Source organism: Pseudoflavonifractor sp. An85, assembly GCF_002161235.1.
In the GTDB taxonomy this organism is placed as follows: domain Bacteria; phylum Bacillota; class Clostridia; order Oscillospirales; family Oscillospiraceae; genus Enterenecus.
In genome coordinates, this window is record NZ_NFHE01000017.1 from 1 (window position 1) to 56,302 (window position 56,302).

General features: G+C 57.4%; 53 protein-coding genes, 2 tRNA genes and 1 pseudogene (1 of these 56 cut by a window edge). 28 read left to right on the forward strand and 28 right to left on the reverse strand.

Features of this window, described 5'->3' with window-relative positions:
• Nucleotides 1–669, forward strand: a pseudogene (locus tag B5G37_RS15760) (hypothetical protein); the annotation flags it as partial.
• A 441-nt stretch (nucleotides 670–1,110) separates the two neighbouring features.
• Here B5G37_RS15760 and B5G37_RS08965 read toward each other — a convergent pair.
• A tRNA-Arg gene (locus B5G37_RS08965) sits at nucleotides 1,111–1,187 on the reverse strand.
• 195 nt (nucleotides 1,188–1,382) lie between these two features.
• Between B5G37_RS08965 and B5G37_RS08970 the strand changes: the two genes are divergently transcribed.
• The 9 genes from B5G37_RS08970 to pgsA all read left to right on the forward strand — a co-directional run bounded on the left by B5G37_RS08970 (nucleotide 1,383) and on the right by pgsA (nucleotide 10,573).
• Nucleotides 1,383–2,750 carry a VCBS repeat-containing protein gene (locus B5G37_RS08970; protein ID WP_143482907.1) on the forward strand — a complete coding sequence of 456 codons (1,368 nt, stop codon included), beginning with the start codon at nucleotides 1,383–1,385 and terminating at the stop codon, nucleotides 2,748–2,750.
• Between the two features lie 17 nt (nucleotides 2,751–2,767).
• Nucleotides 2,768–3,457 (forward strand): response regulator transcription factor, encoded by a 690-nt coding sequence (locus tag B5G37_RS08975; protein ID WP_087256611.1) that lies wholly within the window; start codon nucleotides 2,768–2,770, stop codon nucleotides 3,455–3,457.
• A gap of 32 nt (nucleotides 3,458–3,489) precedes the next feature.
• Nucleotides 3,490–4,950 (forward strand): HAMP domain-containing sensor histidine kinase, encoded by a 1,461-nt coding sequence (locus B5G37_RS08980; RefSeq protein ID WP_242962846.1) that lies wholly within the window; start codon nucleotides 3,490–3,492, stop codon nucleotides 4,948–4,950.
• 122 nt (nucleotides 4,951–5,072) lie between these two features.
• Nucleotides 5,073–6,050: a DUF1385 domain-containing protein gene (locus tag B5G37_RS08985; RefSeq protein ID WP_087256617.1), complete on the forward strand. Its 978-nt coding sequence runs from the start codon at nucleotides 5,073–5,075 to the stop codon at nucleotides 6,048–6,050.
• A 15-nt stretch (nucleotides 6,051–6,065) separates the two neighbouring features.
• Nucleotides 6,066–6,950, forward strand: coding sequence for a peptide chain release factor N(5)-glutamine methyltransferase (gene prmC / locus B5G37_RS08990; RefSeq protein ID WP_242962847.1), 885 nt, complete (start codon nucleotides 6,066–6,068; stop codon nucleotides 6,948–6,950).
• A gap of 3 nt (nucleotides 6,951–6,953) precedes the next feature.
• Nucleotides 6,954–8,054, forward strand: coding sequence for a recombinase RecA (gene recA, locus B5G37_RS08995; protein WP_087256619.1), 1,101 nt, complete (start codon nucleotides 6,954–6,956; stop codon nucleotides 8,052–8,054).
• Nucleotides 8,051–8,707 carry a regulatory protein RecX gene (locus B5G37_RS09000; RefSeq protein WP_087256621.1) on the forward strand — a complete coding sequence of 219 codons (657 nt, stop codon included), beginning with the start codon at nucleotides 8,051–8,053 and terminating at the stop codon, nucleotides 8,705–8,707. Before recA ends, B5G37_RS09000 begins: the two co-directional genes overlap by 4 nt.
• Before the next feature lie 13 nt (nucleotides 8,708–8,720).
• Complete coding sequence (gene rimO / locus B5G37_RS09005; protein WP_087256624.1) at nucleotides 8,721–10,046, forward strand: 30S ribosomal protein S12 methylthiotransferase RimO; 1,326 nt, start codon at nucleotides 8,721–8,723, stop codon at nucleotides 10,044–10,046.
• Nucleotides 10,047–10,051: 5 nt separating this feature from the next.
• Nucleotides 10,052–10,573 (forward strand): CDP-diacylglycerol--glycerol-3-phosphate 3-phosphatidyltransferase, encoded by a 522-nt coding sequence (gene pgsA, locus B5G37_RS09010; RefSeq protein ID WP_087256626.1) that lies wholly within the window; start codon nucleotides 10,052–10,054, stop codon nucleotides 10,571–10,573.
• 46 nt (nucleotides 10,574–10,619) lie between these two features.
• On the opposite strand, the gene B5G37_RS09015 is transcribed toward pgsA, so the two are convergent.
• Together B5G37_RS09015 and B5G37_RS09020 are read right to left on the reverse strand one after the other, a co-directional pair.
• Nucleotides 10,620–11,657 (reverse strand): aldose epimerase family protein, encoded by a 1,038-nt coding sequence (locus B5G37_RS09015; RefSeq protein WP_087256628.1) that lies wholly within the window; start codon nucleotides 11,655–11,657, stop codon nucleotides 10,620–10,622.
• 63 nt (nucleotides 11,658–11,720) lie between these two features.
• Nucleotides 11,721–12,287 carry a manganese efflux pump MntP family protein gene (locus B5G37_RS09020; RefSeq protein ID WP_087256723.1) on the reverse strand — a complete coding sequence of 189 codons (567 nt, stop codon included), beginning with the start codon at nucleotides 12,285–12,287 and terminating at the stop codon, nucleotides 11,721–11,723.
• 327 nt (nucleotides 12,288–12,614) lie between these two features.
• On the opposite strand from B5G37_RS09020, the gene B5G37_RS09025 reads away from it, so the two are divergent.
• From B5G37_RS09025 to B5G37_RS09035, 3 genes are read left to right on the forward strand one after another with little or no spacing between them, the layout of a single operon-like run.
• Nucleotides 12,615–13,316, forward strand: coding sequence for an ABC transporter ATP-binding protein (locus tag B5G37_RS09025; RefSeq protein WP_204217903.1), 702 nt, complete (start codon nucleotides 12,615–12,617; stop codon nucleotides 13,314–13,316).
• Nucleotides 13,310–16,525 carry an ABC transporter permease gene (locus tag B5G37_RS09030; RefSeq protein ID WP_087256632.1) on the forward strand — a complete coding sequence of 1,072 codons (3,216 nt, stop codon included), beginning with the start codon at nucleotides 13,310–13,312 and terminating at the stop codon, nucleotides 16,523–16,525. The genes B5G37_RS09025 and B5G37_RS09030 overlap by 7 nt, the downstream gene beginning before the upstream one ends.
• 2 nt (nucleotides 16,526–16,527) lie before the next feature.
• Nucleotides 16,528–17,025 (forward strand): GNAT family N-acetyltransferase, encoded by a 498-nt coding sequence (locus B5G37_RS09035; protein ID WP_087256634.1) that lies wholly within the window; start codon nucleotides 16,528–16,530, stop codon nucleotides 17,023–17,025.
• Nucleotides 17,026–17,060: 35 nt separating this feature from the next.
• Here B5G37_RS09035 and B5G37_RS09040 read toward each other — a convergent pair whose 3' ends face one another.
• Complete coding sequence (locus B5G37_RS09040) at nucleotides 17,061–18,086, reverse strand: sugar-transfer associated ATP-grasp domain-containing protein (protein WP_087256637.1); 1,026 nt, start codon at nucleotides 18,084–18,086, stop codon at nucleotides 17,061–17,063.
• A 135-nt stretch (nucleotides 18,087–18,221) separates the two neighbouring features.
• Between B5G37_RS09040 and B5G37_RS09045 the strand changes: the two genes are divergently transcribed.
• Complete coding sequence (locus B5G37_RS09045; protein WP_087256639.1) at nucleotides 18,222–18,779, forward strand: biotin transporter BioY; 558 nt, start codon at nucleotides 18,222–18,224, stop codon at nucleotides 18,777–18,779.
• A gap of 229 nt (nucleotides 18,780–19,008) precedes the next feature.
• Here B5G37_RS09045 and B5G37_RS09050 read toward each other — a convergent pair whose 3' ends face one another.
• From B5G37_RS09050 to rpmG, 14 genes are all read right to left on the reverse strand, one after another.
• Complete coding sequence (locus B5G37_RS09050) at nucleotides 19,009–21,204, reverse strand: hydratase (RefSeq protein ID WP_242962854.1); 2,196 nt, start codon at nucleotides 21,202–21,204, stop codon at nucleotides 19,009–19,011.
• A 154-nt stretch (nucleotides 21,205–21,358) separates the two neighbouring features.
• Entirely contained in the window at nucleotides 21,359–22,651 is a 1,293-nt protein-coding gene (locus B5G37_RS09055; RefSeq protein WP_242962848.1) for a zf-HC2 domain-containing protein, read from the reverse strand.
• A complete protein-coding gene (locus B5G37_RS09060) occupies nucleotides 22,635–23,126 on the reverse strand; it encodes a sigma-70 family RNA polymerase sigma factor (protein WP_087256645.1) in 492 nt (163 codons plus the stop codon). The genes B5G37_RS09055 and B5G37_RS09060 overlap by 17 nt, the downstream gene beginning before the upstream one ends.
• 355 nt (nucleotides 23,127–23,481) lie before the next feature.
• Nucleotides 23,482–25,608, reverse strand: a complete 2,127-nt coding sequence (locus B5G37_RS09065) for a sodium-translocating pyrophosphatase (protein ID WP_087256647.1) — start codon at nucleotides 25,606–25,608, stop codon at nucleotides 23,482–23,484.
• Between the two features lie 123 nt (nucleotides 25,609–25,731).
• The gene (locus tag B5G37_RS09070) at nucleotides 25,732–27,171 is read right to left on the reverse strand and encodes a TrkH family potassium uptake protein (RefSeq protein WP_087256649.1); all 1,440 of its coding nucleotides are present in this window, start codon (nucleotides 27,169–27,171) and stop codon (nucleotides 25,732–25,734) included.
• Nucleotides 27,168–28,553: a Trk system potassium transporter TrkA gene (gene trkA, locus B5G37_RS09075; RefSeq protein ID WP_087256650.1), complete on the reverse strand. Its 1,386-nt coding sequence runs from the start codon at nucleotides 28,551–28,553 to the stop codon at nucleotides 27,168–27,170. Before trkA ends, B5G37_RS09070 begins: the two co-directional genes overlap by 4 nt.
• A gap of 47 nt (nucleotides 28,554–28,600) precedes the next feature.
• Nucleotides 28,601–29,779, reverse strand: coding sequence for a MalY/PatB family protein (locus tag B5G37_RS09080; protein WP_087256652.1), 1,179 nt, complete (start codon nucleotides 29,777–29,779; stop codon nucleotides 28,601–28,603).
• 194 nt (nucleotides 29,780–29,973) lie between these two features.
• Nucleotides 29,974–30,345: a 50S ribosomal protein L7/L12 gene (rplL, locus tag B5G37_RS09085; RefSeq protein WP_087256654.1), complete on the reverse strand. Its 372-nt coding sequence runs from the start codon at nucleotides 30,343–30,345 to the stop codon at nucleotides 29,974–29,976.
• Nucleotides 30,346–30,415: 70 nt separating this feature from the next.
• Nucleotides 30,416–30,937 carry a 50S ribosomal protein L10 gene (gene rplJ / locus B5G37_RS09090; RefSeq protein ID WP_087256655.1) on the reverse strand — a complete coding sequence of 174 codons (522 nt, stop codon included), beginning with the start codon at nucleotides 30,935–30,937 and terminating at the stop codon, nucleotides 30,416–30,418.
• Between the two features lie 293 nt (nucleotides 30,938–31,230).
• A complete protein-coding gene (gene rplA, locus B5G37_RS09095; protein WP_087232488.1) occupies nucleotides 31,231–31,929 on the reverse strand; it encodes a 50S ribosomal protein L1 in 699 nt (232 codons plus the stop codon).
• Nucleotides 31,930–31,948: 19 nt separating this feature from the next.
• Nucleotides 31,949–32,374, reverse strand: coding sequence for a 50S ribosomal protein L11 (gene rplK, locus B5G37_RS09100; RefSeq protein ID WP_087232485.1), 426 nt, complete (start codon nucleotides 32,372–32,374; stop codon nucleotides 31,949–31,951).
• 84 nt (nucleotides 32,375–32,458) lie between these two features.
• Nucleotides 32,459–32,980 (reverse strand): transcription termination/antitermination protein NusG, encoded by a 522-nt coding sequence (nusG, locus tag B5G37_RS09105; RefSeq protein WP_087256657.1) that lies wholly within the window; start codon nucleotides 32,978–32,980, stop codon nucleotides 32,459–32,461.
• A 12-nt stretch (nucleotides 32,981–32,992) separates the two neighbouring features.
• Entirely contained in the window at nucleotides 32,993–33,289 is a 297-nt protein-coding gene (secE, locus tag B5G37_RS09110) for a preprotein translocase subunit SecE (protein ID WP_087256659.1), read from the reverse strand.
• A gap of 33 nt (nucleotides 33,290–33,322) precedes the next feature.
• Nucleotides 33,323–33,487, reverse strand: a complete 165-nt coding sequence (gene rpmG / locus B5G37_RS09115; protein ID WP_087232476.1) for a 50S ribosomal protein L33 — start codon at nucleotides 33,485–33,487, stop codon at nucleotides 33,323–33,325.
• Between the two features lie 305 nt (nucleotides 33,488–33,792).
• Between rpmG and ruvX the strand changes: the two genes are divergently transcribed.
• The 9 genes from ruvX (at nucleotide 33,793) to B5G37_RS09155 (ending at nucleotide 42,459) form a co-directional block, all read left to right on the forward strand.
• Nucleotides 33,793–34,212, forward strand: coding sequence for a Holliday junction resolvase RuvX (gene ruvX, locus B5G37_RS09120; protein ID WP_087256661.1), 420 nt, complete (start codon nucleotides 33,793–33,795; stop codon nucleotides 34,210–34,212).
• A gap of 22 nt (nucleotides 34,213–34,234) precedes the next feature.
• A complete protein-coding gene (locus B5G37_RS14970; protein ID WP_143482908.1) occupies nucleotides 34,235–34,879 on the forward strand; it encodes a hypothetical protein in 645 nt (214 codons plus the stop codon).
• Between the two features lie 827 nt (nucleotides 34,880–35,706).
• Nucleotides 35,707–36,075, forward strand: coding sequence for a GntR family transcriptional regulator (locus B5G37_RS09125; RefSeq protein ID WP_087256664.1), 369 nt, complete (start codon nucleotides 35,707–35,709; stop codon nucleotides 36,073–36,075).
• Between the two features lie 2 nt (nucleotides 36,076–36,077).
• Nucleotides 36,078–37,430 (forward strand): hypothetical protein, encoded by a 1,353-nt coding sequence (locus B5G37_RS09130; protein WP_087256666.1) that lies wholly within the window; start codon nucleotides 36,078–36,080, stop codon nucleotides 37,428–37,430.
• Nucleotides 37,431–37,572: 142 nt separating this feature from the next.
• Nucleotides 37,573–39,126, forward strand: a complete 1,554-nt coding sequence (locus tag B5G37_RS09135; RefSeq protein WP_087256668.1) for an ABC transporter substrate-binding protein — start codon at nucleotides 37,573–37,575, stop codon at nucleotides 39,124–39,126.
• A gap of 53 nt (nucleotides 39,127–39,179) precedes the next feature.
• Nucleotides 39,180–40,124: an ABC transporter permease gene (locus B5G37_RS09140; RefSeq protein ID WP_343229705.1), complete on the forward strand. Its 945-nt coding sequence runs from the start codon at nucleotides 39,180–39,182 to the stop codon at nucleotides 40,122–40,124.
• Between the two features lie 4 nt (nucleotides 40,125–40,128).
• Nucleotides 40,129–40,929, forward strand: a complete 801-nt coding sequence (locus tag B5G37_RS09145; RefSeq protein ID WP_087256670.1) for an ABC transporter permease — start codon at nucleotides 40,129–40,131, stop codon at nucleotides 40,927–40,929.
• Entirely contained in the window at nucleotides 40,926–41,735 is an 810-nt protein-coding gene (locus B5G37_RS09150; RefSeq protein WP_242962850.1) for an ABC transporter ATP-binding protein, read from the forward strand. Before B5G37_RS09145 ends, B5G37_RS09150 begins: the two co-directional genes overlap by 4 nt.
• Nucleotides 41,728–42,459 carry an ABC transporter ATP-binding protein gene (locus tag B5G37_RS09155; protein ID WP_087256675.1) on the forward strand — a complete coding sequence of 244 codons (732 nt, stop codon included), beginning with the start codon at nucleotides 41,728–41,730 and terminating at the stop codon, nucleotides 42,457–42,459. The genes B5G37_RS09150 and B5G37_RS09155 overlap by 8 nt, the downstream gene beginning before the upstream one ends.
• A 51-nt stretch (nucleotides 42,460–42,510) precedes the next feature.
• On the opposite strand, the gene B5G37_RS09160 is transcribed toward B5G37_RS09155, so the two are convergent.
• The 3 genes from B5G37_RS09160 to treP form a co-directional block, all read right to left on the reverse strand.
• Nucleotides 42,511–42,897, reverse strand: a complete 387-nt coding sequence (locus B5G37_RS09160) for a hypothetical protein (RefSeq protein WP_087256677.1) — start codon at nucleotides 42,895–42,897, stop codon at nucleotides 42,511–42,513.
• Between the two features lie 98 nt (nucleotides 42,898–42,995).
• The gene (gene treC, locus B5G37_RS09165) at nucleotides 42,996–44,648 is read right to left on the reverse strand and encodes an alpha,alpha-phosphotrehalase (RefSeq protein ID WP_087256679.1); all 1,653 of its coding nucleotides are present in this window, start codon (nucleotides 44,646–44,648) and stop codon (nucleotides 42,996–42,998) included.
• Between the two features lie 10 nt (nucleotides 44,649–44,658).
• Nucleotides 44,659–46,581, reverse strand: coding sequence for a PTS system trehalose-specific EIIBC component (gene treP / locus B5G37_RS09170; RefSeq protein WP_087256681.1), 1,923 nt, complete (start codon nucleotides 46,579–46,581; stop codon nucleotides 44,659–44,661).
• 235 nt (nucleotides 46,582–46,816) lie between these two features.
• On the opposite strand from treP, the gene B5G37_RS09175 reads away from it, so the two are divergent.
• On the forward strand, nucleotides 46,817–47,575 hold the full coding sequence (locus B5G37_RS09175) for a UTRA domain-containing protein (protein ID WP_087256683.1): 759 nt from the start codon (nucleotides 46,817–46,819) through the stop codon (nucleotides 47,573–47,575).
• A gap of 393 nt (nucleotides 47,576–47,968) precedes the next feature.
• On the opposite strand, the gene B5G37_RS09180 is transcribed toward B5G37_RS09175, so the two are convergent.
• From B5G37_RS09180 to B5G37_RS09190, 3 genes are all read right to left on the reverse strand, one after another.
• A tRNA-Pro gene (locus B5G37_RS09180) sits at nucleotides 47,969–48,045 on the reverse strand.
• A 111-nt stretch (nucleotides 48,046–48,156) separates the two neighbouring features.
• Complete coding sequence (gene rbr / locus B5G37_RS09185) at nucleotides 48,157–50,217, reverse strand: rubrerythrin (protein WP_242962852.1); 2,061 nt, start codon at nucleotides 50,215–50,217, stop codon at nucleotides 48,157–48,159.
• A complete protein-coding gene (locus B5G37_RS09190; RefSeq protein ID WP_087256686.1) occupies nucleotides 50,214–50,591 on the reverse strand; it encodes a transcriptional repressor in 378 nt (125 codons plus the stop codon). Before B5G37_RS09190 ends, rbr begins: the two co-directional genes overlap by 4 nt.
• Before the next feature lie 160 nt (nucleotides 50,592–50,751).
• On the opposite strand from B5G37_RS09190, the gene B5G37_RS09195 reads away from it, so the two are divergent.
• Nucleotides 50,752–51,273 carry a YcxB family protein gene (locus tag B5G37_RS09195; protein WP_143482909.1) on the forward strand — a complete coding sequence of 174 codons (522 nt, stop codon included), beginning with the start codon at nucleotides 50,752–50,754 and terminating at the stop codon, nucleotides 51,271–51,273.
• Between the two features lie 60 nt (nucleotides 51,274–51,333).
• Here the strand turns inward: B5G37_RS09195 and B5G37_RS09200 are convergent, their stop codons facing one another.
• Together B5G37_RS09200 and B5G37_RS09205 are read right to left on the reverse strand one after the other, a co-directional pair.
• Nucleotides 51,334–51,870: a flavodoxin family protein gene (locus B5G37_RS09200; RefSeq protein WP_087256689.1), complete on the reverse strand. Its 537-nt coding sequence runs from the start codon at nucleotides 51,868–51,870 to the stop codon at nucleotides 51,334–51,336.
• Nucleotides 51,867–52,448: a sugar O-acetyltransferase gene (locus tag B5G37_RS09205; RefSeq protein WP_087256690.1), complete on the reverse strand. Its 582-nt coding sequence runs from the start codon at nucleotides 52,446–52,448 to the stop codon at nucleotides 51,867–51,869. The genes B5G37_RS09200 and B5G37_RS09205 overlap by 4 nt, the downstream gene beginning before the upstream one ends.
• A 140-nt stretch (nucleotides 52,449–52,588) precedes the next feature.
• Here B5G37_RS09205 and B5G37_RS09210 point away from each other — a divergent pair, with 140 nt between their 5' ends.
• Nucleotides 52,589–53,467, forward strand: a complete 879-nt coding sequence (locus tag B5G37_RS09210) for a LysR family transcriptional regulator (protein ID WP_087256692.1) — start codon at nucleotides 52,589–52,591, stop codon at nucleotides 53,465–53,467.
• A gap of 43 nt (nucleotides 53,468–53,510) precedes the next feature.
• Here B5G37_RS09210 and B5G37_RS09215 read toward each other — a convergent pair whose 3' ends face one another.
• Nucleotides 53,511–53,954: an Hsp20/alpha crystallin family protein gene (locus tag B5G37_RS09215; RefSeq protein ID WP_087256694.1), complete on the reverse strand. Its 444-nt coding sequence runs from the start codon at nucleotides 53,952–53,954 to the stop codon at nucleotides 53,511–53,513.
• Nucleotides 53,955–54,463: 509 nt separating this feature from the next.
• Between B5G37_RS09215 and B5G37_RS09220 the strand changes: the two genes are divergently transcribed.
• Nucleotides 54,464–54,790, forward strand: coding sequence for a MerR family transcriptional regulator (locus B5G37_RS09220; protein ID WP_158099382.1), 327 nt, complete (start codon nucleotides 54,464–54,466; stop codon nucleotides 54,788–54,790).
• Between the two features lie 61 nt (nucleotides 54,791–54,851).
• The gene (locus B5G37_RS09225; protein WP_087256698.1) at nucleotides 54,852–56,225 is read left to right on the forward strand and encodes a catabolite control protein A; all 1,374 of its coding nucleotides are present in this window, start codon (nucleotides 54,852–54,854) and stop codon (nucleotides 56,223–56,225) included.
• Nucleotides 56,226–56,288: 63 nt separating this feature from the next.
• Here B5G37_RS09225 and B5G37_RS09230 read toward each other — a convergent pair whose 3' ends face one another.
• Nucleotides 56,289–56,302: the end of an N-acetyltransferase gene (locus B5G37_RS09230; RefSeq protein ID WP_087256701.1), read on the reverse strand. The gene runs 433 nt beyond the window's last position; only the last 14 of its 447 coding nucleotides appear in the window; the start codon falls outside the window, past its right edge — the gene reads right to left on this strand; the stop codon is at nucleotides 56,289–56,291.

Sequence of the window (56,302 nt, forward strand, 5' to 3'; positions counted from 1 at the left end):
GGCTATTTCCAGAAGGTGTACCAGGAGGCGGTGGAGCTCACCGCCATGCTGTGCAAGACCTACAACCTCAACCCTCTGGCCGACGGTGTGGTCATCTGCCACAGCGAGGGCTACCAGCGAGGCATTGCCAGCAATCACGCCGATGTGATGCACTGGTTCCCCAAGTTTGGCAAGTCCATGGACACCTTCCGCACCGATGTGTCCAAGGCTATGGGCGCCACTCAGGCGCCTGCCACCGGTGGAAGCACCAACACCGCCCAGGAAATTGTCAAAGGTTCCACGGTGCGCCTCAAGCAGGGGGCCAAAACCTACGACGGTGGAAGTTTGGCATCCTTTGTGTATGAGCGGGATCATGTCGTCAGCGAGATCAGCGGCGACCGTTGCGTCATCACCTACGGCGGCGTGGTGGTGGCGGCCGTGCGCAAGGCGGATCTGACCCTGGTGGGTGGCGGGGCCTCCGTGCCCACACCCCCCTCCTACACCGTCAAGGTATCCGTGACCGAACTGCGCATCCGCAGCGGCCCCGGCACCAATACCGCCGTCCGGGGTGTCATCCAGCCCGGCGTGTACACCATTGTGGAGGAGGCGGACGGCCCCGGCGCCAAACGCTGGGGCAAGCTGAAATCCGGAGCCGGATGGATCAGCTTGGACTACGCCACCAAGTGCTGACCACATAAATGGTAAAACCCCGCAGTGGCATTGGTACCACTGCGGGGCCTGGGGCTTGGATGCTCAAGCGCATTCGTTGCTTGCGGAGACAATCCCGGTGAAATAGAAACGTCCCGGACCACCAGGGCAGATGGTCCGGGACGTTTTGCATCGCCGGGGCAGGAAATGCAGATTCCAAAGAAGGGAACAATGTAATTGTACAGCAGATTGGCGCGGCTATCAATACAATCGGGCGAATTGTGTATTTAGAAGTCTGGCAAACGGTTGTCGCAGCAAAAGTTTGATGCATCTTGGATTAAACCGACCACAGTATTTTGCAACCACTTTTGCAACCACCCAAATGGTGTCAGATGCGGTTAAATGCGGTTTTCCCAAACTGCGCCAGAGCATGAAAAAAGCCCTGAAAGTGTTGCAGTGCAACGCTTTCAGGGCTTTTCAGCTTGGTACGCCCGAAGGGACTCGAACCCCCAACATTCAGAACCGGAATCTGACGCTCTATCCAATTGAACTACGGGCGCATCTTGAACGCTAGGATAGTATAGCAGATAATCCAGCCTTTGTAAAGAAGAAAATAAAAAAATAACCTCCAGAAGGTGAAAATAAGCATAGGCAAGGGCAGGGGATTGTGGTATCATACTATAATGGTAAGACTTAGACTCCCTGGATGGTTTTCCAACGGGGAGGAGCCCAGCAAAAGAAATGAGGTTGGAACGGTGATCAGACGAGTGTTGCGCGGTGTAGGGCTGTGTGCTACGCTGCTTTTCCTGTCGATGAGTTTGTGCGGATGTATGTTCGAGCAGGCGGAAGGGTTGTATGCTCTGCCCATTTTGCCAGAGGAGTATTCCCAGCTACAAAGCACCATTCAAGACGTGATGGACCAGCAGGGGGCGGAGTATGCCACCATCAGTTCGGGAGACAACACCTCCACGGTGCAGCTGTTGGACTTGAACGGAGATGGACAGCAGGAGATGGCGGCGGTGTTCCTTCGTGTGACGTCCGCCGAGGAGAAACCCCTGCGGGTATGCTTGTTTCGCAAGGGGGCGGACAACAACTATCGCCTGACCTATGTGGTGGAAGGAGATGGAACCTCCATCAATTCGGTGGGCTATGAAGATGTGACGGGAGATGGCGTGCTGGACCTGATTGTCAGCTGGCAGATGAGTACCAAGGTACATATCCTCTCGGCCTACGCACTGTTGGATGCTGGAGTCTATGAGCTGATGAGCACCACGTATAATGAGAGTTACTTGGTCTCTGATATGGACAAGGATGGCGTGAAGGAGATTGTCGTCTGTCATCAGGACAGCACAGGAGAAGGCATCAATCTGGCGGAATATTACGATTACAGCGGCGGTGTGATGACTATGTCCTCCTCTGCACGCCTGTCCAACGAAATTTACGGTATTTATTCCATGGTGGCTGGCAAACTGTCTGACGGTACCCCGGCGGTGTTTGCCTCGTCCCTGTTTTCCGGCGGCTCGTTGACCGATGTGCTGACGGTGCAGAACGGACAGATGCGAAACGTCACGTACAACAAGGAGGCCGGATACAGTCAGGTGACTGCCCGTGTGGATACGGGGGCCATGCTCTCGGACATCAACAAGGACGGCATACTGGAGATTCCCATCTCCATGCAGTTGCCCAACGTCAAGGAGACGGAAGAATCCGGGGAGTCAGTGGTGTATTGGTGCCAGGTGGATGGAAATGGCAGTCTGGCGGTGAGCTGCGTGACGTATCACTGCCAGACCGACGGGTGGTACTTGGTGCTGCCAGACAGTTGGCCGGAGCACATTACGGTGGCCCGGGACGACTCTTTGAGCCATCGAGGGGAGCGTTCGGTGGTCTTTTACCACTATTCCGGGGAAGAGGGGGCAAAACCCCAGCCGTTTCTGACCATCTATCGTCTGACGGGAAGCAACCGGGAGGCTCGGGCCATGTTGCCGGGCCGGGTGACCTTGTATCGAGACAGCACCACCATTTATGCCGCCGCCTTGGATGAGAGCGTGTGGGACTGCGGGCTGGAGCAAGAGGAATTGGCCCAGCGGTTCTTCCTCATCACTGCGGCGTGGGACAGCGAATGACAAAGGAGTGAGCATATATGAAAAAAGTATTGGTATTGGAAGACGAATCCAACATCCGTAGTTTTGTGGTCATCAACCTCAAGCGTGCAGGGTATGAGACCATTGAGGCAGGCACCGGTGAGGAGGCCCTGGAGCAGATTGCCCGCAACCCGGATGTGCGTGTGGCTTTGCTGGATATCATGCTCCCCGGTGAGATGGACGGCTTCGAGGTGTGCCGCCGCATTCGGGCGGGCAACTCCCAGATTGGCATTATCATGCTCACCGCCCGTACCCAGGAGATGGACAAGGTCACTGGCTTGATGACCGGTGCAGATGACTATGTCACCAAGCCCTTCTCTCCCGCGGAGCTTACCGCCCGGGTGGATGCGCTGTATCGCCGCACCGGTGGGGAGCCGGCCCGAGAGTCCGACGAGATTTCCCAGCCGCCCTTCCTGCTCAACACCCGCAACCGCACCCTGGAGAAAAACGGCCAGCGGGTGAAGCTGACCCAGGTGGAGTATTCCATCGTCAAGCTGTTTATGGATAACCCGGGCAAGGCCCTGGCCCGTGAGGAAATCCTGGATGCCGTGTGGGGCAAGGACTACATCGGCGAGCTGAAAATTGTGGATGTAAACATTCGCCGTCTGCGCATCAAGCTGGAGGACGACCCCCAAAGTCCTACCTACATCAATACGGTGTGGGGCTTTGGCTATAAATGGGGCTGCTAAAGGGCGAAGGAATAAATGGAGAGGATTCAATCATGATATGGAAGAAGATCCCCTTTCTCAAACAGAAAGAGGAGCAGGGAAAGAAGAAGGGGGTGCGCCGGGGTGTACTGCGCCGCCGGTGGCTGGTCAATACTCTGGTGACCACCTTTGCCATTGTGGCTATTGCGGTGTCCGCCTTTTCCCTGGCAATTTACAACTACTATTTGGCTACCATTCAGGCTACCCTGGAGAGCAAGGCCCAGACGGCGGCCGGTATGTTCCAAAACTATACCGAGACCACCTATCTCTACGCAGCCCGCCAGTTTATCAACCAGTTTGAGGAGAAAACCACCATTGAGGTGCAGTTTCTTACTCCAGATGGTGAGGTGCTCATGACCTCGCTCATGGATATTTCCGGTGCCACGCCCCAGGGGCAGGACATTGTAGATGCCATTTCCACCAAAACCATTGCCACTTGGCGAGGAGAGGACACTTCCACCCAGGACTATGTGATGGCCGCCTCTGCTCCCATTGTGTACAACGGCTCAGTGGTGGGGGTGGTGCGTCTGGTCACCTCTCTGCGCCTGCTTCAGGCCCAGATGCTCAAGGTGGTGGGGGTGAGTGTGCTGATTGGCATGATCATCATCGCCCTGATGGTGCTCTACGCCTCCTACTTCATCCGCATGATCCTGGAGCCAGTGACCCGGGTCACCGAGACTGCCAAGCGCATTGCCGCAGGCAGTTACGGGGTACAGATGGAAGTGCGGGGGGACGATGAGATGGGCCAGCTGGTGGACGCCATCAACGACATGTCCCTGAAAATTGACCAGGCGGAGAAGACCCAATCGGAGTTTATCTCCTCCGTGTCCCACGAGCTGCGTACCCCCCTTACTGCCATCAACGGCTGGGCTGAGACTCTGTACAACGGCGAGGTGCGGGACGCTGAGGACGTGAAAAAGGGCATGGGCATCATCGTCTCTGAGGCCCGCCGCCTGACCAACATGGTGGAGGAACTGTTGGAGTTCTCCCGCATTGAGACCGGGCGGTTTAACCTGTCCGTGGAGCCCATCGACATCAAAGCGGAGCTGGAGGACGCGGTGTATACCTACCGGGAGTTCTTCCGCCGCAAGGGCCTGGTGTTGGACTACATCGAGTGCGAAGAGGAGTTTCCCCCCATCAGTGGCGACCCGGAGCGGCTGCGTCAGGTGTTCTGCAACCTGCTGGACAATGCCGACAAGCATGGCGGTTCGGGTGGTAAGGTGGATGTGTCCATCCATCCTGAAGGGAATGTGGTGGCCATTCGGGTGCGGGACTACGGCCCCGGCGTGCCGGAGGAAGAGCTGCCCTACGTCAAGTACAAGTTCTATAAGGGCTCGTCCAAGGCCCGCGGTTCCGGTATCGGACTGGCGGTGTGCGAGGAGATCGTCACCTGCCACGGCGGCACGCTGGACATTGAAAACGCTATGGGCGGCGGCTGCGTGGTCACCTTACGTCTGCCCATGACCTTGGAATAATGAAACAAATGTACGAAAGCCCTTGTTATTTTTCCTGCCATCTGCTAAGATGTTGCGTGGAAGGGCGACAGGGGGAACTTCCGTGGAACCCCCTGGATGCGTAAGATAAAGGAGTCATTCCCATGGCAAAACAACCCGCGTCCCCCTGTGGGACGCCGTATAAGACCACCTGTGGTGGTCAGGCTTTGATTGAAGGAATTATGATGCAGGGCCCGGAGAAGCGGGCGGTGGTGGTGCGCAAGCCCAACGGCGAGTTGGATATCACCACCACCCGCAATAAGCCCCGGAGCAAGTGGGCTTCGCTGCCTCTGGTGCGGGGCGTATTTGTCTTTGGCTCTGCCATGGTGCACGGGGTGAAGGCGCTGATGCACTCGGCCGAGGTTTCCGAGGACGGCCAGGAGCAGGAAGAGGAGGAACCGGGCTGGCTGGAACAGTGGCTGGAGCGGCATTTCACTCAAGAAAAGGCCATGTCCATCTTTGTCACCATCGCCGCGGCTTTGGGCATTGCATTTTCGGTGGGGCTGTTTATTTTGCTCCCCACTGCCATCACGGGGCTGGTTCGTCTGGTGTGGCCTCAGATGCCCCTGTGGGTGCAGGCGGTGCTGGAAGGCGTGCTGAAGGTGGCTATTTTCCTGTGCTATTTGTGGTTGTGCTCCCGCACCAAGGAGATGCGCCGGGTGTTTTCCTACCACGGGGCGGAGCACAAGGCCATTTACTGCTATGAAAATGGACTGGAGCTCACCGTAGAGAATGTGAAAAAGCAGCCCCGCCACCATCCCCGCTGCGGCACCAGCTTCCTCTTTGTGGTGATTGTGGTGTCCATTTTTCTCTCCATCGTGATTTTCACCCCCTTGGAGATCAAAAACACCCTGCTGCGTATGGCGCTCCACCTGGTGCTATTGCCCATCATTGTGGGGGTGACCTACGAGTTCAACCGCTATGTGGGCGGGCATGACAACACTCTGTGCCGAGCACTGCGTGCTCCCGGCATGTGGATGCAGAACTTCACCACCTTTGAGCCGGATGAGAGCATGATTGAGGTTGCCATCACCGCCTTGAATCTGGTGCTGCCGGAGAAAAAAGGCGCCGATGCCTGGTGAGAAGGAGGCAGCTACGTGCAGACGTATAATGACATTTACTTAGATGTGCGCCGCACCCTCAAAGAGATGGGGGTGGAGCAGGCCCAGCTGGAGGCTATGGAGCTGATGTGCGCCGCTCTGGGCAAGCGCCGGGAAGAGGTGCTGCGAGATCTGTCCCTGTACGCAGGGGAACAGACCAAGCAGCAGGTGGGGGAGCTGTTGCAGCGCAGACTGGCTGGGGAACCCATTGCCTATCTGATCGGGGAGTGGGAGTTTTACGGCCTCACCCTCACCGTCACCCCTCAGGTACTCATTCCCCGCCCGGACACCGAACTGCTGGTGGAGCGGGGGATACTGGCGATACGGGACCTGCCCCAGGCCCGGGTGCTGGATTTGTGCACTGGCAGCGGCTGTGTGGGCTTGGCTCTGGCCTATAACTGCCCCAACGCCCAGGTGGTGCTGGCAGACTGGTCGGAGGAGGCCCTGGAGGTGGCAAGGCAGAACGTGCTGCGCAACCAGCTCTCCGATCAGGTAAGCTTGGTGCGGGCCAACGCCCTGGAGACACCGGATCGAGAGTTGGGCGACTTTGACCTGATTCTCTGCAACCCTCCTTACATTCCCAGGCGTGTGGTGGAGGAGGAGCTGGACCCCTCGGTGCGGGATTACGAGCCCCACATGGCCCTGGACGGGGGAGAGGACGGCCTGGACTTTTACCGGGCCATTACCCTGCACTGGAAGTGGGCCCTGCGCCCGGAGGGCAAGTTGGCCTTTGAAATTGGATACGACCAAGCCCCTGCGGTCCAGAAGTTGATGGAGGACCGGGGCTTTGTTCAGGTACACAGCTTCCGGGACCCCGGCAATCACTGGCGTGTGGTGGAGGGCATCCTGGAACCCATACAAACGCAAGGAAAGGACGAATGACATATGGCAGATAAGAAAAAGCCCGTAGATCCTGTGGGCCCTGCATCGGATAAGAAGAAAGCTTTAGAGACCGCCATTGCCCAGATTGAGCGGGACTTTGGCAAGGGCTCCATCATGCGCCTGGGCGAAAACGCCGACGTGATGGTGGAGGCCATCCCCACCGGGTCCCTGTCTTTGGACATCGCCCTAGGCATTGGCGGCGTACCCAAGGGACGTATCATTGAGATTTACGGCCCGGAATCCTCCGGTAAGACCACCCTGGCCCTCCATGTGGTGGCCGAGGCCCAGAAGCGAGGCGGCGAGGTGGCCTTTATTGACGCCGAGCACGCCCTGGATCCCACCTATGCCCGTGCTCTGGGCGTGGACATCGACTCCATGCTTATCTCCCAGCCGGACACCGGCGAGCAGGGGCTGGAGATCTGCGAGGCCCTGGTGCGCTCCGGCGCCATTGACGTGGTGGTGGTGGACTCTGTGGCCGCCCTGACCCCCCGTGCGGAAATTGAGGGCGACATGGGCGACTCCCACGTGGGTCTGCTGGCCCGCCTGATGAGCCAGGCCCTGCGCAAGCTGGCCGGTTCCATTGCCAAGACCAACTGTGTGGTCATCTTCATCAACCAGCTCCGTGAGAAAGTGGGCGTGGTGTACGGCAATCCCGAGGTCACCACCGGTGGCCGTGCCTTGAAGTTCTACGCCTCGGTGCGTATGGAAGTGCGCCGGGTAGAGGCTCTGAAGAATGGCACCGAAGTGGTGGGTAACCGTACCCGGGTGAAGATCGTGAAGAATAAGGTATCTCCCCCCTTCCGGGAGGCGGAGTTTGAGATTATGTACGGCGAGGGCATTTCCAAGCTGGGTGAGCTGGTGGATCTGGGCGTGAAGCTGGACCTCATCCAGAAGTCCGGCTCCTGGTTCTCCATGGGTGAGACCCGCCTGGGCCAGGGCAAGGATGCGGTGAAGAAGTACCTCACCGACAACCCCGAGGTAGCCCAGGAGATTGAGGATCAGATCCGTGCCAACTCCTTCAAGCTCATGAGCCGGCAGTCCCAGATTGCTGCTCGGGCCGCCGGTCGGGCCGTGGATGTGTCCGCCGACGACTTTGAAGGATGAAACTTTTAAAGCTAGAGCCATCGTCCCGGATTGAGGGGCGGTGGCTGGTGTGGCTGGAGGACGGCACCTTGCTGCGGGTAGGGGAGGCGGACGTGGTGTCCTTTTCCCTCTACGCCGGGATGGAGCTGAGTGAGGAGCAGCTGGAGGGGCTCAAACAGGCCCAGGAGAAGGCTAAGCTGAACAACAAGGCCCTCACCCTTCTGGCCGCCCGGCCCATGTCCCAGCGGGAGCTGGAGCGCAAGCTGTCCGCCAAGTCCCCCAGAACGAGAGACCCTCAGGAGGGGGAGGAGCAGCGGCAGCAGCGCCGGGAGCTGGCCCAGGAGGTGGCCCAGCGCATGGCCCAGGTGGGGCTGGTGGACGACCGGGAGTACGCCTCCACGGTGGTGCGCCACTACAGCCGCAAGGGCTACGGCCCGGCCAAGATTCGGGATGAGCTGTACCGCCGTGGTGTCCCCAGAGAGTTCTGGGACGAGGCCATGGAGGAGCGGGACCAGGGGGACGACAAGCTCCGGGCCCTGGTGGAAAAGAAGCTTCGGGGGGCAGCGCCCACCCGGGAAGAACTGAAAAAAGTGTCTGCCTATCTGGCCCGCCGTGGCTTTGGCTGGGAGGAGATCTCCCGGGTGCTGAGCCAGGTGGAGCAAGAGGCGGAGTGAAAGGATGGAACCAATGAGTTATACCGTGGCATTCCAGTCTCTGGGCTGCTCTAAAAACCTGGTGAACACCGAGCAGATGATGGCCCTGTGCCGGGCCGCTGGCTACAACGTCACCGGGGAGCCCCGGGGGGCGGACGTGGCGGTCCTCAACACCTGCGGGTTTATTGAGGCGGCCAAGAGCGAGGCCATCGACTGCATTTTGGAGCTGGCCCAGCTGAAGAAAGAGGGGCAGCTGAAAAAGCTGCTGGTCACCGGGTGCCTGTCCCAGCGCTACCCCCAGGACATCCGCACCGAGTTGCCCGAGGTGGACGGCCTGCTGGGCACCGGCAGCTACACCGACGTGGTGTCCGCCATTGAGGCGCTCATGGCCGGGGAAGAGGCCCAGCACTTCGGGGACATCCACCGCACCTACGAGGACGGGGAGCGGATGGTCACCACACCCCCCTACACCGCATACCTGAAAATTGCGGAGGGGTGCAGCAACGGCTGCGCCTTCTGTATCATCCCCAAGCTCCGGGGCCGCTACCGCAGCCGCTCCATGGAGCATATTCTGGAGGAGGCCCAGAAGCTGGCGGACAACGGGGTGCAGGAGCTCATCGTCATCGCCCAGGACATCACCCGCTACGGTCAGGATTTGGAGGAGCCCACCACGCTGGCGGCGCTGCTGCGCGAGCTGTGCAAGCTGCCCTTCCACTGGATTCGTCTCCACTACCTCTATCCCGAGGCGGTCACCGACGAGCTCATTGAGGTCATCGCCAAGGAGCGGAAGATCGTCAAGTACCTGGACATTCCCATCCAGCACGCCAACGACGGCATTTTGAAGGCCATGCGTCGGCGCAGCACCAAGGCCGAGATCGAGACCCTCTTTGCCAAGCTTCGGGCCGCCATGCCCAAGGTGGTGATCCGTACCTCCCTCATCTGTGGTCTGCCCGGAGAAGGGAAGGAGGAGTTTGAGGAGCTGTGTGAGTTCCTCAAAGAGCAGAAGATCCAGCGGGCCGGTGTGTTCCAGTTCTCCCCTGAGGAGGGCACCTTGGCTGCGGCCATGGAAAACCAGGTGGATCCCGAGGTGGCGGCTCGCCGGGTGGAGCTGGTGGTGGACCTCCAGTCCCGCATCATGGACGAGTACAACCAGGAGCGCCTGGGCACTTGCATGGAGGTTTTGTGTGAGGGATTTGATGCCAATGAAGGGTGCTTTGTGGGCCGCACCTACGCCGACTCGGTGGACATTGACGGCCGGGTGCTGTTTACCGCTGCGGGCGACGTAAAGGCAGGAGAATTTGTGTGGGTCCGGATCACCGGTATGTCTGACGGGGATCTCACGGGCGAAATTGAGGAGTGAACGACATGGAATGGAATACCGCCAATAAATTGACCATGCTGCGGGTGATTTTGATCCCCGTATATCTGGTGGTCTGGTACCTGAATATGGAGACCAGTGCCTATTGGGCCCTGGCCGTGTTTGTGGTGGCCAGCGTCACCGACTTCGCCGACGGATATGTGGCCCGGCATTACAACCAGGTGACCACCTTTGGTAAATTCATGGACCCCCTGGCGGATAAGATTCTGGTGATCACCGCCATGATCTGGTTTGCCTCGGTGGGTATGCTCCCCGTGTGGGCTCTGGTCATTGTGGTGGCCCGGGAGTTTGCCGTGTCTGGTCTGCGCCTCATCGCCGTGGACAATGGTCGGGTGATTGCTGCTGCCTGGTCGGGCAAGGTGAAAACCTTCTCCACCATGGTGTGCCTGTGCCTGATGCACTTGCCCATTCCCGAGGTTCTGGTTCATGTGTGCGTGTGGGTGATTGTGATTACCACCGTGTACTCCGGCATTGAGTACTTCTGGAAGAACAAAGACGTAATGAAATAATAAAAAGGCCTGTTGCAGAGAGCAACAGGCCTTTTTTATGTAGTTGTTAAACGAACTTGTACACAGTCTCTTCCCGATAGACCTCTCCCACATGGAGCACGGCAGAGGGGAAATTCTCGTGGTTGGGGGCATCGGGGAAGTTCTGGGTCTCCAGGCAGAAGCCCCAGCGCTTGTCGTAGGGGGCGCCATCTTTGCCCGTCGGGCAGCCATCCATGTAGTTGCCGGAGTAGAACTGAATACCGGGGGTGGTGGTATGTACCTCCATGGTGATGCCGGTGGCGGAGGAGTGGGCGGTGGCCACGTGGCGCAGCTGTCCGGCATGGCCGTCCAGCACCCAGTTGTGGTCATAACCACGGGCCATAGTCAGCTGCTCAAAATCGTCGTCCCAGTGTGCGCCAATGGCCACAGGAGTACGCAGGTCCATGGGAGTGCCCTCCACGCTGGCGATCTCACCAGTGGGGATGGAACCGGCGTCGGTGGGGGTGTAGGACTGAGCCTGGATGGAGATGGTCTGCTCCCCCACGGGGCCGCTGGCGTGGCCGGAGAGGTTGAAGTAGCAGTGGTTGGTGAGGTTGCACAGGGTGTCGGCGTCAGTGGTGGCGTGATAGGCAATGGACAGCCCGTCCTCCTGCAAGGTGTAGGTGACGATAACCGTGAGGTTGCCGGGGTAGTTCTCCTCGCCGTTGGGGCTGGTGAGGGAGAGCACTACCTGGTTGTCCGTCTGAGACTCCACCGTCCAGATCTTCTTATCAAAGCCGATGTCGCCGCCGTGGAGGTGGTTGGGGCCGTTGTTGGTGGCCAGGGTGTAGTCCACGCCGTTCAAAGTGAACTTGCCCTTGCCAATGCGGTTGCCAAAGCGGCCAATGAGAGCGCCGATGTAGCAGGTCTGGCTCATGTAGTCCTCCATGGTATCAAAGCCCAGGGCCACATCCACAGGATTGCCGTCTTTGTCCGGCACAACCAGGGAGCGGATGGCTCCGCCATAGGTGAGGATGGAGCAGCGAAGGGCGCCATTGGTGAGGATCAGCTCCTCCACAGCTGTTCCGTCGGGCAAGGTAGAGAAAGGAATACGAGTTGCAGACATGGGAAAAACCTCCTGTGCTTTTTTCTCGATTGTAGCACCCGGCGGCTCCGTCGTCAACTGCTCTTACAGGCTGAGAAGGCCCAAATGTTCCACGAGAATTTTGCAGCCGATGAGCACCAGCACCACGCCGCCAAACAGCTCTGCCTTGGACTTGAACCGGGCGCCGAATACGTTGCCGATTTTCACACCGGCAGCTGAGATGACAAAGGTGCACACGCCGATGAGGGCCACGGCGGCCCAGATGTTCACCTTTAAAAAGGCAAAGGTGACCCCTACGGCCAGCGCGTCAATGGACGTGGCCACCGCCAGCAGGAACATACCTCCGGCGGCCAGAGAGGGGGAGACCTCTTCGTCCTCTCCACTCATAGCCTCCCGAATCATGTTGCCGCCAATGATGAGAAGCAGCACAAAGGCAATCCAGTGGTCCAGAGCCTGCACTAGCTGGGCAAAGGTGGAGCCCAAAAAGTAGCCCAGGGTGGGCATCAACGCCTGAAAAGCGCCAAACCAAAGGCCTACCACCAGGCAGTGCTTGAGCTTCAACGTGCGGATGGACAATCCCTTGCAGATGGACACGGCAAAGGCATCCATGGCAAGGCCCACAGCCAAAATAAACAATTCCAAAAATCCCATACCATTCAAACCTTTCTGAAAAATGAAAAACGAGCACAAAAAAAGAGACTCTCCGCCTATGCAGCGGATAAGTCTCACTGTTTCAGACCCGACCAGACGGACACGCCGCCAGTATGTTGACCAGGCCACGGCGCGGGAAAGCGCCGCCAATTACTCCCTTATCTGAGGATGATTGTACCGAAAAGATGGGAGGTTAGTCAATGATAACACAGGAGACCAACTGGGATTGATAAACTTTTTTTGAACAATGTGGAGGAAGGATTGCAGGCGGAGGAAAGAACGTGTACTATATAGTTACGATAACAATATAGCGGGATGGTGGTAATTATGAGTTATATCTCTTTCAAAGACGTGCGCAAGGAGTATATCATGGGAGAGGTGACCATCAAAGCGGTGGATGGGGTGAATTTCCACATTGAAAAAGGGGAATTTGCCATTATTGTGGGGCCATCCGGAGCGGGAAAAACCACGGTTCTGAATATGTTGGGCGGCATGGACGCCTGCACCAGCGGTGAGATTTTGGTGGACGGGACAAAGGTCAGTGACTTCAACGCCCAACAGCTGACCAAGTACCGGCGCAACGACATCGGATTTGTCTTCCAGTTTTACAACCTGGTGCAGAATTTGACGGCGCTGGAAAATGTGGAACTGGCAGCGCAGATTTGCAAAGATCCATTGGACGCCAAAGATGTGTTGGAGCATGTGGGATTGGGACACCGGTTGAGCAACTTCCCGGCCCAGCTCTCCGGCGGCGAGCAGCAGCGGGTGGCCATCGCCCGCGCCCTGGCCAAAAACCCCAAGCTGCTGTTGTGCGACGAGCCCACCGGAGCTTTGGACTACGTCACCGGCAAGGCCATTTTGAAGCTCTTGCAGGACACCTGTCGCCAGCACGGCATGACGGTGGTGGTCATCACGCACAATACGGCCCTGACCCCCATGGCGAACCGTGTCATTCACATCAAAAACGGGCGTGTGGAGGAGATGACCTGCAATCCGCATCCCACGCCGGTGGAGGCGATTGAATGGTGACCAGAAAGAACAGACTGCTCACGGACTTCCTGCGGGAAATTCGCCGTACATACAGTCGATTTATCTCGATTTTGCTCCTGTCCGCCTTGGCTGTGGCCTTTTTGGTGGGACTGCGGGCCACGGCCCCGGACATGGAGTACACCGCAGACAATTACTATGACGCCCACCACCTCATGGACGGCTATGTGATGTCCACCATGGGCTTGACGGAGGAGGATTTGCAGGCCCTCTCCCAAGCCGATGGAGTGGAGCAGGTAGAGGGCGCGTGGAGCGTGGATGCCACAGCGGTGGACAGCATTGTGTCCCTGCGTTCGGTGCCGGAAGAGTTGAACCTGCTGAATCTGGTGCGAGGGCGGATGCCGGAGCAGGCGGACGAGTGCGTCACCGAGGAGCTGCTTCTCACCGCCTTGGGATTGGATGTGGGGGACACCCTCACGGTGACCCTGGAGGAGGGGGACCAGGATAGCCTGGAGCGCACCACCTTCACCATCGTGGGTACGGTGCAAAGTCCTCTGTACATCAGCACGGACCGTGGCACATCCAGTTTGGGCAACGGCAGCGTGGATGCCATGGTGTACATTCCCAGGGAGAATTTCAACCTGGATGTATACACCACCGCGTACTTCACTGGGGAAGGGTTGGCCCAGCTGGACAGCTACAGCCAGACCTATGAAGATCAGATGACCGCCCTGGTGGACGGTCTGGACGGACTGGCCCAGGAGCGGGCGGGGCTGCGGGACCAGGAAGTGCGGGGAGAGGCCCAGCAAAAGCTGGACGATGCCCGTAAGGAGCTGGCAGATGCCAAAGCGGAACTGGACGAGGCCGCCCAAGAGCTGGCGGACGCTCGAACGGAGCTGGACCAGGGGTGGGAGGACTACCGACAGGGCCTTGCCACCTTGGAACAGAAGGTGAAAGACGGCCAGGCGCAGCTGGACGAGGCCAAGGCCAAACTGGACCAGGCGCAGACCCAGTATGAGCAGGGCCAGAAGGAATATGAGCAGGGCCAGAAGAAATATGAGCAGGGCTTGGCAGCTTACCAGGAGAATCTGGAGCAGCTGGATGCCCAGCAGGCCCAGGTCACCCAGGGCTATGAGGCCTATTGGGACGCTTTGAAGCCCTTTGAGGGCACCCCTATGTACGACCAGATGGTGGAGCAGCTGGCCCCTCAGAAGGCGCAGCTGGACGAGGCTCAGGCCAAGTTGACGGAAGGGTACGCCCAGCTGGATGAAGTGAAAAAGCAGCTGGACGATGCCCAGGCGGAACTGGATGGAGCGCTGAGCCAACTGACCCAGGCGGCAGAAGAGATCCGCACGGGGCAAGAGGAATACCAGGCGGGTCAAAACACCCTGGACCGGGAGGAGCAGCAGGGCCGCAGCCAGCTTGCCCAGGCCAAGGCAGAGCTGGATCAGGGAGAGGCGGAGTACCACAAGGGCCTGCGTGAGTATGAGCAGGCCAAGTCGGATGCACAGCCGGAACTGGACCAGGCCCAGGCGGATATTGACCAGGGGCAGAAGGAACTGGACGAGATGGCAGCCTGTGAGTGGTATGTGCTGGGGCGCAACACCAACACCGGCTTTGTGGGCTATGCCCAGGATGCCGAGCGTGTGGAGAACCTATCCAGCATTTTCCCCGTCATCTTCTTTGTGGTGGCGGCGTTGGCCTGCCTGACCACGATGACCCGTATGGTGGAGGAGCAGCGCACCCAGATCGGCGCGCTAAAGGCTCTGGGTTTCTCCCGGCTGGCTATTTCGTGGAAATATGTGGGCTACGCTCTGGTGGCCAGCTTGGTGGGTGGTCTCATGGGTCTGGGCATTGGCGCCACTCTCATCCCGGCGGTGATTGCCAACGCCTTTGAGATCATGTATGCCATCCCGGGGCTGGAGTACAAGATGCAGCTGCCTCTGTTTGTCCTGGCGGTGCTGGCGGCGGTGGCGTGTACCACCGGTGCCGCGGTGTGGGCCTGCCTGTCCACTTTGGTGGATACACCGGCCAACCTTATGCGGCCCAGAGCGCCCAAGGCGGGCAAGCGGGTGTTTTTGGAATATATTAAGCCCCTTTGGCGCAGACTGTCTTTTACCTGGAAAGTGACCATGCGCAACCTGTTCCGCTATCAAAAGCGGTTCTGGATGACGGTCATTGGCATTGGCGGGTGCACCGCCTTGATTGTCACCGGGTTTGGGCTCCACGAGTCCATCTTTGACGTGCTGAACAAGCAGTTTGATGAGATTTCCCAGTATGATGCCACGGTGGGCCTCCATGAGGATCTGACCGAGGAGCAACACCGGGAGGTACAGAGTTTCCTCAACGGCGAGGAGGCGGTGGATGACTACCTGTTCTCCTATCAGGAGTTGGTGGAGACCTCCTCCACCGGCATCTCCTACGATGCGTACCTGTTTGCTGTGTCCGACCAGGAGGAATTTGAGCAGTTTGTGGAGCTTCGCCACCGCAGCGACCACTCCCAGGTGAACCTGATCCAGGACGGCGTGGTCATTGACGAGAAACTCTCTGAACTGCTGGATGTGTCGGTGGGGGACACCATCACCCTCAACGGAGACAAACGGGTGGAAGTGGTGGTCACCGATATTACGGAAAACTACGTCAACCACTATATCTACATGACTCAGGACCTGTACACCCAGCTGTTTGGCCCAAGTGTGGAGGACAATGTGATTCTCCTGGGCTACCGGGACGGGGTGGGGGTAGACGTGTCCAACCAGACCTCGGAAGCTCTCATGAAACTGGATGGGGTGAGTTCGTACTCCTACATTGCCACCATTCGGGACAGTTTCGAGGACAGTATGGACGCCATCAACTACGCTGTGGTCATCATCATTGTAGCGGCTGCCGCCCTGGCCTTTGTGGTGCTGTACAACTTGACCAACATCAACATCACCGAGCGCATGCGGGAACTGGCCACCTTGAAGGTGCTTGGGTTCTATGATCGGGAGACCACCGCATACGTATTGCGGGAGAATGTGTTCCTCACCATCTTCGGCGTGGCCTTGGGTCTGGTGCTGGGCCGCTTCCTCCACAGCTGGATGGTGGTGACGGTGGAGGTGGACCTGGTTATGTTCGGGCGTACCGCTCCTCTGTATGCCTATGTGTTGGCCGCAGCTATGACCGCCCTGTTCTCCCTCATCGTTAATGTGGTGGCCCACTTTAAGCTGAAAAAAGTGGATATGGTAGAAAGTTTGAAAACGGTGGAATGAGCATGAACCATGGAAAAAGTTATTTGATTCGCAGATCCAACCCCAAGGATCTCCCTGCCCTGGAGCAGCTGTACGCCCAGGCACGGGCCTTCATGGCCGCCTCGGGCAACCCCAACCAGTGGGGGGATGACAAGCCCACGGCGGAGCAGATCCAGCAGGACATCCAGCTGGGGCACGGATTTGTGTGTATGGAAAACGGAACCATTGTGGCAGCCTTTGCCTTCCACACCCAGGGGGATCCCACCTATTCCTACATCGAAGGGGATGGGTGGCCGGATCAGGGCGACTACGGGGTGGCCCACCGGGTGGCCACCGGCGGAGCCCGAAAGGGAGCTGCTGCCCATTGTCTGGCCTGGTGTCGGGCCCACTGCCGCCAGCTGCGCATTGATACCCATGCGGATAATATCCCCATGCAGCGCTTACTGGAAAAGATGGGCTTTACCCATTGCGGAACCATCTATCTGGAAGATGGCAGCCCCCGATTGGCCTATTATCTATAAAAAAATCCCCTCGGCTCGAAGCCGAGGGGATTTTTTTACCCGTTTGACTGCTCTTCAGCCTCAATCTCCCGGAACCGAGGCATGATGCCGATTTTATCCGGGGTGTGCACCGGCAGCTGATAGATGTCGTGGCCGGGGAAAGGATTGCCCTCCACCAGACAGGGGCCTGTGGGGGTGAAGCACACGTCCCAGCCCACATAGCCCACCTGGGGGATAACCTGAGCGGCCTGGGAGACCATATCCACCGCCTTATCCCAGTCGGGGAAGTGGAAGCCCTTGATGGGGGTGCCGGTGGCGGGGTGGTTTTCGTACAGGTTCTTGGCTTTGTCCAAGGCCCGGTCAATGACCACGCCCTGCTGGGGGTCCATGGGGGCCACCATGCCGCCACTGTTGAAGTTGTCCACAAACTTACCGTTGCCGATGCGGAACATGGCGGTAACCAGATACACCTTTCCATGCTTGCCCCGGATGGTCACCATGCGCACAGTGTTGATGGAGCCGGGATAGATGGCGGACACCTGGGGGTGCTGCTCCAGCACCTGCTCCAGCTCCAGATTGGGGGCCCGCTCTACCAGATGGTCATAGAGAGCGTCCAGAGAGGGGAAGTCCTGGGTGTGGAGCTTCTCAATGCCCCAGCCACAGCTACCCCGGGAGGGCTTGGCCATAAAGACCTCATGCTTGGACAAAAAGGCTATCACCTGCTCCCGGTTTTCCCCGGTCACCGGCACCCAGTCCCGGTGGAGATAGGCTCCAAAGAGGGTGTTAAACTGCACCTTGTCGTCAAATTGGCCGGTGTAGGCCTTGTCGTTGTATTTCACCACCAGGGCGTTGTTGCGGCCACGGGTGAGGTAGGTGTCCCGCTGTTGGTCGGTCAGATTGTACATCTCAAACAGGTCATAGTCCATATAACCTGCCCCGTACTTCACGGCACAGTCCTTCATATCCCGGAAAATGGCCAGCCGGGACCGCCCGGTCTTTTTGCGGATGGAACTGATCTTCTCCCACATGGCCTTATAGTTCATGTTCATCACGCGCTGGAATAGGTACTTCACGTTTGCCACGGTTCGTCCCTCACAATTTCATAAAGTAATCCCATCTAAAGTATCACACATTGGGGGCAAAGGCAAGCGGTTGACAGGGGAAAAGTTATATTGTATACTTATAGATAAAATTAGTATACAATCGGAGGATGACATATGAAGCATAATACCATCCAGACCCTGTGCAGCTGTGGCGTGCTGGCGGCAGTCATTTGTGTGCTCAGTCCCTTTTCCGTGCCCATTGGCCCGGTACCGGTGGCCTTTGCCAACTTGGCCATCTACCTGGCGGTGTATCTGCTGGGGTGGAAGTGGGGTACCGTGAGTTGCCTGGTCTACTTGTTGGTGGGGCTGGCGGGGCTTCCTGTCTTTGCAGGGTTTGCCAGCGGAGCCGGAGCACTGTTGGGCCCTACCGGCGGCTATCTGTTGGGGTATCTCCCCATGGCTCTGGTAGGGGGCTGGATCGTGGACCACACCCGGGCCAAGTGGTTGCATGGGTTGGGGTTGATTTTGGGTACTGCCCTGTGTTATCTGCTGGGCACCGCCTGGTTTTGCTGGCAGGGGGGCTACACCGTGGGTGTGGCTATGGGGCTGTGCGTGACCCCCTTCATTCCCTTTGACGTGGGGAAAATCGTCCTTGCCATTGCCCTGGGCAGTTTGCTTCGCCGCAGACTGGCTCAGGCGGGCTTTTACCAAGAAGAACGGGTTGCACGTTAAGTGCAACCCGTTCTTACTAATAGGATAAGCCCTCGGCAGAGTTTTCCCGCCGAGAGCGGGAAAATAAATCGAAATCTGTTTTTCCCGGGGACATGCGCATCGGGAAAAACACTTCTCAGCTCGCAAGTGTAGCCTTGGGTCGTTGTTTGACCCAAGGATGTATGCAGCGGGCTGTATCTTTTCTCGAAAATGCTGGCATTTTCGAGAAGCGTGTCGATGTTTTCTGCTGTTATTGCGCGTAATAGTTGATGAGGCAGCCAGCCAGGATGATGTCTCGCTCCTCTCGGGTCAGGCCGGGGAGGGAGAGGGTGACGGGGGTAGAAGTACCGTTTCGCAGCACCTGGGCCTCCACGGTCTCACCGTCGCCCTGGAGCAGGGCGCGGATGCCAGGGATATACACCCGGTCACCGGGCTGGAGGTTCAGCTGCTCCAGCTCAGAGGCGATGAAGGGGAGCATGCCCCAGTTGACCACATTGGAGCGGTAACGCTTGGTGGCGTACTCCTGGGCGATGTTGGCGCAGCCGCCCAGCACACGCTGGCAGGAGGCGGCCTGCTCCCGGGCGGAGCCGTCGCCGGGCTTCAGGGCCATGACCAGGGAGCCCAAGCCGGTGGTGGCGGGGTCATAGCCTGCCATTGCGGCCAGCACCTGGGGATCCTGGGGATTTTGGCGGCGCAGCTGCTCCACCTTCTGAATCTCCTTGGCACGGGGCACATACTGGGGGTCCTTGCGGCTCAGGGCAAACTCAGACAGACGCAGAGGGTTGGAGCGGTAGGAGGAAGTCTCACCAGAGGGAATCAGTTCGTCGGTGGTGGTGACGGGGTCGTAGATGGCGCAGGCCACGGTGAGCATCAGGTTCTCCGGCAGGGCAATCTGCTCCGGCCAGTCGGCAATGTTGGGGCCAAACACCAACTCCTCGTCGGGGTTGGCCTTGCCCACGCCGTAGTACACCCGGGCCTGATAGGAGGAGCCGTCGTAGCTCCACTGCTCGTCGGCCCGGTCGTTGGGAACCTCGGGCAGCTGGTCGGCAGCGGTGAGCACGCCGCCCATCTTGGCGGTGGCGGCAATGGACCGGGCGTCCATGAGGGCCACATAGGACACCTGGCCCTCGCCGGGCTTGGAGCCCTCCCGGTTGGGGAAGTTCCGGGTGGAGTGGCGGATGGAGAAAGCACCGTTGGCGGGCACGTCTCCGGCGCCGAAGCAGGGGCCGCAGAAGCAGGAGCGTACCGAGGCGCCGGCGGCCATCAGGGTGGTGATGTAGCCCTGGCGGGTCAGCTCCTGCATGACGGGCATGGAGCCGGGGTAGCAGGATAGCCAGAAGTGGTCGGATCCGGTGGGGGTGGTGCCCAGAATCTCGGCAGCTCGGCGCAGGTTCTGGTAGGTGCCGCCGGAACAACCGGCGATGACGGCCTGATCCACATGGAACTTGCCGTCACGGATCTTGGCAGACAGGGGAGCGGGAGGCTCAATGCCCAACTGCTCCCGGGTGTTCTGCTCCACCATGTGGAGCATGTCTTCCATGTTGGCCTGGAACTCCGCAATGGGGAAGGCGTTGGAGGGGTGGAAGGGCAGGGCGATCATGGGCTGCACCTTGTCCAGCTCCACATGCACTACCCGGTCGTAGTAGGCGCCCTCGCTGGGCTGCATCTGGTGGTAGCTGGCCCCACGGCCCAGCAGGGTGAGGGCGGTCTGGGTGTGGGTGTCGGTCTGCCACACCGAGGACAGACAGGTGGTCTCAGTGGTCATCACGTCGATGCCGGAGCGGTAGTCCATGGACAGATTGGCCACACCAGGGCCGAAGAACTCCATGACGGCGTTTTTCACTGCGCCGGACTGGAAGGTGGCCTTCACCAGAGCCAGGGCCACGTCCTGGGGGCCTACGCCGGGGCGAGGCGCGCCAGTGAGGTAGATGGCCACCACCTGGGGATAGGCGATGTCGTAGGTCTTGCACAGCAGCTGACGGGCTAGCTCGGGGCCACCCTCGCCAATGGCCATGCAGCCGTATGCGCCGTACCGGGTGTGGGAGTCAGAGCCCAGGATCATCTTGCCGGGGGCAGCGTACCGCTCCCGCATGTAGGAGTGGATGACGGCCTGGTGGGCGGGGACAAACTCGCCGCCGTACTTCTTGGCTGCGGACAGACCGAAGTTGTGGTCGTCCTCATTGATGGTGCCGCCCACCGCGCACAGGGAGTTGTGGCAGTTGGTGAGCACATAGGGCAAGGGGAACTCCTTGAGGCCGGAGGCCCGGGCAGTCTGGATGATGCCCACATAGGTGATGTCATGGGAGGCCATGGCGTCAAAGCGGAGGGAGAGACGCTCCATGGAGCCCGAAGTATTGTGTGCCTTCAGGATGGAATAGGACATGGTGCCTTCCACGCCAGCCTGAGTCTTTTCTGCCGGGACCAGCTGGCCCTTCTGCCAGCACATGCCCTGGTTGTGAATGGTAATCATATGGGTTACCTCCTTGGAAGTAATATAACACATTTGCTTTAGTGTAGCAAACAAACGAAGCCTTTGCAAGAGGGGGGCGGTGGAAATTGCAAAAAAATCCCCGAACCGAAGTTCGGGGATTTCTGGGAAGTCACTGGGAATAGGGGACGGCCCAGGCGTGCATACGCTCCAAAATGGTGTCGTCATAATCGAAGGACAGAAAATAGGTGGTGTCCTGGCTGGGAAGGGAGCCTGCTTCATACCCCACCACCAGGAGGTCCGGGCCTAGGATCAGCCGATCCAGGTCAAAGGCATCCTCCATCTCCTGGCGCAGCGTGGGGTCGGTGGTTCCGGACGCATCCAAAAGGGCTTTTCCCAACTCCTCCGGGGTACAGGTGAACAAATCTTCCATGTCTACCCGTTCTCCGGTGTCTCGGTAGAATGCCGTGCCGACCTCCATATACTTGGAAGGGGCATGGAGGGATGTGGTGCAATAGATCACCCTGGGACTGGATGCAGAGAGATAGGTGTCTTGGAGAATGAGGCAGGTGGAGAAGGATGCAGGGGAGCCTGCCTCCAGATAGGACTGGTAGACGGCTTCCAGCTCTTCCATCTCGTCATACAACTGCCCGTGTTTCTCAAAGTACGCCGAGATGTTCTTCTGAGCCTCTTGGGGCAGCTTCTCCAAATTCTCGGTTCCCACCATGCCGATGGCAGGAGGAGAGGGGGTATGCACATCCAGTAGTTCCGGGCCATTGGGTAGCGCGTACAACACGCCTCCGTTCTTCTGCCAGACCTCCACCTGGGTGCCATCCTCCAATAGAACGGGTTCTGGCTTTTGGTAGGCGTCGATCTCCACCAGTTGGGCGGAATAGGTGGGGAGTTTCTTCCCGTCCCGGTTGCTGATAGCTTCTGTGGTGCTGCCCAGTTCGGCGTAGATGTGCAGGGCGTCGTAGATTTCTCCATCCAGAAAGCCCAGGTCGGTGTAGGTGTCAAAGAAGGATATGACTTTGGTGTACTCCTCCATGACCAGCCCGATCTGATCTCCTCGGGGGGTGTACACCACATAGGCTACGTCTCCGGTGGTGTTGTTCACATGGGTCTCCAAGATGCGCCCGGTCACTTCCCGGGGGGCTCGGTTGCACCAGGCCCACAGGGCCACCAGGCCGCACACCACCGCCATCAGTACAGCGGCAATGACAAAGCCCTTGGAGAAGGCCCGCCGCCGTCCCCGTTTCCAAGCCGAGGATGCCGCCTGTGCCACGGTGCGTTCCTCCACCTGGGGGTGGTCGGAGGGGAGAGGGGCGTGCATCCGCTCCCACTCTGCCCGGCAGGTCTCGCACTCCTCCAGGTGCTCCTCCACCAGCTGACGGCTCTCTGGGCTGCACACGCCGTCCTGATACAGAGGGAGCAGGTCACGGATGACGTTACACGGTGTTTTCATCAAAATCCCTCCTTAGCTTGGTTTTGGCTCGGTAGAAGATGACTCTGGCCCAGCTGTCTGTTTTCCCAAACAGCTCTCCGATTTGGGCAAAGGGCAGTTCTCCAAAGATCCGCAGGGAAAAGACTTCCTTGTAGGGCTCCGGAAGCTGGTGGAGCAGTACGTGGAGCCTGCGGGCGGTCTCCTGGTCCATCAGCTCCCGCTCAAAATCTGGGGCAGTCTGGTGGGACAGGCTGGCCTCTGTCTCTGGCACGTGGCGTTTTTGCTTTTGGAATAAGGTGAAATAGGTGTTTTTGGCAATTTGACAAAGCCAGACATACAGTTGACAGGTGCCGTCAAATTGGTCCATGTGCATCATGGCTTTGTAAAATGCCTCTTGGGTCACTTCTTCGGCAAGAGCCGGGTCTCGACACAGGGAAAAGACGTATTTGTACACGCTGGGAAAATGGTCGGTGTATATCCGCTCAAAGTCTGCCACACCATCACCCCCTTCACCCATAAGACTGGGATCAAGTCAAAACGTTTCAAGGAATTTCAAAAAGATTGTATCACGAATTATGGGAGAGAAAAAGCCCTCCCCGAACCGGAGTTCAGGGAGGGAGTAAACGGTAAAATTAGCCTAAGAATAGGTGGGGCTTTTCATAGACCGAAGCCCTCGGCAGAGTTTTCCCGCCAAGGGCGGGAAAATAAGTTGAAATCTGTTTTTTCCGGGGACATGCGCATCGGGAAAAACACCTCTCAGCCCGCCAGTGTGGCCTTGGGTCGCCCTTTGACCCAAGGATGCATGCAGCGGGCTGCGATCCTCTCAAAAATGCTCGCATTTTTGAGAAGCGTCAGCTCATGAATGCCTGGACAGCCACGATCAAACCGGAGAACACGATGGAAACCGTGGACACCAGCTTGATGAGAATGTTCAGAGAGGGGCCAGAGGTATCCTTGAAGGGGTCGCCCACGGTGTCGCCGATGACGGCGGCCTTGTGGCATTCAGAGCCCTTGCCACCGTGGTTACCTGCCTCGATGTACTTCTTGGCGTTGTCCCAGGCGCCTCCGGCGTTGGACATAAACACAGCCATGGCAAATCCGGTGACGGACACGCCACCCAGCAGGCCCACTACGCCCTCGGGGCCCAGCAACAGACCCGTGAGAATGGGGACCACAATGGCCAGCAGGGAGGGATTCACCATTTCCTTCAACGCCCCCTTGGTGCACAGACCCACGCAAGCGGCGTAATCGGGGTCTGCAGAGCCGTCCATGATACCGGCGATCTCCTTGAACTGGCGGCGCACTTCCAGCACGATGGATTCCGCTGCCCGCTGCACTGCACTCATGGTGAGAGCGGCAAAGACGAAGGTGAGCATGGCACCCACAAACAGGCCTACCAGCACGGCGGGGTTGGTGAGGGACAGGTCGATGGCCAGCCCTTTTTCCGCCAGCTTGATGGACACGATGTCCACATAGGACACCAGCAGGGCCAGAGCGGTGAGGGCGGCAGAGCCAATGGCAAAGCCCTTACCGGTGGCGGCGGTGGTGTTGCCCAGAGAGTCCAGGGCATCGGTGCGGTTGCGCACTTCCTCGCCCAGGCCGGACATCTCAGCAATGCCGCCGGCGTTGTCTGCCACGGGGCCATAGGCATCGGTGGCCAGGGTGATGCCCAGGGTGGAGAGCATGCCCACAGCGGCGATGCCGATGCCGTACAGGCCCATGGTAAACTGCTGGGCATAGGTGGCGGAACTGGTGGTGAGGGTACCACCGGCGGCCACAAAGGAGACGATGACTGCCACACCCACAATGAGGATGGGGGCGATGGTGGAGAGCATACCCAGGGACAGACCGCCAATGATGGTGGTGGCTGCTCCGGTCTTGGTGGCCTCCGCCAGCTCACGGGTGGGCTTGTAGGTGTCCGAGGTGTAGTACTCGGTGAAGTAGCCGATGGCGCAGCCGCCAATGAGGCCGCAGAGGATGGCTACGTACACACCCCAGTTGCCCAACAGGTAGTAGGTGAGGGGAGCGGCGATGATGGCGGCCAGCACAGCGGCGGTGTAGGTGCCACGGCGCAGGGTGGCCAACAGTTCCCGCTGGGAAGCGCCCTCCTTGGTGCGGATGAGGAAGGAGCCCAGGATGGAGCAGAGAATGCCAACCACAGCCAGAGCGATGGGGAGAAGCATGGCTTCCCAGGACTTGCCCTGAGAGGCGTAAGCGGTGACACCCAGGGCAAAGGTGGCCAGGATGGAGCCCACATAGGACTCGTACAGGTCCGCGCCCATACCGGCCACATCGCCCACGTTGTCGCCCACGTTGTCGGCGATGGTGGCGGGGTTGCGGGGGTCATCCTCGGGGATGCCCGCCTCCACCTTGCCCACCAGGTCCGCGCCCACGTCGGCGGCTTTGGTGAAGATACCGCCGCCCACACGGGCAAAGAGGGCCATGAAGGAGGCGCCCATACCAAACATGACCATGGTCTGGGAGATGCGGGCGGCGTCAAAGCCGGCTAAGTACTTGAGAATGTGGAACCACACAGAGATGTCCAGCAGACCTAGGCCCACCACGGTAAAGCCCATGACGGCACCGGAGGAGAAGGCCACGTTGAGGCCCTTGTTCAAACTCTCGGCGGCGGCCTGAGCGGTGCGGGCGTTGGAGGAGGTGGCGATCCGCATGCCTACAAAACCGGAAATGGCGGAGTAGATGCCGCCGGTGAGGAAGGCAAAGGGAATAAACCAGTTGTCCAGCATGCCCAGCTTGCACAGCAGAAGCAAGATGAGGAAAACCACCACAAACACCTTGAATACCGTGGCATACTGATGCCTGAGGTAGGCGTTTGCACCTTGGCGTATGGCAGCGGCAATTTTCTTCATGGTCTCATTGCCTTCCGAGAAGGCCAAGACCTTACGGCTTTGCAGAGCGGCAAAGAGCAGAGCTACAATGGCTCCCAAAATGCCTAGCCAAAACAGGTTTTCCGTCATGAGAACAACAACTCCTTTTCTAAAAATGTATCTACAAATCCATGCAAGGGACATCCCATGGCTTGGACACCACAAGATGGAAGTACAAGGGAAAGAGTTGAATCCTGGGAAATATGTATGTAATTAGTGGCGCTTCCAAGCGCTGCGGCTAAAGAGCACCAGAATGGGGAAAATCTCCAACCGGCCGATGATCATGCAGAAGCTGAGCACCACCTTGCTCAACGGGGAGAAGGCGGCAAAGTTGCCCATGGGTCCCACCGCCTCCAGGCCGGGGCCTACGTTGCTGATACAGGTAATCACGGCAGTGAGGGTGGTGCCAAAGGAGAAGTTGTCCAGGCCCACCACCAAAGCGGAGGCGAACATGATGATGATATAGGTGGCCGAATAGGTGTAGATGGTGCGGATGGTGGAGTCGGACAGAGGAGCTCCATCCAGCTTTACCACCGTAACCGACCGGGGGTGGATGATGGAGCGCACCTGAGCGGCAATGGTGCGCAGAATGACCAGTATGCGAGAGCACTTCATGCCGCCGCCGGTGGAGCCGGCGCAGGCGCCGATGAACATCAAGATTACCAGCAGCATTCGAGATAGCTCCGGCCACAGGTTGAAGTCTGTGGTGGAAAAGCCTGTGGTGGAAATCACCGATGCCACCTGGAAGGCCGCAGCCCGGATAGCATCAGCATATGTAGAAAAGCTGGAAGCTATGTTCACGGACATGATAATGGTGGCCAGGGCGGTGACGCCCAGGAAGAAGCGCAGCTCGTCGCTTTTCAGCGCCTGTTTCACCTTTCCTGTCAGTACCAGAAAATACAGAGCGAAGTTGAGGGAGAACAGGAGCATGAAAATGGTGATGATAATCTCAAAAGTGGGGTTTCCATAGGCCCCCACCGACAGGTTGCGGTTGGAAAATCCGCCAGTACCTGCGGTGCCGAAGGAGTGGATCAGGGAGTCATACAGAGGCATGCCGGCAATGCGCAGACAGGCCACCTGGATGATGGTCAGCCCCAGATAGATGGCGTAGAGAATCTTGGAGGACTGGGAGGCCCGGGGCACCAACTTGCTCTTCACCGGTCCGGGGCTCTCCGCCCGAATGAGGTGGGTGGAGTTGATGCCCAGGAAGGGGAGCAGAGCAGTGGTGAGAATGAGCACGCCCATGCCGCCCAGCCAGTGGGTGAAGGAGCGCCAGAAGAGAAGCCCCAAGGGCAGCCCTTCAATGGCGGTGAGAATGGAGGAGCCAGTGGTGGTAAAGCCGGAAATGGTCTCAAAAAAGCAGTCCACATAGGAGCCAAATTGACCGGAGAACCAGAAGGGTAAAGCGCCAAACACACCGGACAGCACCCAAATGAGGCCCACCGAGAAGAAGCCTTCTCGGGCGAAGAACTTGCGTTGGCCCCGCAGGCCGAACACAGATAACAGGCCCAGCACCACCATGATGGCGATGGTTTTCAGGAAGGGAGAGGGGTCCTCTCCGTAGTACAGGGCCACGGCCATGGGCAGGAGCATGGCTGCGGCCTCCACCAGCAGGGTAAAGCCTGCCACACGAAAGACGGTTTTAAAGTTCATAGGCTGCCTCGCATGCCGAAGGAGTCGGCGTAAATGTCATTGAGATCCAGAATACCGCTGTCCTTGGCGATGACAATGACGATGTCATCCACCTGGAGGAAGCTGTTGCCCTCAGGAATGATGACTTGGCCGTCCCGGACGATACCGGCAATGAGGACTCCGTCTTTCAGCTTCAAGTCCTTCAGCGGGGTGCCCAAATTGCGAGTGGCAGAACTGACCACAAACTCCATGGCCTCGGCCTGACCGTTGGCAATGTGGTGCAGAGCAGTCATACGGCTGCCCTTGGAGTTCTGGATGCCACGCACCATGCGGAGAATCTGATAGGCGGTGGTGAGTTTGGGGGACACCACCGACTCCACGCCAGCGGAGCGGGCGATGAGGGAGTAGTTTTGCCGGTTGGATTTGGCAATGATCTTGCTCACGCCACACTGGTGGGCGTAAAGGGAGATGATCAGGTTGTCCTCGTCCCGGTCGGTGAGGGAAATGAATACGTCGCTGCTGGGCATGCACTCCTCGGTGAGCAGCTCCGGATCGGTGCCGTCCCCGTGGAGAATGAGGGCGTTGGGGAACCACTCTGCCAGCTCTCGGCAGCGGGATTCACTTTTCTCCACCACCTTGCACTGGATGCCCAGACGGTCCAACTGTTGCAGCAGGTAGTAAGTGACCCGGCCACCGCCAATGATGAAGGCCGAGCGGACTCGGTGGCTGTGGCGGCCCAGAACCTTGAAGAACTGGCAGACCCCGTTGGGGGTGCCCGCCACATAGATTTTATCCCCCACCTGAGGGATGAAGGAGCCGTTGGGAATCATTACCTCGTTGCCACGCTCCACGGCGCAGAAGAGGATGGGCAGGTTCTTGATCTTGGTGGCCAGATGGGACAAAGGCTGGTCGGCCATATGATCCCCGGGCTGGACATGGAAGGAGATAATCTCCGCCTTGCCCTTGGCAAAGGTGTCTACGTCTGCGGCATTGGGCAGACGAATCATCCGGGAGATGTCAGCGGCGGCCGCCAACTCGGGATTGATGAGCTTGGTGATGCCCAAATCCCGGCGCAGGTTGTCCAGGTCGGCGATGTAGTCCCGGTTGCGCACCCGGGCCACTGTATAGGGAGCGCCCAAACGGTGGGCGGTGTGGCCGCACAGAAGATTGATTTCGTCGGAGCTGGTGGCGGCAATGACGATATCCGCATCCGCTGCCCCTGCATCTTCCAGCACCGTGCGGGAGGCACAACTTCCCTTGATGCACATGACATCAAGCTGGTTGGAGACTCGGGTGAGTATATCCTCCGAAGTGTCAATGATGGTAATGTTGTGGTTTTCGGCAGCCAGATGTTGGGCCACCGTGGCGCCCACTTTACCAGCTCCTGCAATGATGATATTCAAGGTAAAATCCTCTCGTTTCTCTCTCTGATTGGGTCCAAGTGTGTTAGTTAGATCAACCCGCGTTTGCGGGCGGCGTGGGCCAAACGCTCCAGAGCCTCCTGAAGCACACTACGGGAACAGGCCAGGTTCAGGCGCATAAAGCCGGTGCCGCCGTAATTGATGCCATGGCTGAGGTACAGCTTGGCCTCCTGCTCCATAAAGTGGGCCAGGGCTTCGTCGTCCAGCCCCAAGCTGGAGAAGTCGATCCAGGCCAGATAGGTGCCTTCCAGCGGAGAAATCCGAACCTTTGGGAAATGCTGCGCCATGAAGTCCCGGAGATACCGGTCATTTTCTCCCAAGTAGGCAATTAGCTCATCCAGCCAGGGCTCACACTGCTCATAGCCCACTTCCAAGGCCAGGGTACCAAAGGCGGAGTCGGCATAGGCACCGGAACGGGCTACCTCTGCTACCAGCTTGGCCTTGTTGTCCGGGTCTGGCACGATGATGTTGCCGCAGGCCAGTCCCGCCAGGGAGAAGGTCTTGCTGGCGGCCATGCCGATGGCACAGTGCTTGGCATATTCCTCACCCAGGGTGGCGTACACCGTGTGAGGGTGATCCGGCTGGCACAGATCGCAGTGAATTTCGTCACTGATGACAAACACGCCATGGGTCAAACACAAGTCGCCTACCCGCTGGAGTTCTGCCTTTGTCCACACCCGTCCCACAGGGTTGTGGGGGGAGCAGAGAATCATAGCGGTGGTGGTGGGACGGGACAGCTTCTCCTCCAGGTCCTCAAAATCCATCTCATAGTGGCCATCCACCAGCTTCAAAGGATTTTCCAGCAGGGTACGCCCATTTTCCCGGACTGCCCGGTAGAAGGGAGGATAGACGGGGGTCTGGATGACGATGCCGTCTCCAGAGTTGGTGAATGCCCGGACAGCGGCGTTGATGCCGTGAACCACACCGGTGGTGCGTACGATCCAATTCCGCTGGATCTCCCAACTGTATCGGCGGGATACCCAGGAGCGAATGGCGTTGTAATAGCGATCACCCCAGCCAGTGTAGCCCCACAGCCCGGAACGAGCCAGTTCTTCCAGGGCGTCCACAATGGCGGGAGGGGAGCGAAATTCCATGTCTGCCACAGACAGAGGGACGATACCCGGCTCCGGATTGGGACCCATCAGGTCCCATTTTTCCACTTCCACGCCAATGCGGGGGGGGATGGGCTGGTCGAAGAATTGATTCACAGGAGACACTCCTCACATAGGATAGGATGATTTGTTCAAATCATATCACAACTGCACAACTGCCGCAAGGTGTATGCAGCAAAATGTTGGCAAAATCACGGGGATGGCAGGGGGAAAGGGGGAGGAAACACAGAAGGACTTGCCGCAGTGAGTCCTGCGACAAGTCCTTCTGATAACGACTGTGGGGAAGTAAATTACTTCAGCTCCACCTTGGCGCCAACCTCTTCCAGCTTAGCCTTCAGAGCCTCGGCGTCCTCCTTGGAGATGCCCTCCTTGATAGCCTTGGGAGCGGCCTCAACCATGCCCTTAGCCTCAGCCAGGCCCAGGCCGGTGACCTCACGGACAACCTTGATGACCTTGATCTTCTCGGAGCCGATCTCAGTCAGCACCACGTCGAACTCGGTCTTCTCCTCAGCGGGAGCAGCAGCAGCGCCAGCGGCGGGAGCGGCCATAGCAGCAGCGGAAACGCCGAACTCCTCCTCCAGAGCCTTGACGAGCTCGTTGAGCTCCAGAACGGTCAGGGACTTAACCTCTTCGATCATAGCAGTAATCTTCTCGCTAGCCATGATGAAATACCTCCTTAAATAAATAATATAAAGTAAAATGTGGGTGGGTCAGAAAGACCCCAGTGCTGAATTACTCAGCAGCCTCCTCAGCAGGCTGGCCGTCCTTCTCGGCAATAGCTTTCAGGACAATAGCCAGGCTGGTAATGGGAGCCAGCATCATGCCGAGCAACTGAGCCACCAGGCCGTCCTTAGAGGGCAGCTCGGCCAGAGCGGCGATGTCCTCCAGGGGGAGCACCTGGCCGTCCATAAAGCCGGCCTTGATGTTGAAGCGATCGCCCAGCTGCTTGGAGTACTTGTTGATAATGCGCATGGGGGCGATGGGATCGTCCTTAGAGATGGCAATGGAAGTAGTACCGTTGAGCACCTCGTCCAGCTCGCCGAGACCGACGTTGTCAGCAGCACGGCGCAGCAGGGTGTTCTTCACGACGGTATATTCCACACCGTTTTCTCTCAGCTCGGCACGCAGAGCAGTGTCCTCGGCCACGGTGATACCCTTGTAGTCCACCAGCACACCGGAAGAAGCGCTCTGCAGGGTCTCGGTCAGAGAGGCCACGATGGCTTGCTTTTCACTGAGAACCTTTGCGTTAGGCATTTGGAATTCACCTCCGGAAAATTTAGTGCAGCGGTCTTTGCCCAAACAAGCAAAAACGCCGCTTTCGTGTCAAGACGAAAACAGCGCAAACATATCGTTATGAGCTGCATTCTCGGTAGGGTTTACGGCTTGGCCACCTACTGTCTCCGAACACGAAGTGTATTATATCAACCCGAGAGGGATTTGTCAAGCAAAAACCTCTCGAATTGGATATAATTTTGAGAAAAACCTTGGGCCTGTCCCCATTCCGCCGCCATAGAGGGACGAGGAATGGGGAACAGGACAAGAATCTCTTAGTTGCCGAACTTGGCAGCGCTGACCTTCACGCCGGGGCCCATGGTGGAAGCAGCCACACAGCTCTTCACGTACTGGCCCTTGGCGGCAGCGGGCTTGGCCTTGACGATGGCGGTCATCAGAGCGTTGAGGTTGTCAGAGAGCTTCTCAGCGCCGAAGGAGACCTTGCCGATGGGGCAGTGGATGATGTTGGTCTTGTCCAGACGGTACTCCACCTTACCGGCCTTGATCTCGTTGACAGCCTGGGTCACGTTGGGGGTCACGGTGCCAGCCTTGGGGGAGGGCATCAGGCCCTTGGGGCCCAGAACCTTACCCAGACGGCCAACCACGCCCATCATGTCGGGGGTAGCCACGACCACGTCGAAGTCGAACCAGTTTTCCTTCTGGATCTTCTCCACCATGTCCATATCGCCCACGAAGTCGGCGCCAGCGGCACGGGCCTCCTCGGCCTTGTCGCCCTTGGCGAAGACCAGCACGCGAGCAGTCTTGCCGGTGCCGTGGGGGAGAACGATGGCGCCACGGACCTGCTGGTCAGCGTGACGGGAGTCGACGCCCAACTTCACGTGCAGTTCCACGGTCTCGTCGAACTTGGCGGTGGCGGTCTTGATGACCAGCTCCATGGCCTCGTTCACATCATACTGAGCAGCGCGGTCGATGAGCTTAGCGCTGTCCACATACTTCTTACCTTTAGTAGCCATTGTTTGTCTCCTCCTTTCCTTACTCTTCCACCAGAACGCCCATGGAACGGGCAGTACCGGCGATCATGCTCATGGCGCTCTCCAGGCTGGAGGCGTTCAGGTCGGGCATCTTGGTCTCGGCGATCTTCTGCAGATCAGCCTTGCTCAGGGTAGCCACCTTGGTCTTGTTGGGCACGCCGGAGCCGGACTCAATGCCGCAAGCCTTCTTGATGAGCACGGGGGCGGGGGGAGTCTTGGTCACGAAGGTGAAGGAGCGGTCGGCATACACGGTGATGACCACGGGGATGATCAGGCCCATGTCCTTCTTGGTGCGCTCGTTGAACTCCTTGGTGAACGCGGCGATGTTCACGCCGTGCTGACCCAGAGCAGGACCAACAGGGGGGGCGGGAGTTGCCTGACCGGCGGGGATCTGAAGCTTTACATATCCAGTAACTTTCTGTGCCATTTGAAACAGCACCTCCTACATAAAATGTGGTGGTGACGGAGCCGCTTTGTGCTCCTCCCACGGTTGGTGACGGGCTGGTTCCCGTCAGTTGAGAGGCTCGACCTGGTCCAGGTCCAGTTCCACGGGAGTTTCCCGGCCGAACATGGACACGACCACCCGAACTTTGCTGCGCTCGGTGTCGATTTCCTCCACGGTGCCAATGAAAGATTCCAAGGCACCATCGGTGATTTTCACGTTGTCACCCACGTCATAAGAGACCATGACCTCGCGCTTCTCCACACCCAGGGCGGCAATCTCCTCATCGGTGAGGGGAATGGCCTTGTTGGCGGAGCCTACGAATCCGGTGACGCCCCGAATGTTGCGCACCAGATGCCAGGTCTCGTCGGTCATAACCATCTTGACCAGTACGTAACCGGGGAACACTTTGCGCTCCACGGTCTTGGGGCCGTTGTCGGTGATTTCCGTGACGGTCTCCATGGGAATGGAAACCTCGCCAATGACGTCATGCATGTTGCGGTTCTCCACAGCCTGCTCGATGGATACGGCTACGGTGTTCTCATAGCCGGAGTAGGTGTGGGCCACATACCATTTCATTTCCTCAGCCATGGCTTTAACCTCTTATGCGAAGAGGTTGAGCAGAGCCTCAACCACTTGGCGGGCGAGGAAGTCGAACACCCAGATGAACACGCCGACCAAGATCACGCAGGCGATTACGGTGCCCACGTTCTTCAGGGTATCTTTGCCGGAAGGCCAGGTAACCTTCTTCAGCTCGCCCTTCAGATCCTTCAGCCAGCGGGAGAAACGGTTCGGCTTCTTGTCCTTGTTCTTCGCAGCAGGCTTAGCCTTTTTCGCGGCAGCGGAGCTTACGGACTCCTTGCCGGAAACGGCCTCGTCTCGCTTGTTCAGTTCAGACATTGGTCCACCCTTCTTTCTTTGAGCCACAACTCATTACTTGGTTTCGGTGTGCAGAGTGTGCTTTCTGCAGAAGGGGCAGTACTTGTTGAGCTCCAGACGCTCAGTGGTGTTGCGCTTGTTTTTGTTGGTGTTGTAGTTACGCTGCTTGCACTCGGAACAACGCAGGGTAATCTTCACACGGCTACCGGCTTTCGCCATTCTCGGCACCTCCTTTTGAATTTGCCGTCCGGAAACAAAAAGCGCCGGAACGGCCATGGCCAATTCCAGCGCGTCAAAAGGGTGCCGGGGCACCCTATCATCTGCTACGGGAAACCGGCCTTTGCCTCCCTGTGGCCCTACGAAAAAGGGGAGAGGGTTTTTGTGTTCATCCCGTAAAAATGCGCACAAAAAGAAAGCCCTGCTCACAGGTGCATCTAGCATATCACAGGGGATGGGGGTTGTCAAGAGAAAATTTATCCTTTATAATTGTCTCACTTTTATGGATAAGCAGGAGGACAAGAATCATGCGTGTGATGGCTGTGGACTACGGAGATGCCCGGACCGGGGTGGCTATTTCGGACGCCATGGGGCTGCTGGCGGGATTCACCACGGTGATCCACAGCCGCAAGGCCGATCAGGTGGCCCAGGAAATTGGCAAGCTGGTGGGCGAGCACCGGGTGGAGGAGCTGGTCATGGGCTTTCCCCGAAACATGGATGGCTCAGAGGGACCCAGAGCGGAACTGTACCGGGCCTTTGCCCAGCAGCTTCAGGAGGTCACCGGGATGGAGGTACACCTTTGGGATGAGCGGCGCACCACCATTGAGGCCCACCAGATTCTCCACGCCTCGGGGAAGAAGATGAAACAGCATAAAAAGAATGTGGACGCCGTGGCCGCTACCTTAATATTAGAGGGGTATCTCAATAAGCTGCGGCGCAATTTCTGAACGTAGCCGAATGGGGGAAGTTATGAACCAAACACTATCCCGTACGCTAATGCGTTACTTTGAAAATCCAAACAATGTATGGCAATATGGTAATTCTGTGCTATACAATATGTGTGCTCAGGAACCTTACCATAATAAGAAAGACGTTATTATAGGAAAACTGTGGTTAATTGGGCGTAGTTATTCGGCTGCACTAGAAAGAAGAAAAACAGGAGATGGTTGTGACTCAACGGAATTTTATGCCGATGTAGTAGCACCAAAGATGTTGGAAATCGGAGATGAACTCGATAGAAGAATAGGAGTGTTGAAGGAATATGATAGGCTGACAGACGATAATCTAGATAGTCTACTTAGTACTCATATGTTTCTGACAGATGTGTTTAACCAATTAACGAAGCTGGATAAGAGGTCTTTAGCGTCCAAGTACTTACACTTTCATTCTCCAAATGCAGTTTATATCTATGATAGTCGGGCAAGCAATGCAATCAGGAAAGTTGTTAGAAAGAATAAATATCAGCTATACAAACACTATTCCTGTGGGTGTGATACTATTTATGCAGATTTCTGTGTGCGAGCATTGAATTTGCAAGAATTGGTCTCTCAAAAATATGGGAGAATTTTATCATGTAGGGAGATAGATGATTTCCTGTTATATTATACTGACTGATTGAGCAGTGTTATAAAGATGATAAAGTATAAACATTAGTGGAAAGTAGGGGAGTGGCTTGCCCCTCCCGAATCTCTCAGGACAATGCCGGGGAGCCAGCGGGTTGGGCAAGCCACGGCCCTTACCACAGCACCACAGGGGGGCGTCAGATGCTCTCGGCGGCGGGAACGCCGCACACACCAGACTAGGCCCGGACGGGGAAACCGCCCAGCTATAGGGCCAGCTGCCCAGAGTAACTTGGTGTGGTGGTACAAACAGGAGCCACAGCAGGAGTGACGGGCCGACTATAGCCTTGACGCACGTACATTCCAGTACCCCAGGGAGGTCCTTAGGGGGGAACGCCCTAAGCGGGTTTTGGTTCCTTTTGACCGAGCAAAAGGAACCCCCAGCGGGAAGCGTCCCCACCAGGCTGGCAAGCCTGAACTAGGATGTTGAGAAGAACAATCCCTCCGTCAGCCGGACGGCTGACAGCCCCCTTTGCACAAGGGCGGCGTTTGGCCTGGTGGAGGTCAGAGGGCTGTTTCCATTGACCGGGGCTGGAACTTCTGGTACACTGATTGTAGGATCTGTACACGGTAAGCATAATACCTTTTTTGATTTTGGGGTGAACCGTATGAAATGGAAGAACATGATTTCCCCGGTTTTGTCTGTGCTGGTGCTGGTTCTGATGGCCCTGTGGGGCGTAGGTATAGTGTCAAATGAGGAACATACCCCATAGAGCTCCGCTGAATGGGATGCAAAGTCAACCCCGCGAGGGGTTGACTTTTTATATCTCTTGTATTACAATCTATAATACAAACAAGACAAAGAGAGGACGGTGAACCCTCATGCTGCTGCAATTGGATTTCAACAGTGAGCGACCCATTTACCAGCAGATTCGGGATCAGATTGTGTTGGGCATTGCCCAGGGCAGCCTATCCCCAGGGGAGAAGTTGCCCACAGTGCGGGCCTTGGCCGATGAGGCTGGGGTGAACATGATGACAGTGAGCAAGGCATACCAGCTGCTGAAACAGGAGGGGTATATCACCACCGACCGGCGAAGCGGCACCGTGGTGAGTCCCCGGGAGGGCACCCAAACCGTACCGGAACAGACTCGCAAACGGTTGGAGCTGGCCCTGTCTGAGCTGCGTGTGGCCGGATGGAGCCGGGAACAGGTGTTGGAGCTGTGTGAGCAGCTATATGAACAGGAGGGGTGACCATGATCGTGCGGTTGATTCTTTGGGCGTGTGGAATCATCATCATACCGTTGATGTTTTGGCAGCTCAACAACGAGACCAAGTTTAAAAAGAACATTGCCCTGGGGGTCACGTTGCCCTACGTGGGACGCACCCACCCCCAGACGGTGGAGTTGCTCACGAAGTTCCGCCGCACTCTGCGGTGGACCTGTCTGGGCTTGTTGGTATCGGTGGTGGTGCTGGTGCTTTTGCCCATGTCTACGGGGCTGTCGCTGACCATATGGCTCATTTGGATTGATGTGGCCATGGTATTGCCGTTTATTCCCTACGTGAAGTACCACAAAAAACTTAAGGCGCTGAAAAAAGAGCAGGGCTGGTACCCGGAGGTGCCCCGCACCCGGGTGGTGAACCTCACCGCTGCGGCCCAGCAGGAAAAGCACATCTCTCCGGTGCAATTTTTGCTTCCTCTGGCGGTGAGCTTGGTACCCCTGGTGTGGGGCATCGTGCAGCAGGATTGGCTGATGACCGCCATGTTCCTCACCGGCCCGGTGTGTGTGCTGCTGTTCTGGGCTTTGTACCGGTGGGCCATGCGCCGTCGGGCGGAGACGGTGGATGAAAACGAGACCCTGACCCAGACCCTCACCCGCCTTCGCAGGCGGGCTTGGCGGCGCAGCTGGGTGTGGGGCAGCTGGTTTATGGCGGGGGTCAACCTGGCCATGTGGCTGTCTCTGGACCAGCCGGTGTGGGGACTGCTGGTGATGTTGGCTTTGACAGTGGTGTTTCTGGTGTTGGCGGTGGGGCTGGAGTTCCACCTGCGCCACCAACAGGAGCGGCTCACCGCCCAGAGCGGACGGGACTACTATGTGGACGAGGACGAAAAGTGGATTTGGGGCATGTTCTACTATGACCCCAACGACACCCATCTGGTGGTCAATAACCGCATCGGTATGAATACCACGGTGAATCTGGCCAAGAAAAGCGGTCGAATCATTTTGGGAGCTACCGCCGTGATGATGTTGCTTCTGCCCCTGTGGGGTGTATGGTTGATGGCGGAGGAGCAAAGCCCTGTCACCCTCACCCTCACGGAGACCACTTTGGAGGCCAAACACGGCTGGGATGATTACGAGATATCCCTGGAGGATGTGGCCCAGGTGCAGCTGCTCCAAGAGGAGCCTGCGGGGTTGCGGCGCATTGCCGGTACCGCCATGGACACGGTGCTCAAGGGCCGATACCAGAGCAATGCCTATGACAAACTCACCTTGTGCATGGATCCCCGCACGGGTCCATGGCTGCTTGTCACCATGGAGAATGGTACCATGTACCTGGTGGGAGACGGCAGTGCAGATGTGGAAAAAATCTATCTTCAAATGCAATAAAGGGCAATTTGTGGCGCAGGGAAGCTCCCTGCGCCACATAAATTGTGCAAGAAAATCCTTGCAATTATCTTCCTATGTGGTAGAATGAAGCGGACAACTGAATACAGTTGCGAGAAAGGCAGAAAAGAAAGGAAGAAGCAAAATGCCCAAGTTTGCAAAACGGGCCCTTTTGCTGCTGTTGGCTGCGGTCATGCTGCCGGTTTCACTGTACGGCTGTACAGGAAATACGGACCCTGGCACCACCCAGCCCGCATCTGCACAAACGGGCGAGTTATCCGAAGGAAACTCAGTCACGGTAGGTATCGCACAGGATTTGGACAGTCTTGATCCCCACGCGGCGGTTGCTGCAGGGACCAGTGAAGTGCTGTTCAACGTCTTTGAAGGTCTGGTGAAAGCCAGCCCTGACGGCGGAGTCATTCCCGCTGTTGCCAGTGACTACACGGTTTCCGACGATGGACTGACATACACCTTTACGTTGCGGGAGGGTGTGAAGTTCCACAACGGCAATGCAGTCACCATGGAAGACGTGTTATACTCCTTGGAACGCTGCGCCGGGTCAGAGAACAATGGAACGCCTCTGATTTCGGCGTTTTCTAATGTAACGGGCTTTGAGACGGTGGACGACACCCATCTGACGGTGACCTTGAAGCAGGCCAGTCTGGAGTTTATCAACTCTATGACCGCTGCCATCATTCCCGCCGGTTCCGGGGCCACCATTGCCACCGATCCCATTGGCACCGGCCCCTTCTCCTTTGTCTCCTACACCCCTCAGCAGAGTATGGTGATGAAGAAGTTTGACGGGTACTGGGGCGAGGGGGCCAAGCTGGACCAGGTGACCTTCCGCATCATCACCGATGTGAATACTTTGGTCATGGGCCTGCAAAGCGGCACTCTGGATATGGTCATTCACCTGCCCAACTCGGTGCGCAGCCAGGTGGAAGGGCAGTTCACCGTGCTCCAGGATACCATGAAGCTGGTGCAGGCGCTGTACCTGAACAACGACGTCAAGCCCTTTGACGACGTGCGGGTGCGTCAGGCCATGTATTACGCCATCAGCGTGCCTGAGATCATCGAACTGGTGAGCAACGGGGACGGTGTGGCCACTGGCACCAGCATGTACCCCGCCTACACCAAGTACTTTATGCCCGAGCTGGCGGACAACTACCAGCAAAACTTGGACAAGGCCAAGGAACTGTTGGCGGAAGCTGGCTATCCCAACGGCTTTTCCATGACCATCACGGTACCCTCCAACTACACCCAGCACGTGGAGACTGCCGAGGTGCTGATGCAGCAGCTGTCTCAGGTGGGCATCACTGCTAAGCTCAATCCCATCGAGTGGGAGAGCTGGGTCAGCGATGTGTACCGGGGCCGCAACTTTGAGTCCACCGTGTGTGGCATTGCGGCCAGCGACATGACCGGCCGGGAGATGCTGGAGCGGTATGTCAGCGACCACCAGAAGAACTTCATCAACTTCCAGTCTGAGGAGTACGACGAAGTGATGGACAAAGCCCTGTCCACGTTGGATGCCGACGAGCAGACCCAGCTGTACAAGCAGGCCCAGACCATCCTCAATGAGGAGGCTGCCAGCTTGTGGATTCAGGATCTGTGCGATCTGGTGGCTTTGAACCCGGCTTTGGACGGCGTGACCTTCTACGCCACCTATGTGCTGGACATGAGCACCATTTACTACAAGTAAGGGATGAAAAAAGGGGCCGCGCAGCGGCCCCTTTTTCGAAGAGGTGAGAGAAGATGATGAAAACCCTGGCCAAACGGCTGTTGCTGCTGGTGGGAACGCTGCTTTTGGTAACCATTCTGGCCTTTGTGGCCTTTTCCATCATACCCGGCGACCCCACGTCCTCTATTTTGGGCGTGGAGGCCACGGCGGACCAAGTGGCTGCCCTGCGGGAAAAATTGGGGCTGGATCTGCCCATTTGGCAGCGGTATCTCCACTGGCTGGGGGGACTGCTGACGGGGAATTTGGGGGAATCCTATAACTACGCCATGCCGGTGGGACAGTTGTTGTCCACCTGCATCAGCTATACTGCCACCCTGGCGGTGATGTCCTTTGTGCTCATTGTGGTCATCTCTCTGCCTCTGGGGATTTTGGCGGCCCGGTATGAGGGAGGCGTGGTGGATCGCGTGCTGACGGTGCTCAACCAGATCACCATGTCCGTGCCTAACTTTGTGGCCGGTCTGTTGCTGGTGTACGTCTTTGGTCTGGTGCTGCGGCTCTTCCAGCCCGGAGCTATTGTCACCCCGGCCATGGGGTGGGGGAGCTTTCTGGGATACATGTTCTTCCCGGCCCTGGCGGTGGCGCTGCCCCGGTCTGCCATGACGGTGAAGCTGCTGCGCGGCTCCATTCTCAGTGAGTTGGGCCAGGACTATATCCGCACAGCGTACAGCAAGGGCAACTCCAAGACCTCGGCGCTGTGGCGGCATGTGCTGCGTAACGCCATGATTCCTGTGGTGACCTTCCTGGCCATGACGGTGGCGGATATTATGGCCGGCTCCATCGTGGTGGAGCAGGTGTTCGGCATCCCCGGCCTGGGTAAAATGCTGGTCACCTCCATTGGCAACCGGGACTATCCGGTGGTGCAGGTGATCGTGCTGCTGATTGCTACCATTGTGGTGGTGAGCAACTTTGCCGCCGATCTGCTCTATCGGGTGATGGACCCCAGACTGAGAGGACGGTGAGGATATGAGACGGAAAAATTGGTATGCCAGACTGGGGGGCGTGCTCACCGTGGCCATGTTGGCCTTTGCGGTGACGGGCTTTTTCTGGACCCCCTATGAGCCCACCGCCTTTGATGCCACCAGCAAATATGCCCCACCCTCCCTGGCCCACCCCTTTGGGTGTGACCAGATGGGGCGGGATATCCTCTCCCGTACCCTGGAGGGAGCGGGCAGCACCTTGGTGATCGCCTTGGCAGTGCTGGTCATCGGCTTCGGCCTGGGCCTTCTCATCGGCTCTCTGTGTGGCTATTTCGGCGGGGCGTTGGACGCCCTGGTCATGCGGGTGTGCGACGCTCTGGCTGCCTTTCCCAGTGTGCTGCTGGCCTTGGTGGTACTGGCGGTGATCGGCCCCGGCAAGTACAACGTCATTGGGGCGTTGGGGGTGTTGTTTGTGCCCAGCTATGCCCGACAGGTGCGGGGGGAGTTTCTCAAGTTCCGGGATCGGGACTTTGTGCGCTCCGCCCAGCTCATGGGCGTACCCAAGTGGCGGATTCTGTATGTGCATATTCTGCCCAATACCTGGCCGGTGCTGCTGTCGGGGCTGACCATCGGCTTTAACAATGCGGTGCTGGCTGAGGCATCCATGAGCTATTTGAGTATCGGCGTCACCGCCCCGGACGTGAGCTTGGGCCGGATGCTCAACGAGGCCCAGAGTGTGTGGTTTACCGCTCCCTGGTGTATGCTAGGCCCTGCTCTGGTGGTGGTGCTCACCATTTTGGGCGTGAGTATGCTGGGCGAGGGCCTGCGGGAAAGGATGCGTGCATGATGCTGGAAATCAATCATTTGAACATCGCGTTCCCCCATGCCCAGGGCCACTTTGAAGCTGTAAAGGACTTTTCCCTTACTGTGGAGGAGGGACAGGTCATCGGCATTGTGGGGGAGTCCGGCTCGGGCAAGTCCATGACGGCCCACGCCATCATGGGACTGCTGGACCGCAAGCAGGTGCAGGTCTCCGGCTCCATCTGCTTTGACGGGGTGGAGCTGCTGGATTTAAGCCGCAGTCAGATGCGGGCCTACCAGGGCAAAGAGCTGTCCATCATCTTCCAAGAGCCCATGACCAGCTTGAATCCCACCATGAAGATTGGGCCCCAGGTGGAAGAGGCTCTGCGCATCCACACCAAGATGTCCCCCAAGGAGCGCAAGGCCCGGGCGCTGGAGGCCATGGCGCTCGCGGGGCTTCCTCAGGCGGAGGCGCTCTACCACCAGTACCCCCATCAGCTGTCCGGCGGTATGCGCCAGCGGGTGATGATTGCCGCCGCTCTGGTGCTGCGGCCCCGGCTGCTTATCGCCGACGAGCCCACCACTGCCCTGGATGTGACCATCCAGGCACAGATTCTGGACACGCTCAAGGAGATCAACCGGAAAGAGGGCATCGCTATTTTGTTTATCTCCCACGACCTGGGGGTTATTCGCGCCCTGTGCCACCACGTGGTGGTGATGCAGCAAGGGAAGATTGTGGAGGCGGGGGATGTGGAGCAGGTGTTCTACCACCCTCAGCAGAGCTACACCCGGCGGCTCATTGCCTCCCGCCCCACCCGAACCAAACTGAAAGCAGGTGGTAGCCATGGCTGAGAAACCAATGGTAAACATCCAGGGCCTCAACAGCTACTATGGAAAGGGTAAGGAGCGCAAGCAGGTGCTGCGCAACGTCTCCCTCACCCTGGACCCCGGCGAAGTGCTGGGCATTGTGGGGGAGTCCGGCTCTGGCAAATCCACCTTGGCCAAGTGTCTGTTGGGGGTGGTGAAGGACACCCAGGGCACCTTGGAGGTCAACGCCTTCCGGCCTCAGATGGTGTTCCAGGACCCCTACGGTTCCCTGAACCCCGCCAAGTCGGTGGGCTGGTTTTTGGAGGAGCCCCTGCGGGTGCTGGGGGTGAAGGACAAACAGGAGCGCAGGACCCAGGCCATTGACATGCTGCGGCAGGTGGGCTTGGGGGAGGAGCACTACTCCCGCCGTCCCTCCCAGCTCTCCGGCGGCCAGCGCCAGCGTGTGGCCATTGCCGCCGCCCTCATTGGCGGCAGCCGCCTCATTGTGCTGGATGAGCCTGTGTCTGCCCTGGACGTGACCATGCAGGCCCAGATTCTCCAGCTGTTGGTGGACTTGAAAGAAACCTTCCGTCTGTCCTACCTGTTCATTTCCCACGACCTGGCGGTGGTCTATCAGATCTGCGACCGGGTGGCGGTGATGTACCAGGGGGAGATTGTGGAGCAGGGGAGCGTGGATGACATCTATGACAACCCCCAGCACGAGTATACCAAGAAATTGCTCCAGGCCTCTCTGGCCCTGGAAGAATAAACACATGGGCGGACGGCCGTGAAAGGCCGTACGCCCATGCGTTTTGTGTGGTTAGACCCGTCGGTAGCCCAGCAGATATCCTGCACAGTAAACTACCCAGGCCACGAAGCAGCCCATCACCGGGGCGATGCACCAGTAGCCAAAGAGGACCAAGCCCAAGAGCGTCCATTGGGTGAGGCAGAGCCACACCAGACCTACCCCAGCCAGGATGCCCAGGGGGAGGAGAATGCACACCGGGGTGGAGCGGGTGCGGCACAGCACCAGCTGCAACAGGAACATGGGGATAAAGTGGAAATAGATGAGAAGAGCCTGGTGCCAGACGGGGATGTCGATGGGCAAGTCCCAAAAGGCGGAGACAAAGACCACGGCATATACCGCCGCCGTCACCCAGAGCAGCCGGAACAATATGCGGTTGGTGTTGGGATTCCAGGTTTTCATAACGATGCCCCCTTTCCTTGGTATCTTTAGAATACCAGAGGGAAAGGGGGCTGTATAGAGCTATGGGATAGGTGGACGGCTGGTGGGGATAAGTGGTCTTAGTGGGACTCTTTCAGCAGCAGCACCGACTCGTAGGGCCGCAGCTGCCACTCGCTCTGAGGGGCGCTGTCCGAGTAGTTGGACAGCAGCACCTGGTAGCCATCCAGCTCTACGGGAGCCTTCCACACGCACTCCTTGGGGTAGAAGTTGTTGACGCAGATGAGCTCCTGGCCCGGAATTTTGCGCTGATAGGCCAGTACGGCGGGGTGGTCGGGAGTGAGGGGAGAGAAGTCCCCTTGGGCGAACACGTCGTAGGTATGGCGCAGGCGGATGAGGGCCTGATAGTGGGCGAAAATGGAGTCTTTGTCCTCCACCTGGGCCTGGGCGTTGATGGTGGCGGTGTTGGGGTTCACCGAAATCCAGGGTTCCCCGGTGGTGAAGCCGCCCTGGGCAGTGGCATCCCACTGCATGGGGGTGCGGCTGTTGTCCCGGGAGTGCACCTTGAGGATGTTGTACACGCTCTCCTCGCTCATACCCTTGTCCCGGAGAATCTGGTAGTGGTTGAGGCTCTCCACGTCCCGGTACTGGTCCAGGGAGGTGAAGTTGGCGTTGCTCATACCCAGCTCTTCTCCCTGGTAGATGTAGGGGGTGCCCCGCATGGCGTGGACGATGTTGGCCAGCATCTTGGCGGATTCCTTCCAGTAGGTGCCCTCGTCGCCGAACCGGGACACCACCCGGGGCTGGTCGTGGTTGCACCAGAACACGGCGTTCCAGGCGTTGTGGGCGGCCATGCCTTCCTGCCAGGAGAAGAGAATATCTTTGAGTTTACCGAAGTCAGTGGGCACCAGCACCCACTTGTCGTTGCCCATAAAGTCCACCTTCAGGTGGTGGAAGGAGAAGACCATGGACAGCTCGCCGCAGTCTGCCCCGGCATAGCGGAAGCAGTTTTCCATGGAGGTGGAGGACATCTCGCCCACAGTGATGATCTCCGGATCCTGGCCAAAGCTCTCCTGGTTCAGCTCGTGCAGAAACTCGTGGATGCGGGGGCCGTCGGTGTAGAAGCAGCGGCCATCCCCCTGGAAGTCGTCGGCGTACTCGCCCTTGCTGATGAGGTTCACCACGTCGAAGCGGAACCCCTTGACGCCCTTGCTCATCCAGAAGCAGACGATGTCCTGGACTTCTTTCCGCACGGCGGGGTTTTCCCAGTTCAAATCTGCCTGGGTCTTGTCAAAGAGGTGGAGGTAGTATTTGCCCAGCTGGGGCACATATTCCCAGGCGTTGCCGCCGAACTTGCTCTCCCAGTTGGTGGGCGGGGTGCCATCGGGCTTGCCGGGGCGGAAAATGTAGTAGTCCTGGTACACCGGGTCCCCGGCCAGGGCCTTCTGGAACCACTGGTGGTAGGTGGAGGTGTGGTTGAACACCATGTCCAGCATGATGCGGATGTTGTGGACCTCGGCCTGTGCTACCAGTTCCTCGAAGTCGGCCATGGTGCCATACCGAGGGTCAATGGCCCGGTAGTCCGCCACATCGTAGCCGTTGTCGTTTTGGGGAGAGACGAAGAAGGGGGTGAGCCAAATGTAGTCTACACCCAGGGTTTGCAGGTAGTCCAGCTTGGCAGTCACGCCTCGCAAGTCGCCCAGTCCGTCCCCATTGGTATCCAGAAAGGACTTGGGATAGATCTGATATACCACGCTGTTGCGAAAGTCTTTCATAGTTGATTCCTCATTCCATGGTGATGATAGCGGTTTTTCCAGCCTGGGCATCCAGTCCAATGTGGAAGGCGAAGCGAACCGAGCCCGGTTCCGTGATGACAAAGGCTGTGGTGGTGGGGTGTCCGGCGGCACGGATTTTCTCCGGATCAAAGGTAATGAGCTTGTCGCCGGTGCGCACCCGGTCCCCCTCCTTGACATGGAGCTGGAAGCCGTCGCCACCCATGGACACGGTGTCCATACCCACATGGATGAGCAGCTCCACGCCGTTATCTAAGAGTAGGCCACAGGCGTGCTTGCTGTCGGCGATGACGGTGGATACGGTGGCGTCTGCAGGAGCTATCACCACGTTGTCAATGGGCTCAATGCCCACACCCTGGCCCAGGACGCCCTGGGAGAACACGGGATCGGGAATCTCTTCCATGGGGATGACGCGGCCGGAGAGAGGGGCCTTGATGTCGCGGACGGTGTCAGCGGGGATCTCCTGGGTGGGAGCGGGAGCGGCCTCTTGATTGGTACCCAAAGTGGCGGCGTCCAGCTTGCGCTTGCCCACCACATAGGTCAGCAGGAAGGGCACCACAATGGCCACGGCCATGGCCAGCAGGAAGGTGAGATAGAACTGAGGCTTGATGGACAAAATGCCGGGCAGGCCGCCCACGCCGATGGAATAGGCCTCCGAGCCGGTGACGATGGAGATGACGGCGGCCAGGCCGGAGCCAATCATGCCGCATACCAGGGGGAAGCCGTACTTCATGTTCACGCCAAACAGGGCGGGCTCGGTGACGCCCAGATAGCAGGAGATACAGGCGGGGATGTTCACCTGCTGCGCCCGTTCATTCTTGCGCTGCAGGACAGACATGGCCAGCACTGCGGAGCCCTGGGCGATGTTGGACAGGGCAATCATGGGCCACAAAATGGTGCCGCCGTACAGATTTACCAACTGGGTGTCGATGGCATTGGTCATGTGGTGCAGACCGGTCATAACGATGGGGGCGTAGAACAGACCGAAGGCGGCGGCAAACAGCCAGCGCACGGGGGAGGTGAGACCGGCGTACACCACCGAGGCGATGGCGTCGCCAATGGCCCAGCCGATGGGGCCTACAATGGTGTGGGCGATGATGACCGCAGGTACCAGGGAGAAGAAGGGTACCATAATCATGCTGATGACTTCCGGGCAGATCTTTTTCAAAACCTTCTCCAGGTACACCAGCACAAAGCCCGCCAGCATGGCGGCAATGACCTGGCCCTGATAGCCGATCATCTGCACCTGGGCAAAGCCGAAGTCCCAAACGGGAATTTCCGTGGCGGTGGCCACAGAAAAGCCGTTGAGCAGCTGGGGAGAGACCAAGGTCAGGCCCAGAATGATGCCGAGAATCTGGGTGGTGCCCATCTTCTTGGAGATGGACCAGCAGATGCCAACGGGGAGCATGTGGAAGATGGCCTCGCCGATGAGCCACAGGAAGCTGTACACGCCGGCCCAGAACTGGGAGGTGTCCGCCAGGCTCATGGTGCCGTTTTCAAAAAAGTTGATTTCACCGATGATGTTGCGGAAGCCCAAAATCAGACCGCCGCAGATGAGGGCGGGGATGATGGGGGCGAAGATTTCGCCCAGAGTGCCCACAGCTCGCTGAATGAGGGACTGGTTGGACTTGGCGGCAGCTTTCACCGCGTCCTTGCTCACCCCTTCAATGCCGGCGTAGTCGGTGAATTCCTTGTAAAAGACCGCTACGTCGTTACCGATGATGACCTGGAACTGTCCGGCCTGGGTGAAAGTTCCTTTCACAGATGGAATTTCCTCAATTTTGGCGGTGTCCGCCTTGTTGGGATCCACCAGCACGAACCGCATGCGGGTCATGCAATGGGAGACGGCTTGGATGTTCTCCTTTCCGCCGATGTGGGCCAACAAGGCCTGTACATCTCCTTGATATTTTGACATGTGCCCATCCTCCTTCTACACCGGGGAACCTTGGGGCGTGTTCTCCCGGATTCCTGATTGACTATACGATACAACACTTGTTTAAACAAGTCAACCTGACAAAGACCATAAACCGAAAGGCACTTTTTTGGGCAGATACACAAATCGCTGTGGTAGGTACCCTGGAGGTTGACAAAAGATGCCTGGAATAGTATCTTTAAAAGATAAAGCCATGATACAACAAGGTGGAGAAGCTATGCCGAGAGAAAAGTTCACCCAAATTTACGCAACCCTAAAGGAACGCATTGAATCTGGGGTTTATCCTGTGGGCCAGCTGTTGCCCTCAGAGAATACGCTGATCGGCGAGTTTGCCTGTTCTCGCAACACGGTGCGCCGTGCCATTGCGGAGCTGGTACGGGATGGGTATGTGCAGACCAGCCAGGGAAAGGGTGTGTGCAACATCTTCCAGCCCATTGAACGCTCTTCCTACACCATGGGCACCATCGAGTCCTTTCGGGAGACCGCCCGACGGACGGGGCAGCGCACCACCACCCGGGTGGTACGGCTGGAGAAGTGCGTGGCGGGAGTCACCGTCTCTCTGCTGACGGGATTTCCCGTGGGGACAGAGCTATTTTCCCTCAGTCGTGTCCATGAGATGGACGGGAAGCCCATCATTCTCAACCACAGCTATTTGCGGGTGGACTGCATGCCGGACCTGACCGCAGAGATTGCCCAGGGGTCCTTGTATCGCTACCTGGAGGAGGAGCTGGGCATGGTGATCGTCACCAGTAAGCGTACCATTACCGTGGAACCGGTGACCCCCGCCGATGAGAAATGGCTGGATTTGGGAGAGTATAACTGCGTGGCAGTGGTGAGCAACCAGGTGTACAACAGCCAAGGCGTGATGTTTGAGTTTACCCAGTCCCGCCATGTGCCCAGCGTGTTCCGGTTCCAGGACAATGCGGTGCGGCGCTCCACGGGGAGTGGTACCAGGCGTATGACTGTTGAAACATGATGAGTAATATAACAACAAAGGTCTTCCTCACGGAAGGCCTTTGTTGTTATGTGAGGTCGTAGGTTTGTTTTGGAGTGGAGTTTGCTCCCACGATGTGACAGGGCTTGAACCTATGGCCCTCAGAGCTATGCTCTGGAGGCCATAGGGCGGCGGATTTGAATGCAAAAGGCCGCAGGTTCAACCAGCGCTACAAAGCAAAAAAATACCGTCGACAAAACGTCGACGGTATTTTTCTGGTCCGAGTGACAGGACTTGAACCAATGGCCCCCAGAGCTTACGCTCTGTACGCCATAAAGCGGCGGATTTAAAGTGCCTGACGGCACCAAGAGGCCGCAGGTTCATTTCGAGACAAGAAAAAAGCAGAGTACTCGTAGTTGTTACGAATACTCTGCATGGTCCGAGTGACAGGACTTGAACCTGCGGCCTCTTGACCCCCAGTCAAGCGCGATACCAAACTTCGCCACACCCGGATCGGATCGGAACTATGACATCATAGCACAGCTTATTTCAAAATGCAAGAGGAATTTTCAAAAAACTCAAAATTTTTTGGGGGCGGCAATTTGCCGCCCCCAAAGGAATGCTTAGTAGTTCTCGCAGTTGATCTCGAAGAAGCTCTGAGGATGGTTGCAGGTGGGGCAGACCTCGGGAGCGGCGGTACCCACCACCAGATGGCCACAGTTGCGGCACTCCCAAATCTTCACTTCGCTGCGGGCGAACACCTGGGCAGTCTCCACGTTGTGCAACAGGGCGCGATAGCGCTCCTCATGGTGCTTCTCGATGGCAGCCACCAGACGGAACTTGGCGGCCAGCTCGGGGAAGCCCTCCTCCTCGGCGGTCTTGGCGAAGCCGTCGTACATGTCGGTCCACTCGTAGTTCTCGCCCTCAGCGGCGTGGAGCAGGTTCTGGGCGGTGTCGCCCAGCAAGCCCAGCTCCTTGAACCACAGCTTGGCGTGCTCCTTCTCATTGTCGGCCGTCTTGGTAAACAGAGCGGAGATCTGCTCAAAGCCCTGCTTCTTAGCCACGGAGGCGAAGTAGGTGTACTTGTTGCGAGCCTCAGACTCACCGGCGAAGGCGGCCATCAGGTTCTTTTCGGTCTGGGTGCCGGCATACTTATTGGTGGACTTGGGGGCTTCCTCCTCCACCTTCTCAAAGACGGAGGCAGGCTGCTTGCACACAGGGCAAACGAAATTTTCGGGGAGGGAGTCACCCTCGTGGACGTAACCGCATACTTTGCATACCCATTTACTCATACTGTTGTCTCCTTTCCCATGTAACACATGGCTGTAATTTTGATAGCTGGTATGTAGTATCTTCTCGGCGCGCTCGCTCAGGGGCTGGCCGTAGAATTGCTCATATACTTGCACGATTTCCGGGTTCTCATGGCTTTTCCGAAGGGTCAAAGCCTCGTCCCGGCGATAGAGACCGGCAATGCGGCTCTGGCGGGTTTCGTTGGGGTTGCGGGAGAAGTCCTTGGGCTGTCCGCCGCCGCCGATGCAGCCACCGGGGCAAGCCATGACCTCCACGAAGTGATAGGGTTTACCCGACTTCTCCATCTCTTCCAGGAAGGTACGAGCGTTGGCGGTGCCATACACCACCGCCACGTTGACTTGGTGTTCCCCTACAGTCAGGGAGGCCTCTCGGATGCCCTCATATCCACGCACAGGCTGGAGATGGAGAAGAGCATCGGAGGCAGGCTCACCGGTGAGCCGCTCATAAGCGGTGCGCAGAGCGGCCTCCATCACGCCGCCGGTGTTTCCGAAGATGACACCGGCACCCGAGGCCTGACCCATGAGGGAGTCATAGGAACTGGGCTCCAGCTTGCTCCAATCCACTCCGGCCTCCTTGGCCCAACGGGCCAGTTCCCGGGTGGTGACCACATGGTCCATATCCCGCATGCCCTCTATGCCGTGATAGTCAGCAGCGGCATGCATTTCCTCCCGACGAATCTCAAACTTCTTGGCCGTACAGGGGGCGAGTGCCACGTTGACGATTTTCGTGGGGTCCAGCCCCATCTTTTCCGCAAAGTAGGTTTTAATGGTGGGGCCCTGCATCCCAATGGGACTTTTGGCAGAGGACAGGTGGGGCAGCAGGTGGGGATAGTAGGTTTCGGTGAAGTGCACCCAGGCGGGGCAGCAGCTGGTGAACTGGGGTAGGGGAGCAGTGTGATGGGTGAGACGCTCCACCAGCTCGCCGGCCTCTTCCATGATGGTCAGGTCCGCGGCGAAGTTGGTGTCCAGCACATAGTCTGCGCCCAGAGCTCGGAGAAGGGCCACCATCTGACCCTCCACAAAGGTGCCTGGCTCCAGCCCGAACTCCTCGCCCAGAGCTACCCGCACCGCGGGAGAGGTGGTGACAATCACGATTTTGTCCGGATCGGCCACCGCCTTTTGCACCAGGGGATATTCATAGCGCTCGATGATGCTGTCGGTGGGACAGACGTTGGCGCACTGGCCACAGTAAATGCAGATGGCTCGTCCACCGGTCTGATCCAGGGAGTATGTGCCAAGGACACCCATGCTCTGGGTGCATACCTGCTTACACATGCCACACTTGACGCATTTTTCCTCAATGCGGAGGATGCTGGGGTTGTCCGTTTCAATGGGGACGCGCACGGAGAGGGGAAGATGATGATTCGTGTTCAAGTCCGTTCCTCCTTTTGTTTGTTTTTACATGCCTCGCACAAGTAGGTCATCTTTAAATCGTAGGACAGAATGGGCATGCCCAGCTGTTCCTCCAGTTGTCGGGTCAGGTCGCTGAGGGTCACATCGGACAGCCTTCCGCACTCTTTACACACCAAGTGATCGTGGCGCTCCAGGCGGTCGTAGCGGTCTGGCTGACCTTCCAGCACTACCTTGCGGATGGCACCAGACTCCCACAATTTGTGAAGGTTGTTATACACGGTAGCACGCACCACAGCGGGATAGATTTGCTTGAGTTCTTGGAAGATTTGTTCTGCGGTCAGGTGGTCCCGAGAGGTCTGAATGATTTGAAGAATTTGCTTGGGATACTTGGTCATAGACAACACTCATTTTTAGAATTATTCTAAAAACAAGATACAGGAGGATTGGTGATTTGTCAATAGAAAATAAGAGATTTTAAATTTTCTTAAGGACTTTTTGCTTGGTTCTCTGGATAAAATTTGGTATAATGTAAATAAAATCAAGAAGGTTGGGAGGATGGATATGCATTACACCTGTCATACCATTTACGATCAGGCTGCCTTGACAGCCATGGCAAGAGCTTTGCGCAAGACCGTCTTGAAGAAATCTTCTCGACGATGGTGGATCGTGGGGTGGTTGGTGACGGCACTGGGGGTGTTTGCGCTGCTCAACCCCCAGGAGAGCCTTCCACTTCGTGTGGCCAATCTGGCCGCAGTGGTTTTGATGTTGATGCTGCAGTTCCGCCGTGACTCTCTCCGGGCTTGGCTGGCCAAGAAGCGTGCGCTGCCAGGCACGGAACTGTGCAGCACCAGCTTTTACCCGGATTATTACGAGTGTAAGATCGCGGGAGCGTCCACACGGTGGGGGTATGATAAAATTCTTCGGCTGGTGGACACCAAAGAATACATTATCTTTGCCATGGGGAAAAATCATGGCCAGGTCTATCAAAAAAGTCAGCTCAAAGGGGGCTCGGTAGACAGCTTTTGCAGTTTTCTGGAGCAAAAGACGGGAAAATCCATGGAACATCTGGATGCATGAAAGCAACACAGGGAGGCACGCAATTTTGCGAGCCTCCCTGTGTTTGTAAAGTGTATGGATTTAAAGCTGTTTGCCCAGCTGATAGGCTTCAGCCTGTTTATCTGCGGAGATGGTAGCAGGGGCATCGGCGCCGCCACCGCGCACCACGCCAGCCAGTCTGGCTTTCTCAAAGCAGGCGATCCAGCCATTGAGACCGTGGATAGGACCATCTGAGGCGCTGTCCTCCTCCTCAGCCGAGGCGGTGAGCAGATAGATGTCCCGGAAGTTGTAGTCGGAGGTGTAGAGGGAATTGGCTCGATCCAGCAGGGTTTTCATCTGACCAGCCATCTCGTAATAGTAGACCGGAGTGGCAAAGCAGATCACGTCTGCCTCTGCCATGCGTTCCACAATGGCGTTGGCGTCATCTTGAATGACACACCGGTGGGTTTTCAGGCAGGCCAAACAGCCCTGGCAAAAGCGAATGTCCTTGCCTTGGAGAGAAATGAGTTCCACTTGGTGCCCAGCCTCCTGGGCGCCCTGCGCAAACTTCTGGGCCAGCAGATGGGAATTGCTGTGGGGGCGCAGGCTGGTGGAAAGAACTAAAACGCGTTTTTTCATGTGTCTTCCTCCTCGCTGATGGTTCGAATGACTTTAGCGGGCACGCCAGCCACCAGGGTGTTGGCTGCTACGTCCTTGTTGACCACGGCTCCGGCGGCTACAATGGCTCCGTCTCCGATGGTGACGCCTGGGAGAATGGTGGAGTTGGAGCCGATCCAGACATTCTTCCCGATGTGGATGGGGGCAGGGATCATGTCGCTGCGGTGTTGGGGAGACATGGCGTGATTCAAAGTTGCCAGCACTACATTGTGGCCGATCAGAGAGCCATCTCCGATGGTAATGCCGCCCTGGTCTTGAAACTTACATCCCATATTGATGAAAACATGCTTGCCAATGGTGATATTTTTGCCACAGTCGGTATAGAAAGGTGGAAACAGCCCGAAGCTATCATCCACGGGCTTTCCAATAAGCTGGGAGAACAGGGTGCGCAGCTCTTGAGGCTCGTGGTAGCCGGTGTTGATTTGAGCGGTAATGCGCAGAGCCTCTTGGCTGACCAAGTGCATGAATTGGTGGGCATCGCTGCCTCCAACTACGGTCTTTCCGCCATTGAGGTGGTCCAAAAATGCTTCTAAATTCATGGGAAACTCCTGACACAACATAAGATAGCTTTATTTTACTCCCATGAACGACAAATAGCAAATGCCTATGCAGTATGTTTTGCTATGCTTGAAAGCTATAGCTGTTTTGTGGTATCATGCGGGTAACAGGAGGTGAGGACATGGAGCTTCGAGTGCTGGAATATTTTTTGGCAGTGGCCCGAGAACAGAACATTTCTGCGGCGGCTCAGTCTTTACACCTCACCCAACCCACCTTGTCCAGACAGCTCAAGGAACTGGAGGAGGAGCTGGGCAAGCAACTGATGATCCGAGGAAACCGGCAGATCACTCTGACGGAAGACGGCGTGCGGCTGCGCAAGCGGGCGGAGGAGATTTTGGAGCTGGTCAAGCGTACGGAGCGGGAAGTCATGCAGTCGGAGGAAAGCGTCACCGGGGATGTGTACATTGGCACTGGGGAGACGGACGGCATGCGTCCCATCATTCGTGCAGCCCACCAGCTGCAAGAGAGCTGCCCGGGTATCTGCTTCCACATCGTCAGCGGCGATGCTGGGGACGTGTGCGAGGGGTTGGACCAGGGACTTTTGGATTTTGGGGTGCTTCTGGGAGACATAGACAAAATGAAGTACCACTACTTGGAACTGCCCATGAAGGATACTTGGGGTGTTTTGATGCCTGACACCAGTCCCTTGGCCGCACAGGACACGGTTTCCCCCCAGGACTTGTGGGGAAAACCGCTGATTTTGTCCAGACAGGTGGACAACAAAAGCGGGCTGTACCGCTGGCTGGGGAAGGAGCCGGAGGAGTTGAACACGGTGGCTACCTACAACCTTATTTACAATGCGTCTCTGATGGTGGACGAGGGGATGGGGTATGCCTTTACCTTGGATAAACTGGTCAATACCAAAGGCAGCAATTTGTGCTTTCGTCCCTTGCGACCCAGATTGGAAATGGGCATGTACCTGGTGTGGAAAAAATCCCGGGTGTTTTCCAAGGCATCAGAGTTGTTTTTGGAGCGTTTGCGGGATTATTTGGCGAGATAGTAGAAATCAGGCCCCCCGGCTTAGCCGGGGGGCCTGATTTGCGTTATTCAATGGCGATGGTGGAACTCTTGGGAAGTTCCTTCTTGGGCTGCTTGGGTAGAGACAGCTTCAAGATGCCGTCCTCATACTTGGCGGACACATCTTTGGGTTCCACATCGCCCACATAGAAGCTACGGCTACAAACGCCGGCGTAACGCTCCTGACGGATGTATTTACCCTTCTTGTCCTCCTCGTCCTTATCCAATCCCTTGGCAGCGGAGATGGTCAAGTAACCATTCTTCAGATCCACCTGGATCTCATCCTTCTTGAACCCAGGCAGGTCCACATCCACCTCATAGGTGTCGTCGGTTTCTCGCACGTCGGTCTTCATCAGGTTCTTAGCGTGCTTGCCATATAGGGGGTCGCGTCCGTTCCACATGGGGAACATCCGGAACTCATCACCAAAGAAATCATCGAACAAATTCTCACCAAAAATGCTGGGCAACATAAGTCATTCCTCCAATCATGTCATTTCCTTATGCCCTGCGAGAGGAACCTTTGTGGCCCCTCTTTTTGGAACAATTATGTTGTACCACCATGGATTAGCACTGTCAAGCAGAGAGTGCTAATGTTTACAAAATCAAGGATGTTTGTTCATAAAATATGTGATTTCTTTGAATGTGGTTACCCGTGCTGCTTGTTCTCGTTCATTCCATCCGTTGTTTACTGCGTATGGGGGGGATTGGATTAGTGTATATGAAAAGCCAGAGGATGGATAGGGGAGGCGCAGGAGTGCGTCGCCGTAACAAAGAATAGCTTTTATTGGACAGCAGAGCTGTCATAAGGAGTATAGAGGAAACTAGAGTATTTGGATGGCGCTGGACTTTATCGTTGAGTGCCGTTCTTTTTTATACGTATCTCCCCACGCGAAATTTGCAAGTCCTCTTATGGAAAGCGATTTTGCGTCAAGCCCTTGACTGCACGCAGCGTGCAGTTTTACGGTGAGGAGGTATGGAAATGGAACAAACATTGCGCCAAATGTGCGCCGAACTGAAGATTTCCCGGCGTACGGTGCAAGGCTATGAAAAAGCGGGGCTGGTGGCCCCAGCCGGGAAAAACAAATACGGGTATCTGCTCTATGGGGAGACGGAGCGGGAGCGGATCCGGCTCATCCGGTTCTATCAGAGAATGGAGTTCCGGTTGAGGGAAATCAAAGAGCTAATGGATGCCGACGATTCCATCAAGAAGGAGGCGTTTCAGGCAAAAATCTTGGCATTGGAAGAAAAACAGATGGATTTGCAGGAGCTGATACGGCAGGCAAGGGAATACATAGCAGCCCTGTAATCCGTGGATCGGTGTTCGCATCATCGCATTCCATGCATATCAATCAAAAGGAGGAAAACACATGAAAACAAAACTGATGTCTGCACTGCTGGTGCTGGCCATGCTGAGTACGCTGACCGCCTGTGGCGGCTCGAACGGGAATCAGCCGTCCAGCGAAAGCAGCGCCCCGGCCAGTGAAGCCCCAGAGAACACCAATGAGACACTGGGCCTGTTTAACAAGACTGCCACCTTAGATGAGACGGTGATGGTGGACGAGGGTGGCGTAAAAATTACCGCCACCGGCTTGACCTACACCAATTACTCCGTGGAAGTGGGCCTTACCATCGAGAACAACAGCGGAAAGGATTTATCTTTCGTCAGCGGCTCCATTGGGTACAGCTGTAACTCTGTCAATGGCTACATGGTGGAGGAGGGGTATTTGAACTGCGATGTGGCTAATGGAAAGAAGGCCAACGACACTATCCAATTCAGCTATGATACCCTGATGCTGTACGGCATCGACGAGATCGCAGATCTGGAGATTGGGTTTGACATGTCGGACGATGACTACAACCACACTTATTCAGGCCCCCGGCAGCTGAAAACCTCCATCTATGATAGCCACGACTACGAGACGAACCATTACCAGGCAACCATCGCCAGCCAGGCAGCCCAGAACACCTATGGGTATGAAATGCTCCAGTTCTCCCAGGATGCCCTCTATGAGCAAAACGGTGTGAAGATGTTGTCCAGCGGTATGATGCGCCGGGATGGGGAGGATATGCTGCTGTTGGAGTTGGAGAATACCACAGACAGTATGGTTTATGTAGTTCTGTCTGACCTGGGACTCAACGGGTTGAAGCTGAGCAGTTCCAATGAGGCCGGGATAGGCATCTACCCCGGCAAGTGCGGCATCATGAATGTGAGACTTTCCTCTGTCTTGGACCAGGCTTATTGGAGTGAATATGGAATGACAGGTGTCGGCGCGGTCTCCCTGTCTCTGGGACAGTATAATGAGGATGAAGTGGAGATTGGGGAGAAAGTCCCCGTGGAGATCACCCTTCCCGATGGGAATGCAACTTTTGATGCCTCTGGCAAGGAAGTCTACAACAGCAACGGTCTGCGTATCGTGGCCAAGAGCGTCCAGGAGCAAAAGGACAGTGGAGACTTGTTTGTGCTGATGCTGGCAGAGAACAACAGTGGAAAGACTCTGACCCTGGATGATGCGTACGATTCTCTCTCCGTGAACGGCTTTATGACCGACTACTATTGCGATAGCCAGGAGTTGAAAAACGGGGAATCTGCCGCGCTGGTGATCCGGCTCCAGGAGTCTTCTCTGGATGAAAATCAAATCACTTCCGCTTCCGATGTACAGGAAATCGAGGTGGGGTTCGAGATCCAAGAAGGATATACCACCATTGACGAGCCTACTATCACGCTCCAATTTGGGGAATAATAGAAGGTAAAACAACCAGGGGCCGTTGCAAAACTTCAGGTTTGCAACGGCCCCTGGCATGTTTTATCGCTTTAAGA

Excerpts from the sequence above, each read along its gene's own strand:
- B5G37_RS09030 (WP_087256632.1), top strand. The coding sequence starts at position 13,310 with ATGGTGACCAGAAAGAACAGACTGCTCACGGACTTCCTGCGGGAAATT.
- B5G37_RS09195 (WP_143482909.1), top strand. The coding sequence starts at position 50,752 with ATGGATATGCATTACACCTGTCATACCATTTACGATCAGGCTGCCTTG.
- B5G37_RS09200 (WP_087256689.1), bottom strand. The coding sequence starts at position 51,870 with ATGAAAAAACGCGTTTTAGTTCTTTCCACCAGCCTGCGCCCCCACAGC.
- B5G37_RS09000 (WP_087256621.1), top strand. The coding sequence starts at position 8,051 with ATGAAACTTTTAAAGCTAGAGCCATCGTCCCGGATTGAGGGGCGGTGG.
- B5G37_RS09035 (WP_087256634.1), top strand. The coding sequence starts at position 16,528 with ATGAACCATGGAAAAAGTTATTTGATTCGCAGATCCAACCCCAAGGAT.
- treP (WP_087256681.1), bottom strand. The coding sequence starts at position 46,581 with ATGTCAAAATATCAAGGAGATGTACAGGCCTTGTTGGCCCACATCGGC.
- nusG (WP_087256657.1), bottom strand. The coding sequence starts at position 32,980 with ATGGCTGAGGAAATGAAATGGTATGTGGCCCACACCTACTCCGGCTAT.
- B5G37_RS09045 (WP_087256639.1), top strand. The coding sequence starts at position 18,222 with ATGAAGCATAATACCATCCAGACCCTGTGCAGCTGTGGCGTGCTGGCG.
- secE (WP_087256659.1), bottom strand. The coding sequence starts at position 33,289 with ATGTCTGAACTGAACAAGCGAGACGAGGCCGTTTCCGGCAAGGAGTCC.
- B5G37_RS09125 (WP_087256664.1), top strand. The coding sequence starts at position 35,707 with ATGCTGCTGCAATTGGATTTCAACAGTGAGCGACCCATTTACCAGCAG.
- B5G37_RS09065 (WP_087256647.1), bottom strand. The coding sequence starts at position 25,608 with ATGACGGAAAACCTGTTTTGGCTAGGCATTTTGGGAGCCATTGTAGCT.
- B5G37_RS09215 (WP_087256694.1), bottom strand. The coding sequence starts at position 53,954 with ATGTTGCCCAGCATTTTTGGTGAGAATTTGTTCGATGATTTCTTTGGT.
- rpmG (WP_087232476.1), bottom strand. The coding sequence starts at position 33,487 with ATGGCGAAAGCCGGTAGCCGTGTGAAGATTACCCTGCGTTGTTCCGAG.
- B5G37_RS09225 (WP_087256698.1), top strand. The coding sequence starts at position 54,852 with ATGAAAACAAAACTGATGTCTGCACTGCTGGTGCTGGCCATGCTGAGT.
- B5G37_RS09070 (WP_087256649.1), bottom strand. The coding sequence starts at position 27,171 with ATGAACTTTAAAACCGTCTTTCGTGTGGCAGGCTTTACCCTGCTGGTG.
- B5G37_RS08975 (WP_087256611.1), top strand. The coding sequence starts at position 2,768 with ATGAAAAAAGTATTGGTATTGGAAGACGAATCCAACATCCGTAGTTTT.
- B5G37_RS09145 (WP_087256670.1), top strand. The coding sequence starts at position 40,129 with ATGAGACGGAAAAATTGGTATGCCAGACTGGGGGGCGTGCTCACCGTG.
- B5G37_RS14970 (WP_143482908.1), top strand. The coding sequence starts at position 34,235 with ATGAACCAAACACTATCCCGTACGCTAATGCGTTACTTTGAAAATCCA.
- ruvX (WP_087256661.1), top strand. The coding sequence starts at position 33,793 with ATGCGTGTGATGGCTGTGGACTACGGAGATGCCCGGACCGGGGTGGCT.
- B5G37_RS09140 (WP_343229705.1), top strand. The coding sequence starts at position 39,180 with ATGATGAAAACCCTGGCCAAACGGCTGTTGCTGCTGGTGGGAACGCTG.
- rplJ (WP_087256655.1), bottom strand. The coding sequence starts at position 30,937 with ATGCCTAACGCAAAGGTTCTCAGTGAAAAGCAAGCCATCGTGGCCTCT.
- recA (WP_087256619.1), top strand. The coding sequence starts at position 6,954 with ATGGCAGATAAGAAAAAGCCCGTAGATCCTGTGGGCCCTGCATCGGAT.
- B5G37_RS09050 (WP_242962854.1), bottom strand. The coding sequence starts at position 21,204 with ATGTGCTGGCAGAAGGGCCAGCTGGTCCCGGCAGAAAAGACTCAGGCT.
- B5G37_RS09210 (WP_087256692.1), top strand. The coding sequence starts at position 52,589 with ATGGAGCTTCGAGTGCTGGAATATTTTTTGGCAGTGGCCCGAGAACAG.
- B5G37_RS09025 (WP_204217903.1), top strand. The coding sequence starts at position 12,615 with ATGAGTTATATCTCTTTCAAAGACGTGCGCAAGGAGTATATCATGGGA.
- B5G37_RS09150 (WP_242962850.1), top strand. The coding sequence starts at position 40,926 with ATGATGCTGGAAATCAATCATTTGAACATCGCGTTCCCCCATGCCCAG.
- rplK (WP_087232485.1), bottom strand. The coding sequence starts at position 32,374 with ATGGCACAGAAAGTTACTGGATATGTAAAGCTTCAGATCCCCGCCGGT.
- rplL (WP_087256654.1), bottom strand. The coding sequence starts at position 30,345 with ATGGCTAGCGAGAAGATTACTGCTATGATCGAAGAGGTTAAGTCCCTG.
- B5G37_RS09175 (WP_087256683.1), top strand. The coding sequence starts at position 46,817 with ATGCCGAGAGAAAAGTTCACCCAAATTTACGCAACCCTAAAGGAACGC.
- rplA (WP_087232488.1), bottom strand. The coding sequence starts at position 31,929 with ATGGCTACTAAAGGTAAGAAGTATGTGGACAGCGCTAAGCTCATCGAC.
- pgsA (WP_087256626.1), top strand. The coding sequence starts at position 10,052 with ATGGAATGGAATACCGCCAATAAATTGACCATGCTGCGGGTGATTTTG.
- B5G37_RS09205 (WP_087256690.1), bottom strand. The coding sequence starts at position 52,448 with ATGAATTTAGAAGCATTTTTGGACCACCTCAATGGCGGAAAGACCGTA.
- B5G37_RS09135 (WP_087256668.1), top strand. The coding sequence starts at position 37,573 with ATGCCCAAGTTTGCAAAACGGGCCCTTTTGCTGCTGTTGGCTGCGGTC.
- B5G37_RS09220 (WP_158099382.1), top strand. The coding sequence starts at position 54,464 with ATGGAACAAACATTGCGCCAAATGTGCGCCGAACTGAAGATTTCCCGG.
- B5G37_RS09130 (WP_087256666.1), top strand. The coding sequence starts at position 36,078 with ATGATCGTGCGGTTGATTCTTTGGGCGTGTGGAATCATCATCATACCG.
- B5G37_RS09020 (WP_087256723.1), bottom strand. The coding sequence starts at position 12,287 with ATGGGATTTTTGGAATTGTTTATTTTGGCTGTGGGCCTTGCCATGGAT.
- B5G37_RS08985 (WP_087256617.1), top strand. The coding sequence starts at position 5,073 with ATGGCAAAACAACCCGCGTCCCCCTGTGGGACGCCGTATAAGACCACC.
- B5G37_RS09190 (WP_087256686.1), bottom strand. The coding sequence starts at position 50,591 with ATGACCAAGTATCCCAAGCAAATTCTTCAAATCATTCAGACCTCTCGG.
- B5G37_RS09015 (WP_087256628.1), bottom strand. The coding sequence starts at position 11,657 with ATGTCTGCAACTCGTATTCCTTTCTCTACCTTGCCCGACGGAACAGCT.
- B5G37_RS09055 (WP_242962848.1), bottom strand. The coding sequence starts at position 22,651 with ATGAAAACACCGTGTAACGTCATCCGTGACCTGCTCCCTCTGTATCAG.
- B5G37_RS08980 (WP_242962846.1), top strand. The coding sequence starts at position 3,490 with ATGATATGGAAGAAGATCCCCTTTCTCAAACAGAAAGAGGAGCAGGGA.
- B5G37_RS09155 (WP_087256675.1), top strand. The coding sequence starts at position 41,728 with ATGGCTGAGAAACCAATGGTAAACATCCAGGGCCTCAACAGCTACTAT.
- rimO (WP_087256624.1), top strand. The coding sequence starts at position 8,721 with ATGAGTTATACCGTGGCATTCCAGTCTCTGGGCTGCTCTAAAAACCTG.
- B5G37_RS09160 (WP_087256677.1), bottom strand. The coding sequence starts at position 42,897 with ATGAAAACCTGGAATCCCAACACCAACCGCATATTGTTCCGGCTGCTC.
- treC (WP_087256679.1), bottom strand. The coding sequence starts at position 44,648 with ATGAAAGACTTTCGCAACAGCGTGGTATATCAGATCTATCCCAAGTCC.